39 protein-coding genes and 3 tRNA genes (1 of these 42 cut by a window edge) are annotated in these 45,322 nt (G+C 69.4%); 29 read left to right on the plus strand and 13 right to left on the minus strand.

Annotated elements, in window-relative coordinates; genetic code table 11:
* Positions 1-371 carry the 3' portion of a hypothetical protein gene (locus ACIQ7M_RS34325; protein ID WP_403651529.1) on the plus strand. The gene continues 703 nt to the left of window position 1, outside the view, so 371 of the gene's 1,074 nt are visible here — the last part of the coding sequence; its start codon lies beyond the left edge, outside the window; the stop codon is at positions 369-371.
* A gap of 31 nt (positions 372-402) precedes the next feature.
* On the opposite strand, the gene ACIQ7M_RS34330 is transcribed toward ACIQ7M_RS34325, so the two are convergent.
* Positions 403-1,665, minus strand: a complete 1,263-nt coding sequence (locus ACIQ7M_RS34330) for an amidohydrolase family protein (RefSeq protein WP_403651531.1) — start codon at positions 1,663-1,665, stop codon at positions 403-405.
* A gap of 575 nt (positions 1,666-2,240) precedes the next feature.
* On the opposite strand from ACIQ7M_RS34330, the gene ACIQ7M_RS34335 reads away from it, so the two are divergent.
* The 8 genes from ACIQ7M_RS34335 (at position 2,241) to ACIQ7M_RS34370 (ending at position 7,503) form a co-directional block, all read left to right on the plus strand.
* A tRNA-Thr gene (locus tag ACIQ7M_RS34335) sits at positions 2,241-2,313 on the plus strand.
* Positions 2,314-2,359: 46 nt separating this feature from the next.
* Positions 2,360-2,432, plus strand: a tRNA-Met gene (locus ACIQ7M_RS34340).
* 87 nt (positions 2,433-2,519) lie between these two features.
* On the plus strand, positions 2,520-2,684 hold the full coding sequence (gene rpmG, locus ACIQ7M_RS34345; RefSeq protein WP_003948671.1) for a 50S ribosomal protein L33: 165 nt from the start codon (positions 2,520-2,522) through the stop codon (positions 2,682-2,684).
* 386 nt (positions 2,685-3,070) lie between these two features.
* Positions 3,071-3,523: a MaoC family dehydratase N-terminal domain-containing protein gene (locus tag ACIQ7M_RS34350; protein ID WP_355760795.1), complete on the plus strand. Its 453-nt coding sequence runs from the start codon at positions 3,071-3,073 to the stop codon at positions 3,521-3,523.
* A 1-nt stretch (position 3,524) separates the two neighbouring features.
* Positions 3,525-3,953 (plus strand): MaoC family dehydratase, encoded by a 429-nt coding sequence (locus ACIQ7M_RS34355; protein ID WP_403651533.1) that lies wholly within the window; start codon positions 3,525-3,527, stop codon positions 3,951-3,953.
* A 143-nt stretch (positions 3,954-4,096) separates the two neighbouring features.
* Positions 4,097-4,666, plus strand: a complete 570-nt coding sequence (locus tag ACIQ7M_RS34360; RefSeq protein ID WP_403651535.1) for a TetR/AcrR family transcriptional regulator — start codon at positions 4,097-4,099, stop codon at positions 4,664-4,666.
* A 99-nt stretch (positions 4,667-4,765) separates the two neighbouring features.
* Complete coding sequence (locus ACIQ7M_RS34365; protein WP_403651537.1) at positions 4,766-6,232, plus strand: DHA2 family efflux MFS transporter permease subunit; 1,467 nt, start codon at positions 4,766-4,768, stop codon at positions 6,230-6,232.
* Between the two features lie 215 nt (positions 6,233-6,447).
* Positions 6,448-7,503: a UDP-N-acetylmuramate dehydrogenase gene (locus tag ACIQ7M_RS34370; RefSeq protein WP_403651539.1), complete on the plus strand. Its 1,056-nt coding sequence runs from the start codon at positions 6,448-6,450 to the stop codon at positions 7,501-7,503.
* 43 nt (positions 7,504-7,546) lie between these two features.
* Here ACIQ7M_RS34370 and ACIQ7M_RS34375 read toward each other — a convergent pair whose 3' ends face one another.
* Positions 7,547-8,179, minus strand: coding sequence for an NAD(P)-dependent oxidoreductase (locus ACIQ7M_RS34375; protein ID WP_403651541.1), 633 nt, complete (start codon positions 8,177-8,179; stop codon positions 7,547-7,549).
* A gap of 128 nt (positions 8,180-8,307) precedes the next feature.
* On the opposite strand from ACIQ7M_RS34375, the gene ACIQ7M_RS34380 reads away from it, so the two are divergent.
* The gene (locus ACIQ7M_RS34380) at positions 8,308-8,970 is read left to right on the plus strand and encodes a TetR/AcrR family transcriptional regulator (RefSeq protein ID WP_403651543.1); all 663 of its coding nucleotides are present in this window, start codon (positions 8,308-8,310) and stop codon (positions 8,968-8,970) included.
* Between the two features lie 4 nt (positions 8,971-8,974).
* On the opposite strand, the gene ACIQ7M_RS34385 is transcribed toward ACIQ7M_RS34380, so the two are convergent.
* Positions 8,975-10,006, minus strand: a complete 1,032-nt coding sequence (locus tag ACIQ7M_RS34385; RefSeq protein WP_355760814.1) for an adenosine deaminase — start codon at positions 10,004-10,006, stop codon at positions 8,975-8,977.
* Between the two features lie 176 nt (positions 10,007-10,182).
* The gene (locus tag ACIQ7M_RS34390; RefSeq protein WP_355760816.1) at positions 10,183-11,409 is read right to left on the minus strand and encodes a pyridoxal phosphate-dependent aminotransferase; all 1,227 of its coding nucleotides are present in this window, start codon (positions 11,407-11,409) and stop codon (positions 10,183-10,185) included.
* Between the two features lie 247 nt (positions 11,410-11,656).
* Here ACIQ7M_RS34390 and ACIQ7M_RS34395 point away from each other — a divergent pair.
* From ACIQ7M_RS34395 to ACIQ7M_RS34445, 11 genes are all read left to right on the plus strand, one after another.
* Positions 11,657-11,729, plus strand: a tRNA-Trp gene (locus ACIQ7M_RS34395).
* A gap of 107 nt (positions 11,730-11,836) precedes the next feature.
* Positions 11,837-12,118: a preprotein translocase subunit SecE gene (secE, locus tag ACIQ7M_RS34400; protein ID WP_153289137.1), complete on the plus strand. Its 282-nt coding sequence runs from the start codon at positions 11,837-11,839 to the stop codon at positions 12,116-12,118.
* 77 nt (positions 12,119-12,195) lie between these two features.
* Positions 12,196-13,062, plus strand: coding sequence for a transcription termination/antitermination protein NusG (gene nusG, locus ACIQ7M_RS34405; RefSeq protein ID WP_355760818.1), 867 nt, complete (start codon positions 12,196-12,198; stop codon positions 13,060-13,062).
* Between the two features lie 193 nt (positions 13,063-13,255).
* A complete protein-coding gene (gene rplK / locus ACIQ7M_RS34410) occupies positions 13,256-13,690 on the plus strand; it encodes a 50S ribosomal protein L11 (RefSeq protein ID WP_355760821.1) in 435 nt (144 codons plus the stop codon).
* Positions 13,691-13,783: 93 nt separating this feature from the next.
* Complete coding sequence (rplA, locus tag ACIQ7M_RS34415) at positions 13,784-14,509, plus strand: 50S ribosomal protein L1 (protein WP_355760824.1); 726 nt, start codon at positions 13,784-13,786, stop codon at positions 14,507-14,509.
* Positions 14,510-14,710: 201 nt separating this feature from the next.
* Positions 14,711-15,658, plus strand: a complete 948-nt coding sequence (locus ACIQ7M_RS34420; protein WP_386984133.1) for a hypothetical protein — start codon at positions 14,711-14,713, stop codon at positions 15,656-15,658.
* Positions 15,659-15,766: 108 nt separating this feature from the next.
* Positions 15,767-16,615: an LppX_LprAFG lipoprotein gene (locus ACIQ7M_RS34425; RefSeq protein WP_403651548.1), complete on the plus strand. Its 849-nt coding sequence runs from the start codon at positions 15,767-15,769 to the stop codon at positions 16,613-16,615.
* Positions 16,616-16,959: 344 nt separating this feature from the next.
* Positions 16,960-17,490, plus strand: a complete 531-nt coding sequence (gene rplJ, locus ACIQ7M_RS34430) for a 50S ribosomal protein L10 (protein WP_037627039.1) — start codon at positions 16,960-16,962, stop codon at positions 17,488-17,490.
* 109 nt (positions 17,491-17,599) lie between these two features.
* Positions 17,600-17,977, plus strand: coding sequence for a 50S ribosomal protein L7/L12 (gene rplL / locus ACIQ7M_RS34435; RefSeq protein WP_328553983.1), 378 nt, complete (start codon positions 17,600-17,602; stop codon positions 17,975-17,977).
* Positions 17,978-18,615: 638 nt separating this feature from the next.
* Entirely contained in the window at positions 18,616-22,101 is a 3,486-nt protein-coding gene (rpoB, locus tag ACIQ7M_RS34440; protein ID WP_355760833.1) for a DNA-directed RNA polymerase subunit beta, read from the plus strand.
* A gap of 114 nt (positions 22,102-22,215) precedes the next feature.
* Positions 22,216-26,115, plus strand: coding sequence for a DNA-directed RNA polymerase subunit beta' (locus ACIQ7M_RS34445; protein ID WP_403651551.1), 3,900 nt, complete (start codon positions 22,216-22,218; stop codon positions 26,113-26,115).
* Positions 26,116-26,219: 104 nt separating this feature from the next.
* On the opposite strand, the gene ACIQ7M_RS34450 is transcribed toward ACIQ7M_RS34445, so the two are convergent.
* From ACIQ7M_RS34450 to ACIQ7M_RS34470, 5 genes are all read right to left on the minus strand, one after another.
* Positions 26,220-27,710: a M48 family metalloprotease gene (locus tag ACIQ7M_RS34450; protein WP_403651553.1), complete on the minus strand. Its 1,491-nt coding sequence runs from the start codon at positions 27,708-27,710 to the stop codon at positions 26,220-26,222.
* Between the two features lie 83 nt (positions 27,711-27,793).
* On the minus strand, positions 27,794-29,263 hold the full coding sequence (locus tag ACIQ7M_RS34455) for a PE-PGRS family protein (RefSeq protein WP_403651555.1): 1,470 nt from the start codon (positions 29,261-29,263) through the stop codon (positions 27,794-27,796).
* A gap of 3 nt (positions 29,264-29,266) precedes the next feature.
* Positions 29,267-31,453: a hypothetical protein gene (locus tag ACIQ7M_RS34460; protein ID WP_403651557.1), complete on the minus strand. Its 2,187-nt coding sequence runs from the start codon at positions 31,451-31,453 to the stop codon at positions 29,267-29,269.
* On the minus strand, positions 31,450-32,394 hold the full coding sequence (locus ACIQ7M_RS34465) for a hypothetical protein (RefSeq protein ID WP_403651559.1): 945 nt from the start codon (positions 32,392-32,394) through the stop codon (positions 31,450-31,452). The genes ACIQ7M_RS34460 and ACIQ7M_RS34465 overlap by 4 nt, the downstream gene beginning before the upstream one ends.
* A 202-nt stretch (positions 32,395-32,596) precedes the next feature.
* Positions 32,597-33,298 (minus strand): Crp/Fnr family transcriptional regulator, encoded by a 702-nt coding sequence (locus tag ACIQ7M_RS34470; RefSeq protein WP_403651561.1) that lies wholly within the window; start codon positions 33,296-33,298, stop codon positions 32,597-32,599.
* A gap of 430 nt (positions 33,299-33,728) precedes the next feature.
* Here ACIQ7M_RS34470 and rpsL point away from each other — a divergent pair, with 430 nt between their 5' ends.
* The 5 genes from rpsL to gdhA all read left to right on the plus strand — a co-directional run bounded on the left by rpsL (position 33,729) and on the right by gdhA (position 39,778).
* Complete coding sequence (rpsL, locus tag ACIQ7M_RS34475; protein WP_003948652.1) at positions 33,729-34,100, plus strand: 30S ribosomal protein S12; 372 nt, start codon at positions 33,729-33,731, stop codon at positions 34,098-34,100.
* A 2-nt stretch (positions 34,101-34,102) separates the two neighbouring features.
* Positions 34,103-34,573 carry a 30S ribosomal protein S7 gene (rpsG, locus tag ACIQ7M_RS34480; RefSeq protein WP_003992340.1) on the plus strand — a complete coding sequence of 157 codons (471 nt, stop codon included), beginning with the start codon at positions 34,103-34,105 and terminating at the stop codon, positions 34,571-34,573.
* Positions 34,574-34,612: 39 nt separating this feature from the next.
* On the plus strand, positions 34,613-36,742 hold the full coding sequence (gene fusA / locus ACIQ7M_RS34485) for an elongation factor G (RefSeq protein WP_403651563.1): 2,130 nt from the start codon (positions 34,613-34,615) through the stop codon (positions 36,740-36,742).
* Between the two features lie 143 nt (positions 36,743-36,885).
* A complete protein-coding gene (tuf, locus tag ACIQ7M_RS34490) occupies positions 36,886-38,079 on the plus strand; it encodes an elongation factor Tu (RefSeq protein WP_339130935.1) in 1,194 nt (397 codons plus the stop codon).
* A 343-nt stretch (positions 38,080-38,422) separates the two neighbouring features.
* Positions 38,423-39,778, plus strand: coding sequence for an NADP-specific glutamate dehydrogenase (gene gdhA / locus ACIQ7M_RS34495; protein ID WP_403651565.1), 1,356 nt, complete (start codon positions 38,423-38,425; stop codon positions 39,776-39,778).
* A 107-nt stretch (positions 39,779-39,885) separates the two neighbouring features.
* On the opposite strand, the gene ACIQ7M_RS34500 is transcribed toward gdhA, so the two are convergent.
* From ACIQ7M_RS34500 to ACIQ7M_RS34510, 3 genes are all read right to left on the minus strand, one after another.
* On the minus strand, positions 39,886-40,482 hold the full coding sequence (locus ACIQ7M_RS34500; protein ID WP_403651567.1) for a Uma2 family endonuclease: 597 nt from the start codon (positions 40,480-40,482) through the stop codon (positions 39,886-39,888).
* A 49-nt stretch (positions 40,483-40,531) separates the two neighbouring features.
* Positions 40,532-41,464, minus strand: a complete 933-nt coding sequence (locus ACIQ7M_RS34505; RefSeq protein ID WP_403651569.1) for a helix-turn-helix domain-containing protein — start codon at positions 41,462-41,464, stop codon at positions 40,532-40,534.
* A 176-nt stretch (positions 41,465-41,640) separates the two neighbouring features.
* Entirely contained in the window at positions 41,641-42,189 is a 549-nt protein-coding gene (locus tag ACIQ7M_RS34510; protein WP_403651571.1) for an ATP-binding protein, read from the minus strand.
* Between the two features lie 139 nt (positions 42,190-42,328).
* On the opposite strand from ACIQ7M_RS34510, the gene ACIQ7M_RS34515 reads away from it, so the two are divergent.
* The 3 genes from ACIQ7M_RS34515 to ACIQ7M_RS34525 are packed head-to-tail and all read left to right on the plus strand — an operon-like array spanning position 42,329 to position 44,030.
* Positions 42,329-43,177 carry a helix-turn-helix domain-containing protein gene (locus ACIQ7M_RS34515; RefSeq protein WP_403651573.1) on the plus strand — a complete coding sequence of 283 codons (849 nt, stop codon included), beginning with the start codon at positions 42,329-42,331 and terminating at the stop codon, positions 43,175-43,177.
* Positions 43,174-43,383: a DUF397 domain-containing protein gene (locus ACIQ7M_RS34520; protein ID WP_403651575.1), complete on the plus strand. Its 210-nt coding sequence runs from the start codon at positions 43,174-43,176 to the stop codon at positions 43,381-43,383. Before ACIQ7M_RS34515 ends, ACIQ7M_RS34520 begins: the two co-directional genes overlap by 4 nt.
* Entirely contained in the window at positions 43,380-44,030 is a 651-nt protein-coding gene (locus tag ACIQ7M_RS34525) for a hypothetical protein (RefSeq protein WP_403651577.1), read from the plus strand. The genes ACIQ7M_RS34520 and ACIQ7M_RS34525 overlap by 4 nt, the downstream gene beginning before the upstream one ends.
* 18 nt (positions 44,031-44,048) lie before the next feature.
* Here ACIQ7M_RS34525 and ACIQ7M_RS34530 read toward each other — a convergent pair whose 3' ends face one another.
* Positions 44,049-45,065 carry a hypothetical protein gene (locus tag ACIQ7M_RS34530; RefSeq protein WP_403651579.1) on the minus strand — a complete coding sequence of 339 codons (1,017 nt, stop codon included), beginning with the start codon at positions 45,063-45,065 and terminating at the stop codon, positions 44,049-44,051.
* Positions 45,066-45,322 lie beyond the last annotated feature (257 nt).

A 45,322-nucleotide genomic window follows, 5' to 3' on the forward strand; every position in this document is an offset into this window, starting at 1 on the left:
GCGCCGACGGGGTCGAGCACGTCATCGCCACGGGCAACGTCCGCGACCTGCTCACCGCCGTCTTCGACAAGCTCCGTCCGCTGCAGGGCGACCTTCCGGCGGGCGCGGAACTCCCCACCGCCAAGGACCTCAAGGACGCGCCGAACAGGAAGGCCGCCGTCGACTTCACCCTGAAGAACGGCGATCTCCGGCAGATCAGGGTCGACCTGGCCGTCCTCGCCGACAGCCCGCAGAAGGCCGAGCTGCCCCTCGTCCTGAAGTTCTCCAAGGCGGGTGACGTCAGCGCGCCGGCCGGAGCCACCGAGATCCCCGTCGACGAGGTCCCCGGTTCCAGCCCGCTGGGAACCGCCTTCCTGGGCGGCGGGTTCTAGCCAGGGGGCGGGTCGCCGGGCGCCAGAAGCCTCAGAACCCCGGCGAGGACGGCTCTTCCCGTCCTTGCCGGGGCAGTTCGAGACCGGAGTCGGCCGCCGAGTCGCAGTACTCCCGTACCGCGCTGGTACGTGCCACCACGCGTCCCCGGTGGATCACGATGCGGCTGTACGAGAGGGACAGCACTCCCGCCAGACCGTCCCCGCGGACGGCGAGCAACTCGGCCGGGAACCCCGCCTCCACGCGCACCTCGGGCAGCCCGAGGACGGCTCTGGCGGCACAACTCACCGTGCCGTACGCCTCCTCGGGGTGCAGCCCGTACCGGGAGGCGAGCAAGTACGCGGCCTCCAGCGGGTCTCCGCGTCCCACCGGGTTGGACACGTCACGCAGGGCGCCGCCGCCCGCCGCGACCCGCACTCCGGCCGCGCGCAGGAGTCGTACGGGAGCCGTGCCGCGCCCGTCGGCCGAGCCGCAGCCGCCCTGCGGCAGACACACCACAGTCACTCCGGCGGCGGCGAGTTGGTCCGCGGCGCGGGCGGCCACGTCGGAGGGCAGCCGGCCGAGCCCGCCGCACGGGCCGAGGGTCACGCCGGGCCGCAGCCCGCCCGCCATCGCGGCGAGCCGGGCCAGTCGGGCGGGATCGGCGGCGTCCGTGTGCAGATCGACCGGACAGCCGTGCTCGGAGGCGAGTTCCAGGACGGCCTCGACGTAGCCCGTCGGATCGGGGTCGGCGTCCGGGCAGCCGCCCACCACGGAGGCGCCCATCTTCAGGGCGTCCCGCAGCATCGCGAGCCCGTCGGCGCCGGCCGCCCCGGTCAGCACCCGCGGCATCGCGGCCGTCGTCAGCTCGGCGAGCCCCCGCAGCGACCGCCGTACCTCGAGCACCGCCGCCAGCGCGTCCAGCCCCTGCACGTCACCGACGCGCACATGGGACCGCAACGCCGTGGCCCCATGTCCGAGTTGCAGCAGGGCCGCCTCGGTGGCCCGGCGCCGGATCGCCAGGTCGTCGTACGCGAGCGGTCCGTCGCCGTCGGCCGTCAGGGCGGTGTCGCTGTGCGCGTGGGCCTCGACGGGGGCCGGCAGGAGGAGGTAGCCGTCGAGGTCCACCCGTGCGGCGCGAGCCCTCGAGGCACCCGCCGCCAGGCTTCCCGCGGTGCCGACCGCCTCGATACGGCCGCCGCCGAGCCGTACGTCCACGGTCCGGCCGTCCGTGAGCCGTGCCCCGCACAGCAGGAGAGCGGCCGGGTCGGTCTGTCCCGAGGGGGAGTGGGGCGGCTGCTGCTGACTGTCGGGCATCGCGCTCCTGTGGCTCGGGGGCGGCTGCGGAGGGACGACTGCGGAGCGTGGGGACACAAGATCACGCAGCGTGAGTCGAGCCTAGGGCGGCGATCCGTCGACGTCAGGGAGGAGCGCAATAGTCGTACCGGCGTGGTCCGCTGACCGGCCGAGACCGGCCTCCTTCGGGAGCGGTCCGAAACGGGCCGCCTGGTGACCGGTTCGGGGTCGACCGTCCCGTCGGCGACTCGCGCTCTCCAGGCCGACCGGCTCAGGACCGGCCGCCCGGTGACCGGCTCACGGCCGGCCGGGGCGCGCCCGGCGCCCCGGTCGTCGACCCGCCGTTCCGCGCGCCTTTCCGGCGCCCGCCGTCGGACCCGGTACGCGTCCGCTCCCGCGCAGGTCACCGCCCGGCCCGGCGCGGGGTCCGTGCCCCGGACGGCCCGAACGCCGTCACCCCCTGTGATCCAGGAGTCCCGAGGGGCGCCTGAAGCCTTGCGGGAACGCCCGGGAAACCGCCTGTGATCAGGCCCGGGCGGGTGCCGCGAAACGGATTTGGGCGATCGGCGGCGGACCGTGTAATGTCTTCATCGCTCGCCCCAATAGCTCAGTCGGTAGAGCGTCTCCATGGTAAGGAGAAGGTCTACGGTTCGATTCCGTATTGGGGCTCTGGTGAGGGAGGTTCCCGTCGCGAGGCGGGGGCCGAACCCATCAAAGCGGTGTAGCTCAGTCGGTAGAGCAAGCGGCTCATAATCGCTGTGTCACCGGTTCAAGTCCGGTCACCGCTACTGACAGTAGCCGATTGTGGGGTCGGTCCTTCGATCGGCTACTCTTCTATGCGTTAATGTCCCATCCGTTCGTCAAGGAGCACTCCTGTGGCTGCCACCGACGTCCGCCCGAAGATCACGCTGGCCTGCGTGGAGTGCAAGGAGCGGAACTACATCACCAAGAAGAACCGGCGTAACAACCCGGACCGACTGGAGATGAAGAAGCACTGCCCGCGTTGCAACGCGCACACCGCGCACCGCGAAACGCGATAATTCAGGCTCGTACACGAGGCCGTCCCCTTCACGGGGGGCGGCCTCGCGTCGTTGTGGAACCGATGTCCGGCGCGGGCCGGGGTGTCATAGGCGTACCGGCGTTTTCGAGCGAAGATGGGCCGTCCGGTCAAAACGGCCGGTCCCGCTGCGGCAACCGCGACACCCGGCGCACCGAGGACACTCGGCGTCACGAAGACAGCCACCGCGGCCGAGCCGCCCGTGTGCCGAGGAAGCCCGGTGCGCAGAAGACACCCGGTGCGCCAAAGGCATCCGGCGTGGCGAGGGCGGCCGGCGGCGCGGAGACGGTCGCCGCGGCGAAGACGAAGACACCAGGCGCGCAGCGAAGACCGTCAGCGCGGCGAAGACAACCAGGAGGTGCCGAGCCCATGGCGCTCGACCAGTCCTTCGTAGGGCGGTCCTACCCGCCCACCGACCCCTATGAGGTCGGTCGGGAGAAGATCCGCGAGTTCGCGGAGGCCGTGGGGGACAGCAACCCTGCGTACACGGACCCCGAGGCCGCACGTGCTCTCGGTCACCCCGACGTGATCGCCCCGCCCACTTTTGTGTTCGCCATCACGTTCAAGGCCGCGGGCGAGGTCGTCCAGGACCCGCAACTGGGCCTCGACTACAGCCGGGTGGTGCACGGCGACCAGAAGTTCGCCTACACGCGTCCGGTGCGCGCGGGCGACCGGCTCACGGTCACCTCGACCATCGAGTCGATCAAGTCCCTCGCGGGCAACGACATCCTGGACGTCCGTGGCGAGGTCCACGACGAGGCGGGCGAGCATGTTGTGACGGCTGTCACGAAGCTCGTGGCCCGCGCGGCGGAGGTGGGCTGACATGGCGGCGAAGATCTCTTACGCGGACGTCGAGGTCGGCACCGAGCTGCCGCCCCAGACGTTCTCCGTGACGCGCGCCACGCTCGTGCAGTACGCGGGGGCCTCCGGCGACTTCAACCCGATCCACTGGAACGAGAAGTTCGCGGTCGAGGTGGGCCTTCCCGACGTCATCGCGCACGGCATGTTCACCATGGCCGAGGCGATCCGTGTGGTGACCGACTGGGTCGGCGATCCGGCCGCCGTAGTCGAGTACGGGGTTCGCTTCACCAAGCCCGTCGTCGTCCCCAACGACGACAAGGGCGCCACCATCGAGGTCGCCGGCAAGGTCGCCGCCAAGCTCGACGACAACACCGTGCGCGTCGATCTCACGGCGACGAGCGGCGGCCAGAAGATCCTGGGGATGTCGCGCGCGGTCGTACGACTGGCCTGACAGCCTGGTTCCGCGTCCGGCAGCCGAGTCCGGGACAAGAGGCGCTCTCCTTCGAGGGCGCCTCTTGCTCGTAGCCGAACGACGCGGACCGCCCCGACTCGCACCCCCTTGCAAAGTTAGTGATTGAGTACTAACTTAGTTTCATGGTCAGGATGAGTGCAGAGGAGCGGCGCGAGAGCGTCATCCGCGCGGCGACCACCGAGTTCGCCCGTGGTGGATATCACGGCACGAGCACCGAGGCGATCGCCAAGCGCGTCGGGGTCTCGCAGCCGTATCTCTTCCGACTCTTCCCGGGCAAGAAGGCGATCTTCCTCGCCGCCGCCGAGCGGTGCGTCGAGGACACCATCCAGACCTTCCAGGAGGCCGCGAGGGGCCTGGAGGGCGAGGAGGCGAAGCACGCCATGGGAAACGCGTACGTCGAGGTCATCGCGGAACGGCCCGAGCGGCTGATGATGCAGATGCAGATGTACGTCGCCGTGGCCGCCGCCCAGCAGGAGGGTGACCACGAGTTCGGCGAGGCCGTACGGGCCGGCTGGATGCGGCTGTGGGACGCCGTGCACCTGCCGCTCGGCGCGGACCCGGGTGCGACCACGGGGTTCCTGGCGACCGGAATGCTCATCAACACGCTCGTGGCGATGGGCTTCCCGCCGGAGCACCGGGTGTGGGAGGGGCTGTTCTCGGGCCCCGGGGCCATCTGCGGGCCCGAGGAGTAGGCGGGAAGCGGCGGCGGGTGCCGAGGCTCCCGGCAGCGGATTTCCATGATCATTGAAGTTAGTCATCAATAACTAACCATCGATCTCTCTGGGGGAGAGATGTCACAGCAGACCGAGGCCGCGGCACACCGCGGGAGCGCCGCCTGGGCCCTTCTCATCACAAGCGTCGCCGGGTTCATGGCGGCCCTCGACAACCTCGTCGTCACCACCGCTCTGCCCTCCATCCGCAAGGATCTCGGGGGCGCGCTCGACGACCTGGAATGGACCGTGAGCGCCTACACGCTCACCTTCGCCGTCCTGCTGATGTTCGGCGCGGCGCTCGGTGACCGGTTCGGCCGCCGCAGGCTCTTCATGGTCGGCCTGACCATCTTCACCGGCGCCTCCGCCGCCGCGGCCATGGCCCCCGGCATCGACTCGCTGATCGCCGCCCGCGCGGTCCAGGGGGTCGGCGCGGCGATCATGATGCCGCTGACCCTGACCCTGCTGACCGCCGCGGTCCCCGCGGCCAAGCGCGGGATGGTGTTCGGGATCTGGGGCGCCGTCAACGGGCTCGCGGTCGCCTCGGGGCCCCTCATCGGCGGCACCCTCACCGAACACGTCTCCTGGCACTGGATCTTCTGGCTGAACGTTCCGCTGGGTCTCGCGGTGCTCCCGCTCGCCCGGCTGCGTCTGTCCGAGTCGTTCGGCGACGGCGCCCGGCTCGACCTCCCCGGCACCCTGCTCGCCAGCGGCGGCCTCTTCGGGATCGTCTACGGCCTGGTCCGCGGGCCCGCCGACGGCTGGACCAGCGGGTTCGTCCTGACCGGGCTGATCGCGGGCGGCGCCCTGCTCGTCGGCTTCGTCGTCCACGGCACCCGGGCCAAGAACCCGATGCTCCCGATGCGGCTCTTCCGCTCCCGCGCCTTCGCCGGGATCAACGCGGCCAGCCTGCTGATGTTCCTCGGGATGTTCGGCTCGATCTTCCTGCTCAGCCAGTACATGCAGGGCGTGCTCGGCTACTCGCCGACCGAGGCGGGACTGCGGATGCTCCCCTGGACCGGTATGCCGATGCTCGTCGCGCCGATCGCGGGCATCCTGTCCGATCGCATCGGCGGCCGTCCGGTCGTCGCCACGGGCCTCTTCCTCCAGGCCGTCGGCCTCGGCTACATGGCCGTCGTGGCCACCACCCACGCCTCCTACGGCGCTCAGCTGCCCGCTCTGATCATCAGCGGTGTCGGCATGGCGCTGTACTTCGCCCCGGCCGCCAACCTGGTCATGTCCAGCGTCCGGCCGCAGGAGCAGGGCATCGCCTCCGGCGCCAACAACGCGCTGCGCGAGGTGGGCGGCGCGCTCGGTGTCGCGATCATGTCGTCGATCTTCGCCGCCCAGGGCGGATACGAGTCCGGCCAGGCCTTCGTGGACGGACTGCGGCCCGCGCTGGTCACCGGCTCGGCGGTCGTGGCCGTCGCCGGAATCGCCGCCCTGGTGATCCCGGCCGGGCGCCGCCGCACCGAGGGGAACGCGGCGGACGCGGCCCAGTCCGGCTCCGCCGGGTCGGCCCCGGTGCTGGAGACCGCCGGCCGCTGAGCATCAGGCCCGCCCGCGTACGGCCCCGTCCGCCCGGACGGGGCCGTACGCGTGCGGGCCCGGCGACCGACACCCCGCCCAGCTCCCGGCACCCCCGGCAACCCCGGCAACCCCGGCACCCGCGTGACCCCGTGCGCCCGGAGCTGTCGGGGCCGTCTCGCGTCCGGAGCACACCGGTGGCCGGGCGCCCCCGCCTCTTCTCGTAGTCTTGGCCCGTGCAGGAACTCCACGATGCCCCGCTCGCCCCGCTGACCACCTTCCGGCTCGGCGGCCCGGCCGCCCGGCTGATCACCGCCACGACCGACGCCGAGGTCGTCGCCGCCGTGCGCGAGGCCGACGACGCCGGTACGCCGCTGCTGCTCATCGGCGGCGGCTCGAACCTGGTCATCGGCGACAAGGGCTTCGCCGGGACCGCCCTGCGCATCGCCACCGAGGGCTTCTCCCTCGACGGTACGAGCCTGGAGCTGGCCGCGGGCGAGGTGTGGACCGACGCGGTCGCCCGTTCCGTGGAGGCCGGGCTCGCCGGGATCGAGTGCCTCGCGGGCATCCCCGGGTCCGCCGGTGCGACACCGATCCAGAACGTCGGCGCCTACGGCCAGGAGGTGTCGTCGACGATCACCGAGGTGATCGCCTACGACCGGAAGACGCGTGAGACGGTCACGCTGACCAACGCCGAGTGCGGCTTCTCGTACCGCCACAGCCGCTTCAAGGCGGACCCCGAGCGTCATGTCGTGCTGCGGGTGCGTTTCGGTCTCGAGGACGCGCGGGGGATGTCGGCGCCGGTCAAGTACGCCGAGACGGCCCGCGCGCTCGGCGTGGAGCCCGGCGACCGTGTGCCCCTCGACGCCGCCCGCGGGACGGTCCTGAAGCTCCGTGCGGGGAAGGGCATGGTGCTCGACCCCGAGGACCACGACACCTGGTCCGCGGGATCCTTCTTCACCAACCCGATCCTCACGGACGAGGCGTTCGCCGCGTTCCACGCGCGCGTGGAGGAACGGCTCGGCGCCGGTGCCGTACCGCCGGCGTACGCGGCGGGGGAGGGCCACACCAAGACCTCCGCGGCCTGGCTGATCGACAAGTCGGGCTTCACCAAGGGCTACGGAACCGGGCCCGCCCGTATCTCCACCAAGCACACCCTCGCCCTGACCAACCGGGGCGGGGCCACCACCGAGGACCTCCTCGCGCTGGCCCGGGAGGTCGTCGCGGGAGTCCACGAGGCCTTCGGGATCACCCTCGTCAACGAGCCGGTGACGGTGAACGCGAGCCTCTGACAGGCGCCGGGAGCCTGAGAGCGACCCGGCGTCCGGGACCTGGCTAGTAGGCGATGCCCACCCCCTGCTTCACGGTTCCCGGGTCGTCGACCATCGCCAGCATCGCGTGGGCCACGTCGGCGCGCGCGATGAAACGGCCCTTGGGCGGGAAGCCGCCCACGGCCGTGCGGTAGGTGCCGGTCAGCGGCTTGTCCTGGAGGCGGGGCGGCCGGACGACGGTCCAGTCCGTGGCACTGCCCGCGAGCTGCTCCTCCATCTCCCGCAGGTCGGCGTAGACGTCCTTCAGGATGCCGGAGATCAGGCTCCTCATCGCGCGGTCGACGAGCGTGTCCTTCTGGGCGGCGGGGCCGACCGGACCCGCGCTGACCACCAGCAGTCGCCGCACCTGCTCGGCCTCCATGGCGCCGAGCGCCGTACGGGTGAGCCGGGCCGCGACCCCGGCGTCCTTCCGGCTGCGCGCGCCGAGACCGGACAGGACCGCGTGCCGGCCCGCGACGGCCGGGCGCAGCGACTCCGGGTCGGTGAGGTCCGCGCGGAAGACCTCCAGACCCGCGCCCGTGACGGTGAGCCGCGCGGGATCCCGTACGACCGCCGTGACCCGGTGGCCCGCGCCGAGGGCCTGCCGGACGATCTCCTGGCCGATGCCTCCGGTGGCACCGAGAACGGTGAGTTCCATGACCTGCTCCCGCATGAGACGGAGATGGGGTGGGTGAGTGTTCACTCACCCTTGCTACTTCTAGAGTGAGTAAGTACTCACCCACCCGTCAAGCCCCGGCAGGGCATGTCATGGAATCCTTGGGCCCCATGCAGCAGAAATCCGCCACGGAAGCCGGGCCGTCGAAGCCTGCCAGGATCCGCATCCTCGACGCGGCGCACGAGCTGATGCTCACGCTCGGCCTCTCCCGTGCCACCACCAAGGAGATCGCCAGGGCGGCCGGCTGCTCCGAGGCTGCGCTCTACAAGTACTTCGCGAGCAAGGAGGAGCTCTTCATCCAGGTCCTCCACGAGCGGCTGCCCCAGCTCGGCCCCCTCCTGGAGCGGCTGACGGCCGAGCCGCGGGAGCACTCCCTGGAGGAGAACCTCACGGAGATCGCCCGCCAGGCGGCCCTCTTCTACGAGCAGAGTTTCCCGATCGCCGCCTCCCTGTACGCGGAGACGCAGCTCAAGCGCCGTCACGACGACGCCATGCGGGCCATGGGCGCGGGCCCGCACATGCCCATCCGGGGCGTCGCCGCCTATCTGCTGGCGGAGCAGCGGGCCGGGCGCGTCCATCCGGACACCGACACCTACGCGGCCGCGTCCCTCCTCCTCGGGGCCTGCGCGCAGCGGGCGTTCGCCTACGACGCCACCCAGGAGGGCACGCCGCCGCCCCTGGACACCTTCGCCCCGGCGCTCGCCCGCACCCTGCTCACCGGGATCGCGCCCGGGAACAGGACGGGGTCCGCCGGCGCCCCGGACACGCTCTAGGCGGCTAGGCCGTCAGCCAGTCGTCGACGCCGGCCAGCAGTTTCGCCCGGACGTCCTCGGGTGCGGCCGAGGCGCGGATCGACTGCCGGGCCAGCTCGGCCAGCTCCTGGTCGCTGAAGGCGTGGTGGCGGCGGGCGATGTCGTACTGGGCGGCGAGCCGGGAGCCGAAGAGCAGCGGGTCGTCGGCGCCGAGCGCCATCGGCACCCCGGCTTCGAACAGAGTGCGCAGGGGGACATCGGTGTGCTTCTCGTAGACGCCCAGGGCGACGTTCGAGGCGGGGCAGACCTCACAGGTCACCCCGCGGTCCGCGAGCCGCTTCAGCAGCCGCGGGTCCTCGGCGGCCCGCACCCCGTGGCCGATCCGGGAGGCGTGCAGGTCGTCCAGGCAGTCGCGGACCGAGGCGGGACCGGTCAGCTCGCCACCGTGCGGCGCGGACAGCAGCCCGCCCTCGCGGGCGATGGCGAAGGCCCGGTCGAAGTCCCGCGCCATGCCCCGCCGCTCGTCGTTGGAGAGCCCGAAACCGACGATCCCCCGGTCCGCGTAGCGCACGGCGAGCCGGGCCAGCGTGCGGGCGTCCAGGGGGTGCTTCATCCGGTTGGCGGCGACCAGGACGCGCATCCCGAGCCCGGTGTCCCGCACGGCCGAGTCGACCGCGTCCAGGATGACCTCCAGGGCCGGGATCAGACCGCCCAGGCGCGGGGCGTACGACGTCGGGTCGACCTGGATCTCCAGCCAGCCGGAGCCGTCCTTCAGGTCCTCCTCGGCGGCCTCGCGCACCAGGCGCTGGATGTCCTCGGGCTCCCTCAGACAGGACCGCGCGGCGTCGTACAGGCGCTGGAAGCGGAACCAGCCGCGTTCGTCGGTCGCCCGCAGCTTCGGCGGTTCCCCGCTGGTCAGCGCCTCGGTCAGTGTTTCGGGCAGCCGCACGCCGTACTTGTCGGCGAGCTCCAGCACGGTGCCGGGCCGCATCGACCCGGTGAAGTGCAGGTGCAGATGGGCCTTCGGAAGTTGACTGACATCACGTACGCGCTCCATCCAAAGATCCTGCCCCACCCGCGGCTCGTGCCGGTAGGGCTTTCCCTGATCGGGCGCTTGCTCGAACAGACGAACGGGGGCCGGCCACTCCGTGGAGAGTGGCCGGCCCCCGTCACGCGCGCGTGGAGCGCGGTGACGTCACCGGTGCGCCGGTGGGCGCGTCAGGACGCCGGAGGTCAGTCCGTCGCCTCGGCCAGCAGCTTCTGGATCCGGCTGACGCCCTCGACGAGGTCCTCGTCGCCGAGCGCGTACGACAGCCGCAGGTAGCCCGGCGTGCCGAAGGCCTCACCCGGGACGACCGCGACCTCGGCCTCCTCCAGGATGAGCGCGGCCAGCTCGACGGTGTCCGCGGGACGCTTGCCGCGGATCTCCTTGCCGAGGAGTCCCTTCACCGAGGGGTACGCGTAGAAGGCGCCCTCGGGCTCGGGGCAGAGCACGCCGTCGATCTCGTTCAGCATGCGCACGATGGTCTTGCGGCGGCGGTCGAAGGCCTCGCGCATCTTCGCGACGGCCGCGAGGTCGCCGGAGACGGCGGCGAGCGCGGCGACCTGGGCCACGTTCGAGACGTTCGACGTGGCGTGGGACTGGAGGTTGGTCGCGGCCTTGATCACGTCCTTCGGGCCGATGACCCAGCCCACGCGCCAGCCGGTCATGGCGTACGTCTTGGCGACGCCGTTGACGACGATGCACTTGTCGCGCAGCTCGGGCACCACCACCGGCAGCGAGTGGAACTCAGCGTCGCCGTAGACCAGGTGCTCGTAGATCTCGTCGGTCAGGACCCACAGGCCCTTCTCGGCGGCCCAGCGGCCGATCTCCTCGATCTGCTCGCGGGTGTAGACCGCGCCCGTCGGGTTCGACGGGGAGACGAAGAGCAGCACCTTGGTGTTCTCGGTGCGGGCGGCCTCGAGCTGCTCGACCGAGACGCGGTAGCCGGTGGTCTCGTCGGCGACGACGTCGACCGGGACACCGCCGGCGAGACGGATGGACTCCGGGTAGGTCGTCCAGTACGGCGCGGGGACGATGACCTCGTCGCCCGGGTCGAGGATCGCGGCGAAGGCCTCGTAGATGGCCTGCTTGCCGCCGTTGGTGACCAGGACCTGGGCGGCCTCCACCTCGAAGCCGGAGTCGCGCAGCGTCTTCGCGGCGATCGCGGCCTTCAGCTCGGGAAGCCCGCCTGCCGGCGTGTAGCGGTGGTACTTGGGGTTCGAGCAGGCCTCGATGGCGGCCTGGACGATGTAGTCCGGGGTCGGGAAGTCGGGCTCACCGGCGCCGAAGCCGATCACCGGACGTCCGGCGGCCTTGAGTGCCTTGGCCTTGGCGTCCACGGCGAGGGTGGCGGATTCGGAGATCGCGCCGACTCGGGCGGAGACCCGGCGCTCGGTGGGAGGGGTTGCAGGGCTCATGGCCCCATCGTTTCAGACCGGAATCACCCCCGGCACACGGGTTTCACGGACTGAACAAAGGCAGAACATCCGTCCGGATCCGCGCGCTCCACCAGTGGATCTTCAACGCGGCGGGCCCGCACCGACACTTTCTGTTCGACGCCCGGCTCCGGACCACGTACACTCTCACCTCGTTGGCCTTCACCGGCCGCGCTCAACCGGTGCACACCGAGCACCCGGTCGAATGCGGTACGTTGGGGGAAATCAAAGGGTCGTAGCTCAATTGGTAGAGCACTGGTCTCCAAAACCAGCGGTTGGGGGTTCAAGTCCCTCCGGCCCTGCTACACACTCCTCTCGCGGATGTGTGCGCATGTACGTACCGCAATGCACCGCCGTGCGGCTCAACCGGGCGCGGCACGGTCACGACCCGGGAATCAGGTGAGGACGAGTGACGGACGCCGTGGGCTCCATCGACATGCCTGATGCCGAGGCGCCGGAGTCCAAGAAGAAGGCCCGCAAGGGCGGTAAGCGTGCCAAGAAGGGCCCGCTGAAGCGCCTTGCCACCTTCTACCGCCAGATCGTCGCGGAGCTCCGGAAGGTTGTCTGGCCGACTCGCAATCAGCTGACGACTTACACCACAGTGGTGATTGTGTTCGTCGTCATCATGATCGGCCTGGTCACCGTGATTGACTATGGGCTCAACCACGCCGCCAAGTACGTCTTCGGCTGAGCCGAGAGCGAAGGGCGCCGTCACCGGCGCCCCTTTCGCGCGTTCCACCCCCATGTAACCAGGAAGAAGCAGCCACCGTGTCTGACCCGAACCTGAACGATTCCTCCGAGTCGGTCGAGTCCGTAGACGACGAGCTCGAGATCGTCGAGGGAGCGGACGTCGTGGACGAGTTCGAGGCTGCCGATGCCGCCGCCGGCGAGAGCGCCGAGGACGCGGCCCTGCACGTCGAGGACGAGTCCGGTGAGGACGTCGAGGACGCCACCGACGAGTCCGTCGAGGACGAGGACGCGTCCGAGGAGGCCGAGCCCGAGGTCGAGGCCGAGCCCGTCGACCCCGTGACCGCCCTGCGCGAGGAACTGCGTCTGCTCCCCGGCGAGTGGTACGTCATCCACACGTACGCCGGTTACGAGAACCGCGTGAAGACCAACCTCGAGCAGCGTGCCGTCTCGCTGAACGTCGAGGACTTCATCTTCCAGGCCGAGGTGCCGCAGGAAGAGGTCGCGCAGATCAAGAACGGCGAGCGCAAGACGATCAAGCAGAACAAGCTCCCGGGCTACGTCCTGGTCCGTATGGACCTGACGAACGAGTCCTGGGGCGTCGTCCGCAACACTCCCGGCGTCACCGGCTTCGTGGGCAACGCCTACGACCCGTACCCGCTGACCCTGGACGAGATCGTCAAGATGCTCGCCCCGGAGGCCGAGGAGAAGGCCGCCCGCGAGGCCGCCGAGGCCGAGGGCAAGCCCGCTCCGCAGCGCAAGCTCGAGGTCCAGGTGCTGGACTTCGAGGTCGGCGACTCGGTCACCGTCACCGACGGCCCGTTCGCCACGCTGCAGGCCACGATCAACGAGATCAACGCCGACTCGAAGAAGGTCAAGGGCCTCGTCGAGATCTTCGGCCGCGAGACCCCGGTCGAGCTGTCCTTCGACCAGATCCAGAAGAACTAGCAGCTTCTGGACGTACGTCTTCCGAACAGGTCAGACGGGCTGTCACAGCCGGTCTGACCTGCTCGGTTTTTAGCCGCGCATGGATACCCGTTATCGTTGTGCGGTATGCCTTCATCCGGATCATTTCCTCCGCTGAAGGCAGCCGTCCGGGGCGACTCGGACGTAGGAAGGCGAAAACGAAAGAGGACCCGGAATGCCTCCCAAGAAGAAGAAGGTCACGGGGCTCATCAAGCTCCAGATCAACGCCGGTGCGGCGAACCCGGCCCCGCCGGTCGGCCCCGCGCTCGGTCAGCACGGCGTCAACATCATGGAGTTCTGCAAGGCCTACAACGCCGCGACCGAGTCGCAGCGTGGCTGGGTCATCCCGGTGGAGATCACGGTCTACGAAGACCGCTCCTTCACCTTCGTGACCAAGACTCCGCCGGCCGCCAAGATGATCCTCAAGGCCGCGGGTGTCGAGAAGGGCTCCGGCGAGCCGCACAAGACCAAGGTCGCCAAGATCAGCCAGGCGCAGGTCCGTGAGATCGCCACGACCAAGATGCCCGACCTCAACGCCAACGACCTGGACGCCGCCGCGAAGATCATCGCCGGCACCGCCCGTTCCATGGGCATCACGGTCGAGGGCTGACACCCACCTTCGTAGGAATCTGCGGCTCCGGCCGCACGTGGCAGGGCCTGCTCGGCCCACACCACGACTCCTCAGAACACATCAGGAGAAGTAGTGAGCAAGCGCAGCAAGTCTCTCCGCGCTGCGGACGCCAAGATCGACCGGGCGAAGCTGTACGCCCCGCTCGAGGCCGTCCGTCTCGCCAAGGAGACCTCCACCAGCAAGTACGACGGCACCGTCGAGGTCGCCTTCCGCCTGGGTGTCGACCCGCGCAAGGCCGACCAGATGGTCCGTGGCACCGTGAACCTGCCGCACGGCACCGGCAAGACCGCCCGGGTCCTGGTCTTCGCGACCGGTGACCGTGCTGCGGCCGCGGAGGCCGCCGGAGCCGACATCGTCGGCTCCGACGAACTGATCGACGAGGTCGCGAAGGGCCGTCTGGACTTCGACGCCGTCGTCGCCACCCCGGACCTCATGGGCAAGGTCGGCCGCCTCGGCCGCGTGCTCGGTCCCCGTGGTCTCATGCCGAACCCCAAGACCGGCACCGTGACCCCCGACGTCGCCAAGGCTGTCACCGAGATCAAGGGTGGCAAGATCGAGTTCCGCGTCGACAAGCACTCGAACCTGCACTTCATCATCGGCAAGGTGTCCTTCGACGACACCCAGCTGGTGGAGAACTACGGTGCGGCCCTCGACGAGATCCTTCGTCTGAAGCCGTCGGCCGCCAAGGGGCGCTACATCAAGAAGGCCGCGTTCAGCTCGACGATCGGCCCCGGCATCCCCGTCGACCCCAACCGCACCCGCAACCTCCTCGTCGAGGAGGACCCGGCCGCCGTCTGAGCCCTTCGCTCACCCCGGTGACCGCGTCGCGCACGCGTATCTGAACGGGCCCCGCAACCTTTCGAGGTGCGGGGCCCGTCCTCATGTGCGGAAGTCTTTCCGGCCGTCGCGGGGCGAGCTGCCCCGGGAGGAATCCGGATACGGGTGTCAGTGGGCTGCGCTAGCGTGCGGTTCACAGAGTTCGCATAGGGGTGGGGACGAATGAAGAGCAGCATGGTCCGCCGTGTGAGTGTCTCGATCGTGCTGACGACGGCACTGGCGGGGGTGGCGGCCTGCAACTCCTCGGGCTCCTCCGGGAGTTCGGGCAAGGGCGACAAGGCCGGCCACAAGAGCGCCACACGCGTCAGCCCCATCGCGGCCCTGCGCTCCGCGGAGAAGTCCACCGACGGCGCGGACTCCGCGAGGATCGAGTCCACGACGACCCTGGGCACGCTGATGTCCATGAAGTCGGGCGGCGTCATGGCCTGGGGCGACGGCTTCACCGGCGACATGACGATCACGTACACCGGCGGCACGATGGCCGACACGATGCGCCAGATGGGCAGCGACTCCATGGAGGCCCGCTACCTGTCCGACGCCTACTACGCGAAGATGGGCGACGCCTACGCCCGGCAGGTGGGCGGCACGCACTGGATCCGGTACGGGTACGACGACCTGGCGAAGCTCGGGGGCGGCTCCGGCGCGCTCCTGAAGGACCAGATGCAGAACAGCTCGCCGAACCAGTCGGTGAAGCTCCTGCTGGCCTCCGGCGACGTGAAGAAGGTCGGCGAGGAGACGGTCCGCGGCAAGAGGACCACGCACTACGCGGGCACGGTGGACGTCGGCGACCTCGCGGCCCGGAGCTCCCACCTCACCGCGAGCCAGCTCTCCGACATGAAGAAGCAGTTCAACCAGGCCGGCATCACCACCGAGGACGTCGACATCTGGGTCGACGCCGAGGACCTGCTCGTCAAGGCCGTCTCCAAGGCCGCGATGGCGAGCGGCACGATGTCCTCCACGACGTACTACAGCGACTACGGCGTGAAGGTCTCCGCCGTCGCGCCCCCGGCCGGTGACACCACGGACTTCAAGGACATCCTGAAGAAGCAGGGCCTGACGCCCGGCAGCGGTGACACCGCGAGCGGCTCGGGCACCGACTCCCCCTCCTGAGCCCGGAGCAGCCCGAAACTCAAGTGATCATCCGAACCGCCTGAGCTACGCTCGCGCCGAATATGTGAATCGTGCATCTGTTCCTTGGGGGGAACCTTGAAGCTTTCTGTGAGCACTTCGGCAGGGCGCCGGGCGACCGGCGCGGCCCTCGCGGCGCTGGTCCTCGGCGGGGCGGCGGTGGGCTGTTCGAAGGGTGCCGCGGAGGAGTCGCCCGCGCTGACGCCCGCCGCGGCCGTGGCGAAGGCGGCGAAGAAGACCGACGACATCACCTCGCTCCACTACCGGATGACCGGCAAGGTCCCCGGAGAGGGCCGCGTCAGCGGTGAGGCGGCGATGAGCATGAAGCCGCTGGCCATGAGCATGAAGATGACCGCCGAGGACCAGGCCACCGACGGCCCGGTCGAGATCCGGCTCGTGAACAACGCGATGTACATCGGCGGGGGCGCCCAGGCCGCCAAGGAGATGGACGGCAAGAGCTGGATCAAGTTCGACATGTCCGCCCTGGGCGCGGACAAGGAGCTGAACGCGAGCCAGCTCGGCGGCGGACAGGCCGACAAGAACCCCGCCGCCGAGTCCACCCTCCTCACCGGCTCCAAGGACGTGAAGAAGGTCGGGACCGAGACCGTCGAGGGCGTGAAGACCACGCACTACAAGGGGACGGTCCCCCTGGACGAGTTCCGCAAGTCGCTCAAGAGCCAGGACAAGGCCACGCGCGAGACGCGGGAGAAGGCCCTCGACCAGTACACCAAGATGGGCATCGACGCGATCACGATGGACATGTGGATCGACGGCGACGACCACACCAAGCAGTTCCGCATGCGGGGGACCGCCGACAAGGGTCCGCTCGACATGACCATCACCTTCCTGGACTACAACAAGCCCGTGTCCGTGACCGCTCCGCCGGCCAAGGACACCGTCGACCTCGCCGAGATGATGAAGGGCGCCCAGGAGGGCTGACCCGCCCCGCCCGGTCCGCCGGACGCGGCCGGTGACGGCCGCGAAACGCGGTCGGCGGCCGGGCCGTTCGGCCGGATTTGCTTGACGGCGTCCCCTTCACGTACGCTCCTCGAGAAGCCAAAGACCGCTGGTCGTTGCCACGTGCTCGTAAGAGGGCGGGGTGACCGAAGGATCCGCACTGCGGACGACCCGCGCAGGTGATCGTGGATGTGTTCCCGGAGTTCGTACGCCCAGCGTGCGGAGTAATCCGGTCGAGCTACGCCCCGTGCGCCTGCGCCGGGGCGTTTTTGTTGTGTCGGACTCTTCTGAGCGGTCCTCATCACCCGGAAGGAGGCCGACGCTCTATGGCAAGGCCCGACAAGGCTGCCGCGGTAGCCGAGCTCGCGGACCAGTTCCGTAGCTCGAACGCCGCCGTGCTGACCGAGTACCGGGGTCTCACCGTGGCGCAGCTCAAGACGCTGCGCCGTTCGCTCGGTGAAGACGCCCAGTACGCCGTGGTGAAGAACACGCTGACCAAGATTGCGGCCAACGAGGCCGGGATCTCGACGCTCGACGACCTGTTCAACGGTCCGACGGCGGTCGCCTTCATCTCCGGTGACCCGGTGACGTCGGCGAAGGGTCTTCGTGACTTCGCCAAGGACAACCCCAACCTCGTCATCAAGGGCGGTGTCCTTGACGGCAAGGCGCTGTCCGCCGACGAGATCAAGAAGCTTGCGGACCTCGAGTCCCGCGAGGTTCTGCTCGCCAAGCTGGCGGGTGCCTTCAAGGGCAAGCAGACGCAGACTGCTCGCCTCTTCCAGGCCCTGCCCTCGAAGTTCGTCCGCACCGCGGAGGCGCTTCGTGTCAAGCAGGCCGAGCAGGGCGGTGCCGAGTAATTCGGCTCGCGCATTGACCGCCGCCTGAGGCGACGGTCGTAGCGGGCCGAACGTACGCCCGCCTCACCAGTACATCCGGCACCTGCCGAATTAGTGGAAGGACGCCATCATGGCGAAGCTGTCCCAGGAAGAGCTGCTCGCGCAGTTCGAGAACCTCACCCTCATCGAGCTCTCCGAGTTCGTGAAGGCCTTCGAGGAGAAGTTCGACGTCACCGCCGCCGCCGCGGTCGCCGCTGCCCCGGTCGGCCCCGCCGCCGTCGAGGCCGTCGAGGAGCAGGACGAGTTCGACGTCATCCTCACGGGTGCCGGCGAGAAGAAGATCCAGGTCATCAAGGTCGTGCGTGAGCTCACCTCGCTGGGCCTGAAGGAGGCCAAGGACCTCGTCGACGGCGCTCCGAAGCCCGTCCTCGAGAAGGTCGCCAAGGAGGCCGCCGAGAAGGCTGCCGAGTCCCTCAAGGGCGCCGGCGCCTCCGTCGAGGTCAAGTAACTCGACGAGTCCCCCGAGGACTCCTGTGAAGCTGTCACAGCCGCTCTCGTAGCGCTGTAACGCTGACGCACTGAAGAGCGATCACCCAACTGGGTGGTCGCTCTTCGGCGTTCCAGGGGGTCCCTGAAGCGGCAGCCTTGCGCTGGAGGCCGCGACGAGTATGGTGATCTTCGTTGTGCCTCCGACCACCTGTGACAGGCAGAGGGACGGGTTGCAAGACGGGCCGCACGTGACGATCGCGGCACTTGCTTTGGGCATGGGGGGCCTTGACGAACCGCACGCAGCGCGCAATTCTCAGGACGCGTCGTCACAACGATCCGTATCCGAGGCATGGATCGCTGACGAAGAGGGCAGTATCGATGTGCATTGAGGGCGTGGCTTGCTCCAGGTGTTGAGAACAGTGGGAGTCTCAAGAAACCGGGACTGGACATCAGTGGGCCTAGTGGCTACACTGACCCTTTGCGCTGCCTGTTAGCTGCCTCCTGCCCGTCACCAGGGGCATGCCCGTGTTTGAACATCGACTGTTGGACCATCTCTGACCTGGCCGTTGTCCGGCCGGATCGGGAACGGTCCGAGGCTTTGTCCGACATGGGACCGGTACGCGCGTAGTGAGTCCGAGCCCTCGGAAGGACCCCCTCTTGGCCGCCTCGCGCACTGCCTCGACCGCGAATACGAACAACGGCGCCAGCACCGCCCCGCTGCGCATCTCCTTTGCAAAGATCAAGGAGCCCCTCGAGGTTCCGAACCTTCTTGCGCTGCAAACCGAGAGCTTCGACTGGCTGCTCGGCAACGACGCGTGGAAGGCTCGTGTCGAGGCGGCTCTGGACAGCGGACAGGACGTCCCCACCAAGTCCGGTCTGGAGGAGATCTTCGAGGAGATCTCCCCGATCGAGGACTTCAGTGGGTCGATGTCCCTGACGTTCCGGGACCACCGCTTCGAGCCCCCGAAGAACTCCATCGACGAGTGCAAGGACCGCGACTTCACGTACGCGGCCCCGCTCTTCGTCACCGCCGAGTTCACCAACAACGAGACCGGCGAGATCAAGTCCCAGACGGTCTTCATGGGCGACTTCCCGCTCATGACCAACAAGGGCACCTTCGTCATCAACGGCACCGAGCGTGTCGTCGTGTCGCAGCTGGTCCGCTCGCCGGGTGTCTACTTCGACTCCTCCATCGACAAGACGTCCGACAAGGACATCTTCTCGGCCAAGGTCATCCCCTCCCGGGGTGCCTGGCTGGAGATGGAGATCGACAAGCGCGACATGGTCGGTGTCCGCATCGACCGCAAGCGCAAGCAGTCCGTCACCGTTCTCCTGAAGGCTCTCGGCTGGACCACCGAGCAGATCCTCGAGGAGTTCGGCGAGTACGAGTCCATGCGCGCCACCCTGGAGAAGGACCACACCCAGGGCCAGGACGACGCGCTGCTGGACATCTACCGCAAGCTGCGTCCGGGCGAACCGCCGACCCGCGAGGCCGCGCAGACGCTTCTGGAGAACCTCTACTTCAACCCGAAGCGCTACGACCTCGCCAAGGTCGGCCGGTACAAGGTCAACAAGAAGCTGGGCGGCGAGGCCCCGCTGGACGCCGGCATCCTGACCGTCGAGGACATCATCTCGTCGATCAAGTACCTGGTGATGCTGCACGCCGGTGAGACCGAGACCGTCGGTCACAACGGCACCTCGATCGTCGTCGAGACCGACGACATCGACCACTTCGGCAACCGTCGTCTGCGCAACGTCGGCGAGCTCATCCAGAACCAGGTCCGCACGGGTCTGGCTCGTATGGAGCGCGTCGTGCGTGAGCGCATGACGACTCAGGACGTCGAGGCGATCACGCCGCAGACCCTGATCAACATCCGGCCGGTCGTCGCCTCCATCAAGGAGTTCTTCGGCACCAGCCAGCTGTCGCAGTTCATGGACCAGAACAACCCGCTGTCGGGTCTCACCCACAAGCGCCGTCTGTCGGCTCTTGGCCCGGGTGGTCTCTCCCGTGAGCGGGCCGGCTTCGAGGTCCGTGACGTGCACCCGTCGCACTACGGCCGCATGTGCCCGATCGAGACCCCTGAAGGCCCGAACATCGGTCTGATCGGCTCGCTCGCCTCCTACGGCCGCGTGAACGCGTTCGGTTTCGTCGAGACGCCCTACCGCCGGGTCACCGACGGTGTCGTCACCGACGAGGTCGACTACCTCACGGCCGACGAAGAGGACCGATTCGTCATCGCGCAGGCCAACGCGCCGCTGACGGACGAGCTCCGCTTCGAGGAGTCCCGCGTCCTGGTCCGCCGTCGTGGCGGAGAGGTCGACTACGTCCCCGGTGACGACGTCGACTACATGGACGTCTCCCCGCGCCAGATGGTGTCGGTCGCGACCGCGATGATCCCGTTCCTGGAGCACGACGACGCCAACCGTGCCCTCATGGGCGCGAACATGATGCGCCAGGCCGTTCCGCTCATCAAGTCCGAGGCGCCGCTGGTCGGCACCGGCATGGAGTACCGCTGCGCGGTCGACGCCGGTGACGTCCTGAAGTCGGAGAAGGACGGTGTGGTCCAGGAGGTCTCCGCGGACTACATCACCACCGCCAACGACGACGGCACGTACACCACGTACCGCCTGCACAAGTTCTCCCGGTCGAACCAGGGCACCTCCGTCAACCAGAAGGTTGTCGTGGACGAGGGCGCCCGCGTGATCGAGGGCCAGGTCCTGGCCGACGGTCCCGCGACCGAGGACGGCGAGATGGCCCTCGGCAAGAACCTGCTCGTGGCGTTCATGCCGTGGGAGGGTCACAACTACGAGGACGCGATCATCCTGTCGCAGCGCCTCGTGCAGGACGACGTCCTCTCCTCGATCCACATCGAGGAGCACGAGGTCGACGCCCGTGACACCAAGCTCGGCCCCGAGGAGATCACCCGGGACATCCCGAACGTCTCCGAGGAGGTCCTCGCCGACCTCGACGAGCGCGGCATCATCCGTATCGGTGCCGAGGTCGTCGCCGGCGACATCCTCGTCGGCAAGGTCACGCCCAAGGGTGAGACCGAGCTGACGCCGGAGGAGCGCCTGCTGCGCGCGATCTTCGGTGAGAAGGCCCGCGAGGTCCGTGACACCTCTCTGAAGGTCCCGCACGGCGAGATCGGCAAGGTCATCGGCGTCCGCGTCTTCGACCGTGAAGAGGGCGACGAGCTGCCCCCGGGCGTGAACCAGCTGGTTCGCGTCTACGTGGCGCAGAAGCGCAAGATCACGGATGGTGACAAGCTCGCCGGCCGTCACGGCAACAAGGGCGTCATCTCGAAGATCCTGCCGATCGAGGACATGCCGTTCCTGGAGGACGGCACCCCGGTCGACATCATCCTCAACCCGCTCGGTGTCCCGTCCCGAATGAACCCGGGACAGGTACTGGAGATCCACCTCGGCTGGCTCGCCAGCCGCGGCTGGGACGTCTCCGGTCTCGCGGACGACTGGGCGCAGCGCCTCCAGGCCATCGGCGCCGACAAGGTCCCGCCGCGGACCAACGTCGCCACCCCGGTGTTCGACGGTGCGCGCGAGGACGAGCTCGCGGGTCTGTTCGAGCACACCCTGCCCAACCGCGACGGTGACCGCCTGGTTCTCCCGTCCGGCAAGGCGAGGCTGTTCGACGGCCGCTCCGGCGAGCCGTTCCCGGACCCGATCTCGATCGGGTACATGTACATCCTCAAGCTGCACCACCTGGTCGACGACAAGCTGCACGCCCGCTCGACCGGTCCGTACTCGATGATCACCCAGCAGCCGCTGGGTGGTAAGGCTCAGTTCGGTGGCCAGCGCTTCGGTGAGATGGAGGTGTGGGCGCTGGAGGCGTACGGCGCCGCTTACGCCCTCCAGGAGCTGCTGACGATCAAGTCCGACGACGTGACCGGCCGCGTGAAGGTCTACGAGGCCATCGTCAAGGGCGAGAACATCCCCGAGCCCGGCATCCCCGAGTCCTTCAAGGTGCTCATCAAGGAGATGCAGTCCCTGTGCCTCAACGTGGAGGTGCTGTCCTCGGACGGCATGTCCATCGAGATGCGCGACACCGACGAGGACGTCTTCCGCGCGGCGGAGGAGCTCGGCATCGACCTGTCCCGGCGCGAGCCGAGCAGCGTCGAAGAGGTCTGACGGGAGTCCGGCCGGGCCTTGGCCACCTGTGGAAATGGTGATCAAGGCCCGCCGGCCCCAGGACCCCCGTTTCAGACCCCTAAGACTTACAACCCTGAGAGGGATTGACGCATAGTGCTCGACGTCAACTTCTTCGATGAGCTCCGGATCGGTCTGGCCACCGCTGACGACATCCGTCAGTGGAGCCACGGCGAGGTCAAGAAGCCCGAGACCATCAACTACCGCACCCTCAAGCCCGAGAAGGACGGACTCTTCTGCGAGAAGATCTTCGGTCCGACCCGGGACTGGGAGTGCTACTGCGGCAAGTACAAGCGTGTCCGCTTCAAGGGCATCATCTGTGAGCGCTGTGGCGTCGAGGTCACGCGTGCCAAGGTGCGCCGTGAGCGGATGGGCCACATCGAGCTCGCCGCTCCCGTCACCCACATCTGGTACTTCAAGGGCGTTCCGTCGCGTCTTGGCTACCTGCTCGACCTCGCCCCGAAGGACCTCGAGAAGGTCATCTACTTCGCCGCGTACATGATCACGTTCGTCGACGAGGAGCGCCGCACCCGCGACCTGCCCTCGCTGGAGGCTCACGTCTCCGTCGAGCGCCAGCAGGTCGAGAACCGCCGCGACGCCGACCTCGAGGCCCGCGCCAAGAAGCTCGAGACCGACCTGGCCGAGCTGGAGGCCGAGGGCGCCAAGGCCGACGTGCGCCGCAAGGTGCGCGAGGGTGCCGAGCGTGAGATGAAGCAGCTGCGCGACCGCGCGCAGCGCGAGATCGACCGCCTCGACGAGGTGTGGACCCGCTTCAAGAACCTCAAGGTCCAGGACCTGGAGGGCGACGAGCTCCTCTACCGCGAGCTGCGTGACCGCTTCGGCACGTACTTCGACGGTTCGATGGGTGCCGCGGCGCTGCAGAAGCGCCTGGAGTCCTTCGACCTCGACGAGGAGGCCGAGCGCCTCCGCGAGATCATCCGCACCGGCAAGGGCCAGAAGAAGACCCGCGCGCTCAAGCGCCTCAAGGTCGTCTCCGCGTTCCTGCAGACCAGCAACAGCCCCAAGGGCATGGTGCTCGACTGCGTGCCGGTCATCCCGCCGGACCTCCGTCCGATGGTGCAGCTGGACGGTGGCCGCTTCGCGACCTCCGACCTGAACGACCTGTACCGCCGTGTGATCAACCGCAACAACCGCCTGAAGCGGCTTCTCGACCTCGGCGCGCCCGAGATCATCGTGAACAACGAGAAGCGCATGCTCCAGGAGGCCGTCGACGCGCTCTTCGACAACGGCCGTCGTGGTCGCCCGGTGACGGGCCCCGGCAACCGTCCGCTGAAGTCGCTGTCCGACATGCTCAAGGGCAAGCAGGGTCGCTTCCGTCAGAACCTGCTCGGCAAGCGTGTGGACTACTCCGCGCGTTCCGTGATCGTCGTCGGTCCGCAGCTCAAGCTGCACCAGTGCGGTCTGCCGAAGGCCATGGCGCTGGAGCTCTTCAAGCCGTTCGTGATGAAGCGCCTGGTCGACCTGAACCACGCGCAGAACATCAAGAGCGCCAAGCGGATGGTCGAGCGCGGCCGCACGGTCGTGTACGACGTCCTCGAAGAGGTCATCGCCGAGCACCCGGTTCTGCTGAACCGTGCGCCCACGCTGCACCGCCTCGGCATCCAGGCCTTCGAGCCCCAGCTGGTCGAAGGCAAGGCCATCCAGATCCACCCGCTCGTCTGCACCGCGTTCAACGCGGACTTCGACGGTGACCAGATGGCCGTGCACCTGCCGCTCTCCGCGGAGGCGCAGGCCGAGGCCCGCATCCTGATGCTGTCCTCGAACAACATCCTCAAGCCGGCCGACGGCCGCCCGGTCACGATGCCGACCCAGGACATGGTCCTCGGTCTGTTCTTCCTGACCACCGACGGCGACCTGCGGAACGTGAAGGGCGAGGACCGCTCCTTCGCGTCCGTGGCCGAGGCGATCATGGCGTTCGACGCCGGCGAGCTCTCGCTCCAGTCGCAGGTGGACATCCGCTTCCCGGTGGGCACCATCCCGCCGCGTGGCTGGACCCCGCCGGCGCAGGAGGAGGGCGAGCCGGAGTGGCAGCAGGGTGACACCTTCCGCCTGCGGACGACCCTGGGCCGCGCGCTCTTCAACGAGCTGCTGCCCGAGGACTACCCGTTCGTCGACTACGAGGTCGGCAAGAAGCAGCTCTCCGAGATCGTCAACGACCTCGCCGAGCGCTACCCCAAGGTCATCGTGGCGGCGACGCTCGACAACCTGAAGGCGTCGGGCTTCTTCTGGGCGACCCGTTCCGGCGTCACCGTGGCCATCTCCGACATCGTCGTTCCGGATGCGAAGCGCGCGATCGTCAAGGGCTACGAGGACCTGGACGAGAAGGTCCAGAAGCAGTACGAGCGTGGTCTGATCACCAAGGAAGAGCGCACGCAGGAGCTCATCGCGATCTGGACCAAGGCGACCAACGAGGTCGCCGAGGCGATGAACGCGAACTTCCCGAAGACCAACCCGGTCTCGATGATGGTGAACTCGGGCGCCCGAGGCAACATGATGCAGATGCGTCAGATCGCCGGTATGCGTGGTCTGGTGTCGAACGCCAAGAACGAGACGATCCCGCGTCCCATCAAGGCGTCCTTCCGTGAAGGTCTGTCCGTGCTGGAGTACTTCATCTCCACCCACGGTGCCCGTAAGGGTCTGGCCGACACCGCTCTGCGTACCGCCGACTCGGGTTACCTCACCCGTCGTCTGGTCGACGTCTCGCAGGACGTCATCATCCGCGAGGAGGACTGCGGCACCGACCGCGGTCTGCGTCTGGCCATCGCCGAGCGCGGCGAGGACGGCGTGCTGCGCAAGACGGAGAACGTCGAGACCAGCGTGTACGCACGTGCGCTGGCCGAGGACATCACCGTCGACGGCAAGGTGCTGGCCCCGGCCAACACCGACCTCGGCGACGTCCTCATCGACGAGCTGGTCAAGCACGGCATCGAGGAGGTCAAGACCCGTTCGGTCCTGACCTGTGAGTCCGCCGTCGGCACCTGCGCCATGTGCTACGGCCGCTCGCTGGCCACCGGCAAGCTGGTCGACATCGGTGAGGCGGTCGGCATCATCGCCGCCCAGTCCATCGGTGAGCCCGGTACCCAGCTGACGATGCGTACCTTCCACACCGGTGGTGTGGCCGGTGACGACATCACCCAGGGTCTGCCCCGTGTCGTCGAGCTCTTCGAGGCCCGTACGCCGAAGGGTGTCGCCCCGATCTCCGAGGCCTCCGGCCGCGTGCGGATCGAGGAGACCGAGAAGACCAAGAAGCTCGTCGTCACCCCGGACGACGGCAGCGACGAGACGGCGTTCCCGATCTCGAAGCGCGCCCGTCTCCTGGTGTCGGAGGGCGAGCACGTCGAGGTGGGCCAGAAGCTCACCGTGGGTGCCACCAACCCGCACGACGTGCTGCGCATCCTGGGTCAGCGTGCCGTCCAGGTCCACCTGGTCGGAGAGGTCCAGAAGGTCTACAACTCGCAGGGTGTGTCGATCCACGACAAGCACATCGAGATCATCATCCGGCAGATGCTGCGCCGTGTGACGATCATCGAGTCGGGCGACGCGGAGCTGCTGCCCGGCGAGCTGGTCGAGCGTTCGAAGTTCGAGACCGAGAACCGTCGTGTGGTCACCGAGGGCGGTCACCCCGCCTCCGGCCGTCCGCAGCTGATGGGTATCACCAAGGCCTCGCTGGCGACGGAATCCTGGCTGTCGGCCGCCTCCTTCCAGGAGACGACCCGAGTTCTGACGGACGCGGCGATCAACGCCAAGTCCGACAGCCTCATCGGCCTCAAGGAGAACGTCATCATCGGTAAGCTCATCCCGGCCGGTACGGGTCTGTCCCGCTACCGCAACATCCGGGTGGAGCCGACCGAAGAGGCCAAGGCCGCGATGTACTCGGCCGTCGGCTACGACGACATCGACTACTCGCCGTTCGGCACGGGCTCCGGCCAGGCCGTCCCGCTGGAGGACTACGACTACGGTCCGTACAACCAGTGAGCGGCTGCCGGTAGGCGCTAGCTAGTACGAAGGGCGGTCATCCCCGGTGGGGGTGACCGCCCTTCGGCGTTCCCGGCGTCCGTTCCGGCTCCCCGTCCCCGGTCTCAGCGCGGGAGCTGGAGGTACGGCTCCAGGGCACGCAGCCGGGTGTGGTTGTCGGGGTGGGTGGACAGCAGCCTGGCGAGGCCGCTGGGCTCGTGGAGCTTCTTGCCCTGGCTCACGGCGGCCGCCTTCGCCGCGTCCTCCTCGGCCTGGAAGTGGTGCAGGACCTCGGCCATCTCGGGCGCGAAGCCGAGGGCGGCGGACTGCTGGTCGGCGCGCAGTTCGCCGAGGCGGCCGGCCCAGGCGAGGAGGTAGGGCGCGACGACGAGGGGGATGGTGATGTACCAGGCGACGAGGAACCCGGCGACGACGAACATCCCCATGAAGAGGATCAGCAGCCCGGTCGCGGCCGCGGAGAAGACCCCGGCGACGGCGAGCGCGATCCGGGCCATTCCGCGGGTGAAGGCCCACGCGAGCCGGCCGGGCAGCGAGTACCAGTAGCCGAGGAGTCCGGCCCAGGCGTGACCGCCCGTGTGGTGGCCGAGTTCATGGGCGAGTACGGCGGCGAGGTTGCTGCTGGGGATCCGGTTGAGGGAGTAGGTGGTGACGCCGACGACATGGCCGGCGACCGCCACCGCGTTCAGGTCGTCGCTGTTCTCCACCATCAGCTCGTAGGTGTTCGCCTCGATGCCGGCCCGGGCGGTGACCTCGCGCCAGATCGGCTCCAGCCGGGCCCTTTCCTCGGCCAGTGGTGTCCGCAGTTTGAGCACGTGCCGGGCGAAGCGGAGTTCGGTGGGCCGGTGGAAGACGAGGGCTCCGGAGGCCACCCAGGCCACGACGACCAGCCAGCCGACGACCGTGCCGAAGATCCCCAGCGCGAGGGCCGACACCACGGCGAGGCTCACCAGGGCCCCCGGGATCTGGGTGGCGAGCTGTCCGACCGCGGTGGCGTCGGCGCCGCGCTGATGGCTCGCCAGATGGACGCGTGAGCCCTCATGGCGGTAGTCGAGATCGTCGGGTGCGACGGCCTGCCGCGGGACGAACGGCTGCGCCTGCGCCGGTGGCTGCGCCCCCGCGAACCGCGGGTCGGCCCCCGGGCTGCCGGGGTAGTGAGGTGCCGGGCTCCCGGCTCCCAGGCTCCCGGGGTACTGGGGCGGTGCCGGGCTTCCGGCCGCCGCCCCCGGGTACTGCGGGCCCGGTCCGCCGGGGCCGGGGGCTCCCGGGTAGGAACCGCCGGGGTACTGGGGTGCGGGGCTTCCGGGGTACTGGGGTGCCGGGCCCCCGGCTCCCGCTCCCGGGTACTGGGGTGGCGCCGGGCTTCCGGCCGCCGCCCCCGGGTACTGCGCCCCCGGTCCGCCGGGGCCGGGGGCTCCCGGGTACTGAGGGGGGTGCCCTGTCGTCGTACCCGTGCCCGGGTACTGGGGTGCCGGTCCGCCGGGGTACCGCGGTGGGGGAGCGGAGGCCACCGGGTACTCCGGTGGCGGGGTCGCGGCGCCCGGATACGGGGTTCCCGGGTACGGGGGCTCGTGGGCCGGGCCTGGAGGCTGGGACATGACGGCTCCTTCGGTGGGACTGGTGGCTGTGCGGGGACGCCGGCCGGTGGGCGGCGCGGCCGACGGCGCCTTCGTGGGCGTGGTCAGGCGGGCCCGTCCTCCGGAGCGGCGTCCGGCGGCACGGCGGCTCGCGGGTCCTCGGGGCGGCCGGGCAGGGGAGGCACGACCGGAGCAGGTCCGGCGGTGGCGTAGGGCGTCGCGGCGGGCGGTTCGTACGCGGCGTGGGCGCCGGGCCCCCCGGCGTACGGCGGCGGGCCTCCCGCGTACGGAGGCTGTGCCGCGTAGGGCGGCTGCCCGGTCGTGTCGCCCGTGTACGGAGGCTGGGCGGCGTAGGGCGGCTGCCCGGTCGTGTCGCCCGTGTACGGAGGCTGGGCCGCGTAGGGCGGCGGGCCTTCCGCGTACGGGCTCCGGGGCTGCCCGGTGTACGGGGGCGGGCCGCCGGCGTACGGAGTGTGCTCGCCGTACGGCGGCTGTCCCGCGTACGGGGGCCGGGGGGACGGGCCGGGGTGCGGGGACTGGCCCGGATACGGCGGCTGGGGCGGTGTCTGAGGCTGTCCCGGCGTCGCCCCGGCGGGCAGTGCCCCCTGGCCGTCCCGCGGCGCCGGAGGCGTCTGCTGCTGGATCAGCTCGTCGACGGCCCGCAGGGTCGAGCGTGCCGACTCCGCCTTCTGGAAGTCCTCCAGACTGTCCCCGGCGAGGACCTGGAGCTGCCCCCTGATGATGGACAACTGGTCCTTCTGGATGGACCCGACGACCATCTTGGTGTCCTCGGGGTGCTGGGACAGATGCAGGGCCCAGGCCGCGACGCCTCCGTGCTGGAGGTGGTACTGGTAGAAGTTGATCTTCTCGGCGATCAGACGGTGGTCCTGCTGCTGGCGCAGCATCTCCAGCTCGTGCTGCTGCCGGGCCGCCCGGAGCCGGTACTCGTGCTCGGGGTCGAGCATGTCGGACTCGTAGCGCAGGCTCCGCTGCCGTCGCCGGTGCGCGATGGCCTCGTCGTCCAGCCGCAGCCGCACCGCACAGGTCACGGCCAGCCCGATGCCCGCGGCGAAACCGCCCCCGTCCACGGCCCGCTGGACCGCGCGCTCGGCGGCCGGGCTGTCCTCGATGGAGTAGGCCCGGCTCACCGGCCGCGCGAGCTGGTGCAGTTCGCGGGTGAGCCGTGTCGGCACGTCACGCTCGCCGCTCGCGACGTACGCGATCGGGTCCGCGACGCGCCAGGTCAGGTCGGCCGTGGCGCCGAAGGAGAACGCGTCGTCGTCGCTCGGCATCTCCACGGCGAGCTGGACGGGGTGGCTGCCCATGTCCACCTCGTAGACGGAGGTGTAGCGGCGGGTGGCCGCGTCCGAGCGGCTCGGCCGGTGCGGCGGTGTGTAGACGTCGTACGTGCCCTTCGCGGTGACGAACACCAGCGCGTGGTCGATCGCGGTGACCGCGCGGCGGACGGTGTAGTCGAAGCGCGCGATGGGCCGCACGGTGAGCACCGGGTCGATGAGCGTGGTGTGCCGGTTGGCGTCCTGCTGCCACTCCGGCTGACGGCGGAACTCCGCCATGGTTCAACTCCTCGATGGATCTCTCGATGGATCTGGGGTGGAGGGGATCAGAAGGCGGAGCAGCCGGTCGGCCACGGCTGAGCGCGCGCCGCCGTCCTGGGCGGGCAGGCCGGCCAGTTCGTGGCTCAGCCGCTTGCGGTCGTCCGCCGTGGCGATCAGCGCGGGCAGCAGCAGCTCCAGGGCCTGCGCGACGTCCGCGCGGCGCTCGGCCAGCCGTACCCAGGTGCGCAGGGCGGTCAGGGCGCCACGGGTGTGACCCCGGTCGCCGAGCGCGGTCCGCCAGAGGGTGGCGAGGTCGCGGGCCGAGTCGCTCTCGTACATGCCGGTGTCGGCGTACCACTCGACGAGCGCGCCCTCCTCCGCGTTGTCGCAGGAGCGCACGAACGCGGCCAGCGCGAGCGCCCGGACCGAGGCGGTGTCGTGGTGGAGCAGACGCACCAGTTCGGAGAGCATCTCGCCGCGCCGCCCGCCCACGGACAGCAGCAGGGCCGTCGAGTCGACCAGGTTGTTCGACTCGGTCCTGTCGCTGCCTCCGGCGCGGGCCCGGGCGGCGAGGGCGCCGAGCGCCGGGCCGGCGAGGTCGGGGCGCAGCGGGGCGAGCAGGCCGAAGGCGCGGATCGCGGTCCAGCGGCGGGCCCAGTGGGGGGCCGTGCACCACTGGGTGAGCAGGCGCAGGACGACGGGGGCGTCGAGGAGCTGGGCGAGGGTGAGGGTGTTCGCGGCGGTGATCCGGGGGCCGAAGGCCTTGGACGTCGCCCACCCGTCGATCAGCAGTGCCATCGCCGAGGGCAGGTCGGCGCGGGCCAGCAGCGCGGCGGCCGCGGCGGCCCGGGTCCGGACGACCGGACGGCTGTCGCGGGCCAGCTCCTTCAGCCAGGCGACGAGCGCGGGCCGGGCCGACGGATGGCCCGTCCAGACCTCGCCGAGCAGCACCCGCGGGGTGTTCTCCTTCTTGAAGCGGGCCGTGAACTGCGGCACGGGACCCCAGTCGGTCTCCTCGTCGCGTAACTCGCCCTCGGCCCGTGCCCGCTCCAGCCGGGCCTCGGCGGCGAGTCCGAACACCGGGATCTCCGGCGGCTGCCCGGGATGCTGGAGCCGCTGGAAGTGCACGTACAGCGTGTCGGCGAGTTCGGCGGCGAGCACGTAGGGAGCCTGGTCGAAGACGGCGAGCGAGATGAGGAACGCCTTGTCGCGCAGGGTGGCCTCGGGGTCGCCGAGCCACTCCCGGCACTGCTGCTCGACGGCCGCGTGCCCGAAGTCGGCGAGGCGGGCCGCCGCCTCCTCGCCGCCGTCGTAGCGGGCGACCTCGACGGCGAACCGGGCCACCTCGGCGGGCCGGTGGGCGCCGCGCGCGAGGAAGTCCCGGACGGGGCCGAGGCCGAGCAGACCGGCGCTGTCTCCGGGCTCTTCGCGCAGGTCGGCCAGGTGGGCGCGCAGCACCGCGGCCGCCTCCGGGGGTTCCCAGACGGACGGGGTGACGCCCAGCAGGAACGGGGATCTCTCCAGGGTCACGACCAGATACCCGTCGCTCTTCGCGAGCCGGTCGCGGGCCGCGTACAGGTGGGTGTCGCGCAGCGGGCGGTTGCGGCTCAGCGGCAGGTCGCGCAGGACGTGGCCGCCGGGCGCGGTGAGCTGTCCGGCCAGGGTCGCCGGGCCGGTCTCGGCGGACAGCGCGCGCACGGCGGGCACGCCGAGGCGGTGCAGGAGCATGAGCGCGGCGGCGTAGCGGCCGGTGGAGTGGGCGCCGGCGAGGACGAGGACGCGCTCGTCGCGCAGCCGGGCCAGGGCGGCGGCGAAGGCGGGGCTCTCGACGAAGACCGAGGCGAGCGCGTCGAGCCCCTGCCGGGGGATCTCGCCGGAGGCGTACGCCTGCGACGCGGAGCCCGTCCCGTGGTGGTGGATCTCCGTCTTGCCGCCCAGGAACACGTCACGGGCCGAGCCGCCCGCCGAGACTCCGTGCTGGGCCCCGGCGACCAGGCTGCCGCCGAAGGACGCGGCCTCGCTGAAGATGAACCCCGGTGTGTGCGCGACGAGTTCGCGCTGGGCGGCCCGGGCTTCCTGGGTGTCCTCCTCGGGCTCGTCCGCGCCGGGGTCCGCGGCGGGGTCCGGGTGCGGTCCCGGTGTCCACGGCGGGTCCGGCGGTGGTACGTCGTCGGGGCCGCCCCGGTGCGCGGGCGAGGGCACGGTCACGCGGGCTCACCCCCGCTCCGGCCCAGGTGGACGTCCCCGGTGACCTGACCGCCGGACACTCCGTGCTGGTCCCCCGCGACGAGGCTTCCGCCGAAGCTGGGGGAGCCGCCGCCGAAGTCGAAGACGACTCTGCCGGGCGGCGCGGCGGGCTGTGCGGGTCGCTGCTCGGGCCGCGGGAGCCGAGGGGACTGCTCGGTCCGCGCGGGCTCGGCCGCCGGTCCCGTCGCCGCCCGTTCCGCAGCCGCCGCCTGTTCCGTCGTCGCCGTCGGTTCCGCCGGGGGTACGGAGGTGTCCGCCCCCGGCGCCGGGCTCTCCCCCGAGCAGTCCGGCGCCGGGGCTCCCCCTCTTTCACTGTGGCCGTCCGCCCCGTACGGGACCGGGCCGTGCAGCCAGGCCCGCAGGGGTCCGTTCTTGCTGTCCACCGTCACCGCGCGGAAGTCCTGCGCCGGGATGCCGGGGTGGTCGTGCCGCACGATTCCGGCGTGCACGCCCTCGGAGACGCACAGGGCGAAGTCGTCCGGCCGCTCCCGCAGGGCGGCGCGCAGCAGTGCCGCGTCGAGGAGCCGGCAGGCGTGGTTGAGGTCGGAGCCGACCCAGCCGTCGTGCTCGTCGACGGCGACGTAGCCGGTGGCCACGACACCGCGCAGCCGGATCTGGGCCGAGCTGGACGCTGTCCGGTTGACCGCGCGGAGCAGGTCGGGGACCTCGGTGAGCAGGGTGCGCAGCAGTGCCGTGACGGAGGCGTTGGCGTCGATCAGCTCCATCACCGAGTCGCCGCGGTCCGCCCGCAGGCGCAGCCGCTCGTCGATGCCGGCGCTCTCCAGCGCGCGGTCCGTGATGTCGTACAGCATCCGGCGCAGGTAGGCCTGCTCCACGTCGTCCCGGTCGCTGTACTTCTCGATGTCCAGCAGGAGGATCGTCCGGCTCACGGGGTCGGTCATGGTCGCCTTTCGGTGGGGGCCTCGCCTGGCAAGCAGCGTGGCGTCACCGGTGGGACGGGTGTGAGGACGGATGTCCCACTCGAAGTGTGACCGTGTGCACAGAAGTGGTCCGTGGTCGCGGGAGTCCCGGCTGCCGGGGGTGCGGCGCCGGGCGGTCCGCCGGGGGAGGGGCCGCCGGCGCGTCCCGGTGCGGTCTGACGGTTCATCGCCGGGCGATCCTCCGCAGGACGTCCATGCGCAGGATCACCAGCGTCCGCCGGCCCGTCAGCACCGCTTCCCGTTCCCGGAGTTCCTTCAGCAGACGCTGGACCATCTCCCGGGAGGCTCCCACCGAGCCCGCGAGCTCCTGTTTGCTCAGCGGGACGGAGAGTTCGACGCCCTCCTCGGTGCGGTGGCCGTTCGTGCGGGCCAGGTCGAGCAGGAGTGCCGCGAAGCGCTCGCGGACGCTCATGGAGGCGAACTCCAGACGGCGGCGGTCGGCGGCCCGGGTGCGGTCGGAGGTGAGGCCGAGGAGGGCGAAGGAGACCGCGGGGGAGCCCGCGAGGAAGTCCCGGAACTGCTCGCGTACGAGCGCGACCGTGCGGACCGGTTCCAGGGCCGTCACCGTCGCGGAGCGCGGCCGGCCGGTGAGCGCGGCGGACTCCCCGACGATGTCGCCGGGGCCGCGCAGCGCGAGCAGCGCCTCGTAGCCGTTGGCGGCGGCGGCCGTCACCTTCGTCCAGCCGTGCGTCACGAACAGCACGTGCGAGGAGGGTTCGCTCTGGCGCAGGAGCACCGTCCGGGGTGTGAAGGACAGCTCGTGTCCGAGGGACAGCAGCGCGGAGCGGTCCTCGCTCTCCAGGCGTGCCAGGAACGGCACCCGGTCGTCCAGGCTCTCGTCCCCGGGCAAGGGCGCAGCCGTCATGAGTCCATCCCCCGTCCCCCGATCGGCCCCGTGGCCGACGCACGGTGACCGGTGCGTGGCAACGGGTCAACGTACTCACCCAGTGTGTGTGGTGGTGACCGAATCGGGGACTTTCATCGCGGAACCGGTGACAAGCTGCGCCAAGTGTGAAGTGCCCCGAGAATGGATCGGGAGAAGTCCGGCGTGTCGGGCACCACGGCATTTGTTTTGACCGAAGTCCGTGAGGTAGGTACGCTCTTACCTTGTGCCTGGGGTGTGCCCTGGCTCTCGTGCGTGCCTTCAGACCGCAAGGGGAGCCGTAAGCGGCCACCGCAATCTGCGCCCTTTTCGCCTCGCGGCGAGGGTCCGCAGTATTCGACACACCCGACCGCGTGGGTCGGTGGCGTTCCAGGTTAGCTTCACCATTCGGCACACAGAAACCGGAGAAGTAGTGCCTACGATCCAGCAGCTGGTCCGGAAGGGCCGGCAGGACAAGGTCGAGAAGAACAAGACGCCCGCACTCGAGGGTTCGCCCCAGCGTCGCGGCGTCTGCACGCGTGTGTTCACGACCACCCCGAAGAAGCCGAACTCGGCCCTGCGTAAGGTCGCGCGTGTGCGTCTGACCAGCGGGATCGAGGTCACGGCTTACATTCCGGGTGAGGGACACAACCTGCAGGAGCACTCCATCGTGCTCGTGCGCGGCGGCCGTGTGAAGGACCTGCCTGGTGTTCGTTACAAGATCATCCGCGGTTCCCTCGACACCCAGGGTGTCAAGAACCGCAAGCAGGCCCGCAGCCGCTACGGCGCCAAGAAGGAGAAGTAGAAATGCCTCGTAAGGGCCCCGCCCCGAAGCGCCCGGTCATCATCGACCCGGTCTACGGTTCCCCTCTGGTGACCTCCCTCATCAACAAGGTGCTGCTGAACGGCAAGCGCTCCACCGCCGAGCGCATCGTCTACGGCGCCATGGAGGGTCTGCGTGAGAAGACGGGCAACGACCCGATCATCACGCTGAAGCGCGCGCTTGAGAACATCAAGCCGACCCTCGAGGTCAAGTCCCGCCGTGTCGGTGGTGCGACGTACCAGGTCCCGATCGAGGTCAAGCCCGGTCGCGCCAACACGCTCGCGCTGCGCTGGCTCGTCGGTTACTCCCGCGCCCGCCGCGAGAAGACGATGACCGAGCGCCTGCTCAACGAGCTTCTCGACGCCTCCAACGGCCTTGGTGCCGCTGTGAAGAAGCGCGAGGACACCCACAAGATGGCCGAGTCCAACAAGGCCTTCGCGCACTACCGCTGGTAGTCGTTACCCACATCGAGACCGAGAGAAGACTGAAGCCTTATGGCTACCACTTCACTTGACCTGGCCAGGGTCCGCAACATTGGGATCATGGCTCACATCGACGCGGGCAAGACGACCACCACTGAGCGGATCCTCTTCTACACCGGCGTCAGCTACAAGATCGGTGAAGTCCACGACGGCGCCGCCACCATGGACTGGATGGAGCAGGAGCAGGAGCGTGGCATCACGATCACCTCTGCTGCCACCACCTGTCACTGGCCGCTTGAGGACAACGACTACACGATCAACATCATCGACACCCCGGGGCACGTCGACTTCACGGTCGAGGTGGAGCGTTCGCTCCGCGTCCTCGACGGTGCCGTCACGGTGTTCGACGGTGTCGCCGGTGTCGAGCCGCAGTCCGAGACGGTGTGGCGTCAGGCCGACCGTTACGGCGTGCCGCGCATCTGCTTCGTGAACAAGCTGGACCGCACCGGCGCCGAGTTCCACCGCTGCGTGGACATGATCAAGGACCGCCTCGGCGCCGTCCCGATCATCATGCAGCTCCCGATCGGTGCCGAGATGGACTTCCAGGGCGTTGTGGACCTCGTCCGCATGAAGGCGCTCGTGTGGTCCGCCGAGGCGGCCAAGGGCGAGATGTACGACGTCGTCGACATCCCGGCCACGCACGTCGAGGCCGCTGAGCTGTACCGCGGTCAGCTGGTCGAGACCGTCGCGGAGCACGACGACGAGATCATGGAGCTGTTCCTGGAGGGCCAGGAGCCCACCGAGGAGCAGCTGTACGCCGCGATCCGTCGCGTCACCATCGCGTCCGGCAAGTCCAAGGACGTCACGGTCACCCCGGTGTTCTGTGGCACCGCGTTCAAGAACAAGGGCGTTCAGCCCCTGCTCGACGCGGTCGTGCGCTACCTGCCGACTCCGCTTGACGTCGAGGCCATCGAGGGCCACGACGTGAAGGACGCGGAACTGGTCGTCAAGCGCAAGCCGTCCGAGGACGAGCCGCTGTCCGCGCTCGCGTTCAAGATCATGAGCGACCCGCACCTGGGCAAGCTCACCTTCGTCCGGGTCTACTCGGGCCGCCTGGAGACTGGCACCGCGGTGCTGAACTCCGTCAAGGGCAAGAAGGAGCGCATCGGCAAGATCTACCGCATGCACGCGAACAAGCGTGAGGAGATCGAGGCGGTGGGCGCCGGCGACATCGTCGCCGTGATGGGTCTGAAGCAGACCACGACCGGTGAGACGCTCTGCGATGACAAGAACCCGGTGATCCTGGAGTCCATGGACTTCCCGGCGCCGGTCATCCAGGTCGCCATCGAGCCCAAGTCCAAGGGTGACCAGGAGAAGCTGGGTGTCGCCATCCAGCGTCTCGCGGAGGAGGACCCCTCCTTCCACGTTCACTCGGACGAGGAGACCGGCCAGACCATCCTCGGCGGTATGGGCGAGCTGCACCTCGAGGTGCTGGTCGACCGTATGAAGCGTGAGTTCAGGGTCGAGGCCAACGTCGGTAAGCCGCAGGTCGCCTACCGTGAGACGATCCGCAAGACCGTCGAGCGTCACGACTTCACCCACAAGAAGCAGACCGGTGGTACCGGTCAGTTCGCCAAGGTGCAGATCGCGATCGAGCCCATCACCGAGACCGACGGTCCGGCGTACGAGTTCGTGAACAAGGTGACCGGTGGCCGTATCCCGCGGGAGTACATCCCGTCGGTGGACGCCGGTGCGCAGGAGGCCATGCAGTTCGGCATCCTGGCCGGCTACGAGATGACGGGCGTCCGCGTCATTCTTCTCGACGGTGGCTACCACGAGGTCGACTCCTCCGAGCTCGCGTTCAAGATCGCCGGTTCGCAGGCGTTCAAGGAAGCCGCTCGCAAGGCTTCCCCCGTGCTCCTCGAGCCGATGATGGCCGTCGAGGTCACCACGCCCGAGGAGTCGATGGGCGATGTCATCGGCGACCTCAACTCCCGCCGTGGCCAGATCCAGGCCATGGAGGAGCGCAGCGGCGCTCGCGTCGTGAAGGGCCTCGTGCCCCTCTCGGAGATGTTCGGCTATGTCGGAGACCTCCGCAGCAAGACGTCGGGTCGCGCCAGCTACTCGATGCAGTTCGACTCCTACGCCGAGGTTCCCCGGAACGTCGCCGAGGAGATCATCGCGAAGGCCAAGGGCGAGTAACACACCCCGTTTACACGCTTTAGGCTTGACACCGACCGCCGGGGCTCACCCGGAAGGGGAATCCCCGGCGGGCGGCATCCCAGCAAAGATCACCTGGCGCCGATGAGTAAGGCGTACCAGAACCACTCCGCAGGAGGACCCCAGTGGCGAAGGCAAAGTTCGAGCGGACTAAGCCGCACGTCAACATCGGCACCATCGGTCACATCGACCACGGTAAGACGACCCTCACGGCCGCCATTACCAAGGTGCTGCACGACGCGTACCCGGACCTGAACGAGGCCTCGGCCTTCGACCAGATCGACAAGGCTCCCGAGGAGCGCCAGCGCGGTATCACGATCTCGATCGCGCACGTCGAGTACCAGACGGAGGGCCGCCACTACGCCCACGTCGACTGCCCCGGTCACGCGGACTACATCAAGAACATGATCACGGGTGCGGCGCAGATGGACGGCGCCATCCTCGTCGTCGCCGCGACCGACGGCCCGATGCCGCAGACCAAGGAGCACGTGCTCCTGGCCCGCCAGGTCGGCGTTCCGTACATCGTCGTCGCCCTGAACAAGGCCGACATGGTGGACGACGAGGAGATCCTGGAGCTCGTCGAGCTCGAGGTCCGTGAGCTCCTCTCCGAGTACGAGTTCCCGGGCGACGACCTTCCGGTCGTCAAGGTCTCGGCGCTCAAGGCGCTCGAGGGCGACAAGGAGTGGGGCCAGACCGTTCTGGACCTCATGGCCGCCGTCGACGAGGCCATCCCGACCCCGCCGCGTGACACCGAGAAGCCGTTCCTCATGCCCGTCGAGGACGTCTTCACGATCACCGGTCGCGGTACGGTCGTCACCGGCCGTATCGAGCGTGGTGTCCTGAAGGTCAACGAGACCGTTGACATCATCGGCATCAAGCAGGACAAGACCACGACCACGGTCACCGGCATCGAGATGTTCCGCAAGCTGCTCGACGAGGGCCAGGCCGGTGAGAACGTCGGTCTGCTCCTCCGTGGCATCAAGCGCGAGGACGTCGAGCGCGGCCAGGTCATCATCAAGCCGGGTTCGGTCACGCCGCACACCGAGTTCGAGGCGCAGGCGTACATCCTGTCCAAGGACGAGGGTGGCCGCCACACGCCGTTCTTCAACAACTACCGTCCGCAGTTCTACTTCCGTACGACTGACGTGACCGGTGTTGTGACCCTCCCCGAGGGCACGGAGATGGTCATGCCGGGCGACAACACTGAGATGACCGTTGCGCTCATCCAGCCCGTCGCCATGGAAGAGGGCCTGAAGTTCGCCATCCGTGAGGGTGGCCGGACCGTGGGCGCCGGCCAGGTCACCAAGATCACGAAGTAAGTGATCTGACCTGGTAGCTCCTTAACGAGCTCCTTGAGAGGGCCCGTACGACTTCGGTCGTACGGGCCCTTTCGCATGCCCGGCTCGTCTCGCGAGGCGGTCGAATTCGTATACGAAGCCCGAACGCTGTTCCGGTACGGCGCCGATCCCTCCAGGTAAAACGAATCTTGGTGCGTGTCGAAAGAATCACGTAACGCATCCGTAATTCAGGAGGAAGACTGTAGGGACGGTCTCCCGCTCCAGGGCGGGGGCCCGACTGCTCTGCGCACCGCTGCCGCCGGAACCGACCGGTCGAACCGACCCCGGTCAGCCGTTCCGGCGGCCCTGTCTGAAGGGACCCCAGGTGACCCGCCCCGACACGAAGAGCCGTATCGCCTCCTTGCTCGCCGACATCGAGCGGCGCAACCCGGCGCAGCCCGAGTTCCTCCAGGCCGCGCACGAGGTGCTCGAAACGCTGGCTCCGGTCCTCTCGCAGCGCCCGGAGTACGGGGAAGCGGCTCTCGTCGAACGCGTGGTGGAGCCCGAGCGGCAGATCATCTTCCGCGTCCCGTGGCAGGACGACCACGGCAAGGTCCACGTCAACCGCGGCTACCGCGTGGAGTTCAACAGCGCGCTCGGCCCGTACAAGGGCGGTCTGCGCTTCCACCCGTCGGTGAACCTCGGCATCGTGAAGTTCCTCGGCTTCGAGCAGATCTTCAAGAACGCCCTGACCGGTCTCGGCATCGGTGGCGGCAAGGGCGGCAGCGACTTCGACCCGCGCGGCAGGTCGGACGCCGAGGTCATGCGGTTCTGCCAGTCGTTCATGACCGAGCTGTACCGGCACATCGGCGAGCACACGGACGTGCCGGCGGGCGACATCGGCGTGGGCGGTCGTGAGATCGGCTACCTGTTCGGCCAGTACCGGCGCATCACCAACCGCTGGGAGGCCGGTGTCCTGACCGGCAAGGGCACGCAATGGGGCGGTTCGCTGATCCGGCCCGAGGCGACCGGCTACGGCAACGTCCTGTTCGCCGCCGCCATGCTGCGGGAGCGCGGCGAGGACCTGGAGGGCCAGACCGCGGTCGTCTCCGGCTCCGGCAATGTCGCCACGTACACCATCGAGAAGCTCACCGCGCTCGGCGCCAACCCGGTGACCTGCTCCGACTCGACGGGGTACGTCGTCGACGACAAGGGCATCGACGTCGAGCTGCTCAAGCAGGTCAAGGAGGTCGAGCGTGGCCGGGTCGCCGACTACGCGGAACGGCGCGGCGCCTCGGCACGGTTCGTCGCGAACGGCAGCGTGTGGGACGTGCCGGGCGATGTCGCGCTGCCCTCGGCCACCCAGAACGAGCTGGACGCGACCGCGGCGGCCGCGCTGATCGGCAACGGCGTGAAGGCGGTCTCCGAGGGCGCCAACATGCCCACCACCCCCGAGGCGGTCCACCTCTTCCAGAAGGCGGGCGTCGCCTTCGGCCCCGGCAAGGCGGCCAACGCGGGCGGTGTCGCGGTCAGCGCGCTGGAGATGAGCCAGAACCACGCCCGCACCTCGTGGTCCCGCGAGCGGGTCGAGGACGAGCTGACCGGCATCATGAACAACATCCACGCCATGTGCCACGAGACCGCCGAGCGCTACGGCGTCCCCGGCGACTACGTCAGCGGCGCGAACATCGCGGGCTTCGAGCGGGTCGCCTCCGCGATGCTGGAGCAGGGTGTGATCTGACCGGGGGAACCCGGACTCACGGAGAGGGCTCGTACGGCCGAAGGGGGCGTGCGGGCCCTTTGCGTCGACCGGTGGTGGGTGCGGCGGCCCGGAGGGCCGAGGCCCGGTCAGATGTCCGGGTAGAGCGGCAGGTCGGCCGTGGAGATGGTCCAGTCGGCGATGGCCACGTCCTCGCCGTAGACGAAGTCCTTGCGGGTCGCGTAACGGGGGCCGTCCGGGGTGGGGTGGATGTCGGTGAGGACGGCACCGGTACCGGTGCGCGGGTCGAAGACCGCGTAGACGGGGATGCCCATGAGGGGGTAGTCGCGCATCTTGCTGACCCAGTCGTTGTCCGGATTGGAGCGGGACACGATCTCGACAGAGGCGATGAGCGTCAGCGGGTCGAAGGACCCGTCCCCCTCCATGTCCGCCTCGGCGATCACCATGATGTCAGGGCGGCGCATGATGCATTCCGGCGCCACTTCGACATCGGGCTCGCCCGTGTGGGCAGCGATCTCCTCGGGCATGACCTTCTCCAGGCGCTTCCGGAGACGCAATGCGGTGAGTTCGTGCTGCCGGACCGGCGACGTCATGTCGACGACGATTCCTTCCTTGGTGATCTCGAATCTGCCGGGAAGGGTGCCGTCCGTCGACTCCACGAAGTCGCGCATGGCCCGGTACAGGTGGGAGGTGCCCTGCCGCGCGTCGTCCGGGGCGATGGTCATGGCGCTCGCTCCTCCTCTGTGCCCAGGGGCAAGGATCGTCCCGTTCAGGCTAAGCGGCCTCCAGGGGATCGGATCGGCAGTCGCGGCAGAGTCCCGGCTCGGCCGCGCGGATTCCCCTGTCGCAGCCGTCGCAGTTCCGGAGCGGATGCCGGACGACCGGTGGCGGTGCGGGGGCACGGAACGGCGGCGGGGGCGGTAGGTGGGCGGTGAGGCGGTGGGCCAGGAGGGCGGCCGGGCGGTGCAGGTCTTCGGGTGGCAGGTCCCTGGTCAGGGCGTGGCGTACGGCGCCGGGGGTGAGGTCGCGCTCCAGCCAGGCGACGACTCCCGGGGCGAGGTGTTCGGCGTCGGTGGCGGAGAGCAGGAGCCGGGGGTCCGTGCGGCGCAGGCCCCCGAGGAGGTCGACGGCCGTCCGGAGGAGGGCGGGGGAGGGGTGCGCGGGCTTCGGGACGGCCGGGAGCGCCTTGCGGGGCGGGCGTTCGGCCGGGACGGGGCGCCGGGCCGACGAGGCCCGGCCTCGGTCGGGCGGGGCCGATCGTCGAGTGGGTGGGGCCGGGCGTCGGGCAGGCGGTCCGGGGGCCGCGCCGGTGTCCGCCGTGCCGTGGTGGCCTGGGCGGTTGCAGGAGACCGTGCGAGTGACGATCCGGCCGTCGGGTGTGCGTTCGCGGGTGCGGCGCAGGTAGCCGTGGGTCTCCAGCTCGCGCAGGGCGGCGGCGATCCGGGTGGCGCCCTCGGGGAAGCGGGCGGCGAGGGTTTTGATGTCGACGGGGGCGCCGGCAGGCAGGGACTGGATGTGGGCGCCGAGCCCGATCGCGAGTCCGGACAGCTCCGGGTGCTGGGTGAGGTGGTTGCCGATCACCGTGAAGCGTTCGGTGTGGCGGGTGTTGTCGTGCACGACGCCGGAACGGGGGCGCCTGCGAGGGTGGTTTTTGCCCGGGATGCGGGACTGGGGGCGCGTGGGCGCGCTAGGGTTTTCGGTGTCCATCGGGAAGCCTTACTTCCTCGGTGGTCAGGCCCTCGCACTGGGATTCGCAGTCCCGGCGGGGGCCGTCGCATTTCCTGCCGCAAGCCCGTCGTCGCTCGTGGATGCCTGCGGTCGTGATCTGTCGCGCTGAGCGTAGGGCAGGCAACCCCTCCCAAATCCAGTCGTGTTGGGCATATTCACTCGGGGGAGTGAGACCGCTCCGCGGGCGGGAGGGGTGGGGCTTGGCGGGGGTTCTTTCTCCCCGGTGGTGCTTGGAAAAGACCGCAGGCCGCACCGGAGCACGGTCCGTCGCGCTCCGGTTTCGGGAGCCTCAGTTCGGCCCAGACGGTCTTGCGCGGGGCGGGTCCTGGTGTCACGCCCCAGCGGTCCGCGAACGCGTTCACGAGGAGCAGGCCGCGGCCCGGCTCGGCGCCGGGTTCCGCCCGGCCGGCCCGGGGAAGCCGGTCACCCACGGTGTCCGTCACCTCGATACGGAGGGTGTCGCCGACGACGTACAGCGTGAGGCGAAAGTCCCTTCCCGGTACCCGGCCGTGCGTCGCCGCGTTGGTCGCGAGCTCGGCGACGATCTGGTCCGCCGGGCTCAACGGCAATCCCCAGGCGCGGAGTCGTTCGGTGGCCAGCAGCCTCCCCAGACGGGCACCGCGTGGCGTGGGGGACAACAGCACGCTGAAGTTGCGGACGGGTTCGACGCGTTGGGCTTCGAGCCCGACGGTTTCCTGATTCATGTCACTCAGCGTGTCCGACCCTGCCTACGGTGAGCTGCGAAGACGTCGGTGCGTACAGGGATTGTCCGGTCGTTGTCCCGATCTGTCCCGGCTGTCCTGGGTGTCGTACGGGAACGACTGGCGTTGGAGGTGGGTGGGTGTGAGCGGTGAGAGCGCGGACGAGCCGGGGTGGGACGTCAGCCCCGAGGACGAGATCGCCCCGGTGGTCGAGGCGACCGGCCGCCAGGTCAGGCTCTGGCGGGAGACGGCCGGGATGCGGGTGGCCGACTTCGGGCGGGCCATCGGGTACGGGGAGGACCTGGTCCGGAAAGTGGAGCGCGGGGCGCGGATCCCCCGGGTGGACTTCCTGGACCGCGCGGACGACGTGTTGAACGCCGGCGGGCATCTCCGGGCCTTCAAGGAGGACATGGAGAAGGCCCGGTACCCGAAGAAGGTCCGCGAGCTGAAGATGCTGGAGGAGAGGGCGGTCGAGCTTCTCCTGTACAGCAACCACAACATCCATGGGTTGTTGCAGACGTCCGAGTACGCGCAGGCGCTGTTCGAGACACGCCAGCCGGCCTATCCGCAGGAGGTGGTGGAGCGTGAGACCGCCGCGCGCATGAGCCGGAAGGTGATCTACGAAAGGTCGCCTGCCCCAGCGCTCAGCTTCATCCAGGAAGAGGTGACGCTGCGGCGCCCCATCGGGGGGAAGATGAAGCTGCGCCGCCAGCTCGAACACCTTCTGCACGTTGGTCAGTTGCGGAACGTGGCGCTTCAGGTGATGCCGGCCGACCGAGAGGATCACGCCGGGATGCAGGGGCTCATCGAGGTGCTGAAGTTCGATGACGGTACGGCGGTCGGACGTTCTGACGGCGCTTTCAGCGGTCGCCCTGTCTCGGATCCCAAGGACTTGCGGATCTTGGAGCTGCGCTATGGAATCATCCGGGCCCAAGCCCTCACTCCGAGAGAGTCGTTGACCTTCATCGAGCAAGTGCTGGGAGAGACATGATTCATGTGACTTCCCCCGAGAACCCCTCCGGGCTGATGTGGTTCAAGAGCAGCTACAGCAGCAGCAGCGAAGCCGGCGACTGCGTCGAGATAGCCCCCAGCCTCACCACGATCCACATCCGCGACTCCAAGAATCCGGGCGGCGCTCGCCTGGCCATGGCCCCCGCGGCCTGGACGGCGTTCGTCGGGTTCGCCGCTCAGAGTTGACCGGGGGAGCGGAGATCCACCGGCAGAGCTACGCCCGTACCGTGTTCGCCGCCCTGGGCGGAGTCGTCGAGATCGGCGCGGTGAACCACACCGGTACCTGGGATCTGGCAGAGGCCTCGGTGGAGGCCTTCCTGAAGCCCAGGGGCGAGGACATCGCCCGGATCATGGAGGCGGTCCGGACGATCGGCCGGTTCGACGACCCTGTCATGGCCATCTCGGACGAGCTCGGGTACCTGCGCGAGCATCCGGTCGAGGTGCCGTTCATGCTGCTCTGGTCGGCGGGGATCACCTGGGACCCGGAGTCGGAGGACGACCCCGCGTATCTGGCGGATCCGCCGGTGGTGCGCCGGATGTGCCGGATGGGCGCGGACCTCCAGCTGGTCGACCTGCTGGACGCCTTGGTGACCGCCGGAATCGCGGCCGGGGTGGACGCCGAGGAGGGCGGGGACCTGGCGGCCGGGGTCACCCGTATCGCCTGCGAGCTCGTGGGCGACGCCGGGCGCAGCACTCCGGAGGGCGTGTTCCGCATGTGGCGGGTGGCCCGTCTGCCCGACGCCCTGCGCCCGGACTCCGGTGCGCCGGAGTCCGGCAAGGCGGGATACAGGGCGTACGACGCGGCACTGGAGCGGTTGCTCGCGCCGGTCTGAGGTCCGCCCGGAGATCGGCTACTGCATGTTCTGCACGTGTGGATGGTCGTACGAGGACACGCACACGCAGATCTGCATGTTGTAGCCGCGGCCGATGTTGAGCCGGGTGGCACAGGCCGGGCCGAGGAAGTGCAGGCCGTCGTAGTCGGCGTCCTCCAGGGGGCGCCAGCTTGTGTTCCCGTCCCATTCGGCGCCGTCGACGGTGAGCAGGGGGCGCACGTCCGAGCCGCACTCGGGGCAGGACATCGGGAACGGGTCGCTGAAGCTCCAGGGTCCGTGGCCGCCGAGCTTGCAGCCGGGGGCGACGCTGAGGTCGTACTGGTAGTCGACGACCTCGATGTCGTCCTCCTCGTCCGGGTTCTGTTCCTCCTCCCAGTCGTGGATCCGGTCCGACAGTTCTGCGGGGAGCTCATGCGGGGCCGGGTACTCGGTGACCGTCTCGGGGTGCAGGAGGCACGGCTCGGGCAGGTAGTCGCCGGTGCCGATCACCGAGGGCTCGGGCGGTGCGGGGAGCGGGTCGGTGATGTCCGAGGAGGCCCGCCAGTACAGCGCCGAAGCGGGGAGGTAGTCCTCGTCGTGGTCGAACGGGCACCAGAGCACCTGGAGCAGGTCGCTGTCGGCCGGGCGGGGCAGCGAGGGGATGTCGGCGGCGTAGAGCTGGGCCACGGGGATGAGCGGGACCGGGCCGTCCTGGGGTATCCGAGTCTCGGAGACCGCACGATCGACGATCTCGCGCTCCTCGGGCGTGAGGAGGTCGGCGCCCTCGGCGCGCGGTCGGGTCCACGCGTCGGCGAGGATGCGCCGCCGCTGCCGTACGTCGCCGGGGGCGAGGCCCCGGTGCGTGGGCGCGTCGTGGTCCGCGCAGGTGGGCCACGGCTCGTCGGCGGGCCACAGCAGGGGGCCGCCGATCGAACTGTCCGCGACCGTCGGCGCACCCGGACGCGGATGCAACCGCACGGCGGTGCGAGCCAGCGGCGCGAGCTCGGGGAACAGCGCGGTGACGTCGAGGGGCCGCGGGGGAGTGGTGCGAGACATGAGAACGAGGTTACGGCCCCAACCGGTGCTCCCTGTAAGTTCGCTTGTGTGTACGGGTGTTGTTGAGGCGGGCGTGACGGGGGTTGCGGCATGGCGGGGAATCGGCCGGGTGACTGGCATGTGCTGGATCTGGAGAAGGATCCGACGCCGGGTGATCCGGATCGGGTGCGGAAGCTGTCGAAGGATCTGCTGGATTTCGCGGATGACGTGTCGGACGCGTTGCGGCTGATCAAGGGGATGGCGGGTGAGGACGCGGT

Source organism: Streptomyces sp. NPDC096324, assembly GCF_044763015.1.
Lineage (GTDB): Bacteria > Actinomycetota > Actinomycetes > Streptomycetales > Streptomycetaceae > Streptomyces.

What these genes read in the sequence shown, in the direction of transcription:
- ACIQ7M_RS34330 (WP_403651531.1), bottom strand. Translation starts at nt 1,665, where the DNA reads ATGCCCGACAGTCAGCAGCAGCCGCCCCACTCCCCCTCGGGACAGACC.
- ACIQ7M_RS34350 (WP_355760795.1), top strand. Translation starts at nt 3,071, where the DNA reads ATGGCGCTCGACCAGTCCTTCGTAGGGCGGTCCTACCCGCCCACCGAC.
- ACIQ7M_RS34355 (WP_403651533.1), top strand. Translation starts at nt 3,525, where the DNA reads ATGGCGGCGAAGATCTCTTACGCGGACGTCGAGGTCGGCACCGAGCTG.
- ACIQ7M_RS34360 (WP_403651535.1), top strand. Translation starts at nt 4,097, where the DNA reads ATGGTCAGGATGAGTGCAGAGGAGCGGCGCGAGAGCGTCATCCGCGCG.
- ACIQ7M_RS34365 (WP_403651537.1), top strand. Translation starts at nt 4,766, where the DNA reads ATGTCACAGCAGACCGAGGCCGCGGCACACCGCGGGAGCGCCGCCTGG.
- ACIQ7M_RS34375 (WP_403651541.1), bottom strand. Translation starts at nt 8,179, where the DNA reads ATGGAACTCACCGTTCTCGGTGCCACCGGAGGCATCGGCCAGGAGATC.
- ACIQ7M_RS34380 (WP_403651543.1), top strand. Translation starts at nt 8,308, where the DNA reads ATGCAGCAGAAATCCGCCACGGAAGCCGGGCCGTCGAAGCCTGCCAGG.
- ACIQ7M_RS34385 (WP_355760814.1), bottom strand. Translation starts at nt 10,006, where the DNA reads ATGGAGCGCGTACGTGATGTCAGTCAACTTCCGAAGGCCCATCTGCAC.
- ACIQ7M_RS34390 (WP_355760816.1), bottom strand. Translation starts at nt 11,409, where the DNA reads ATGAGCCCTGCAACCCCTCCCACCGAGCGCCGGGTCTCCGCCCGAGTC.
- rplK (WP_355760821.1), top strand. Translation starts at nt 13,256, where the DNA reads ATGCCTCCCAAGAAGAAGAAGGTCACGGGGCTCATCAAGCTCCAGATC.
- ACIQ7M_RS34420 (WP_386984133.1), top strand. Translation starts at nt 14,711, where the DNA reads ATGAAGAGCAGCATGGTCCGCCGTGTGAGTGTCTCGATCGTGCTGACG.
- rplJ (WP_037627039.1), top strand. Translation starts at nt 16,960, where the DNA reads ATGGCAAGGCCCGACAAGGCTGCCGCGGTAGCCGAGCTCGCGGACCAG.
- rplL (WP_328553983.1), top strand. Translation starts at nt 17,600, where the DNA reads ATGGCGAAGCTGTCCCAGGAAGAGCTGCTCGCGCAGTTCGAGAACCTC.
- ACIQ7M_RS34450 (WP_403651553.1), bottom strand. Translation starts at nt 27,710, where the DNA reads ATGTCCCAGCCTCCAGGCCCGGCCCACGAGCCCCCGTACCCGGGAACC.
- ACIQ7M_RS34455 (WP_403651555.1), bottom strand. Translation starts at nt 29,263, where the DNA reads ATGGCGGAGTTCCGCCGTCAGCCGGAGTGGCAGCAGGACGCCAACCGG.
- ACIQ7M_RS34465 (WP_403651559.1), bottom strand. Translation starts at nt 32,394, where the DNA reads ATGACCGACCCCGTGAGCCGGACGATCCTCCTGCTGGACATCGAGAAG.
- ACIQ7M_RS34470 (WP_403651561.1), bottom strand. Translation starts at nt 33,298, where the DNA reads ATGACGGCTGCGCCCTTGCCCGGGGACGAGAGCCTGGACGACCGGGTG.
- rpsG (WP_003992340.1), top strand. Translation starts at nt 34,103, where the DNA reads ATGCCTCGTAAGGGCCCCGCCCCGAAGCGCCCGGTCATCATCGACCCG.
- fusA (WP_403651563.1), top strand. Translation starts at nt 34,613, where the DNA reads ATGGCTACCACTTCACTTGACCTGGCCAGGGTCCGCAACATTGGGATC.
- ACIQ7M_RS34500 (WP_403651567.1), bottom strand. Translation starts at nt 40,482, where the DNA reads ATGACCATCGCCCCGGACGACGCGCGGCAGGGCACCTCCCACCTGTAC.
- ACIQ7M_RS34505 (WP_403651569.1), bottom strand. Translation starts at nt 41,464, where the DNA reads ATGGACACCGAAAACCCTAGCGCGCCCACGCGCCCCCAGTCCCGCATC.
- ACIQ7M_RS34510 (WP_403651571.1), bottom strand. Translation starts at nt 42,189, where the DNA reads ATGAATCAGGAAACCGTCGGGCTCGAAGCCCAACGCGTCGAACCCGTC.
- ACIQ7M_RS34520 (WP_403651575.1), top strand. Translation starts at nt 43,174, where the DNA reads ATGATTCATGTGACTTCCCCCGAGAACCCCTCCGGGCTGATGTGGTTC.
- ACIQ7M_RS34530 (WP_403651579.1), bottom strand. Translation starts at nt 45,065, where the DNA reads ATGTCTCGCACCACTCCCCCGCGGCCCCTCGACGTCACCGCGCTGTTC.